A 57,671-nucleotide genomic window follows, 5' to 3' on the forward strand; every position below is an offset into this window, starting at 1 on the left:
CATTATTAAAATTGCGCAGCGCATTGGTATTCCTCTGGCGACGATTGGTGAAGAATTTGGTGTGCTGCCTGACGGGCATAAAATTAATAAAAACGACTGGAAGAAGATGTCGTCGCAATGGCGCGAAGAACTCGATCGACGCATCGATACGCTCACGGCTTTACGTGATGAGTTGAATGGCTGTATTGGTTGCGGCTGTCTGTCCGGTGCGGATTGTCCATTACGAAATCCTGGCGACAAACTCGGCGAACAGGGGACGGGCGCGCGTCTTCTGGAAGATTAGAAATGGCAGTTAAATGTCATTATGTGACAGATGTGACAGCAAAACTAAAGCGCCCAACTTCGGCGCTTTAGTTTGTTCCCGGTCTTTGTCTTTCGATCTATCCCGCTTTTCGCAAGGAGGGTTTCCCCCGACATCAGCGTCCCTCAATCACACTTTCTCAGGAGGTTCCGGATTGCGCTGACAACTTAAGTGTAGATCCCCTCTGGCAAGTTTCAAGGTTATTTGAGTATTTTTTATACAGCACTAATACTCCACATTTTGCGCTTTTACCTATAGTTAACTCATCTTGCTAAACAGAAGGTTAACTCATGCTTATCGTTCATCATCTCAATAACTCTCGCTCGCAACGTATCTTATGGATGCTTGAGGAGCTGCAGGTGCCCTACCAGATTGTTCGCTATCAGCGCGAATCCACCATGCTGGCGCCAGAGTCGTTAAAAGCTGTGCACCCATTAGGGAAGTCACCGGTGGTGGAAGATAACGGCAATATCCTCGCGGAGTCCGGGGCAATCATTGAATATCTGCAAGAAACCTACGATCTCGAGAGCCGCTTCAAACCGATTTCCAGCGAAGATAAATTGCGTTATCGCTTTTGGCTGCATTACGCCGAAGGATCGTTAATGCCACTATTAATGATGAAACTGGTGTTTGGTAGCCTGGGTAAAGAGCCAGTGCCGTGGTTGCTGCGTCCGGTGGGTAATTTGTTGGGGCAAGGCGTGCAAAAGGCGTATCTGAATAAACAGATTCTGACGCATGCGCGTTATCTCGAAGATTCACTGCAAAAAAATCCGTGGTTTGCAGGCCAGGCATTCAGTGCCGCGGATATTCAAATGAGTTTCCCGGTCGTTGCGTTACTGTCTCGCGGTGGCATCAACGATTTACCTAATCTGCAAAACTGGTTTAATACCATACAACTACGTCCGGCCTGGCAGCGAGCGATAGAACAGGGTGGGCCATTCGAGATCCCAGGATAATATCCGTCATCCTTCAATTTGCCTCTTTGTTGGCTACGTTCACGCGCCCGACAAATCTGCCGGGAGCAGATTTGAACGCTGTTAACAGCGCCCCGAAGGGGTGAGGCCCATGGATGGGCCGAATAATCACTTAATTATGTAAGCTCATCGGGACTTGTTCTCTTGCTGCCGCGATGCAAATCGAATTATTCAGGATATTGAGTTCATATCTATTCAAAACTCCTATGAGTCAGGAAAATTCATTACCGGTATCTTGCAGGATTGTTGCTAAATTGCGCATCGACGATAACGTTTGCGCATGAGGTGGCGATAATTTCGCCGGCTAACGCTTTTTTCAGCAAAAAGCGGCAAAGTTCGGTTGAAAATCCATGTAAGAAGGCCGGATAATCGTTTGCCTTAATTTTTACACCCAGTTTGTATACGCGGAGTTAAACGTTTGCTTTTTTGTGACGCCCCATTTTTGTCATAAATGCAGCACAGGGATTAATTCGAAGTATTTAAGAATTTAAACGTTTAATCAGCAGTGGATTGTCCACCACGTATACCAACGTAATCATAAAAATCTCAGGGGATTTTTCACTATGTCTAATCATTCTCCGCGTGCAACCGGCGGTATTGATGCCTGGTTCAAAATATCTGCACGTGGTAGTACCGTTCGTCAGGAAGTTGTGGCGGGTTTAACCACTTTCCTCGCGATGGTGTACTCCGTGATCGTCGTTCCGGGCATGCTCGGTAAAGCAGGATTCCCTCCTGCGGCGGTCTTTGTGGCAACTTGCCTGGTAGCCGGTGTCGGCTCTCTTGTGATGGGCCTTTGGGCAAACCTGCCGCTGGCAATTGGTTGCGCCATTTCACTGACTGCTTTTACCGCATTCAGCCTGGTATTGGGCCAACACATCAGCGTACCTGTTGCGCTGGGCGCCGTCTTCCTGATGGGTGTGCTGTTCACCATCATCTCCGCAACCGGCATTCGAAGCTGGATTTTGCGTAACTTACCGATGGGCGTTGCGCATGGCACCGGCATCGGTATCGGCCTGTTCCTGCTGCTGATTGCCGCAAACGGCGTCGGTCTGGTTATCAAAAACCCACTGGACGGTCTGCCAGTCGCTCTTGGCCATTTCGCAAGCTTCCCGGTCATCATGTCTTTGATTGGCCTGGCGGTGATCATTGGTCTGGAAAAACTGAAAGTCCCGGGCGGCATTCTGCTGACCATTATCGGCATCTCAATTTTCGGCCTGATCTTCGACCCAGCGGTACATTTCTCTGGCATCTTCGCTATGCCTTCACTGAAAGATGAAGCGGGTAATTCGCTGATTGGTAGCCTGGATATCATGGGCGCACTGAATCCAGTGGTGTTGCCAAGCGTTCTGGCGCTGGTCATGACGGCGGTATTCGATGCAACGGGCACCATCCGTGCGGTTGCAGGCCAGGCAAATCTGCTGGATAAAGACGGTCAAATCATTGATGGCGGCAAAGCGCTGACCACCGACTCCCTGAGCTCTGTGTTCTCAGGCCTGGTGGGTGCGGCTCCAGCAGCGGTCTATATCGAATCTGCGGCAGGTACTGCGGCGGGCGGTAAAACCGGCCTGACAGCTATCACCGTTGGTGTTCTGTTCCTGCTGATTCTGTTCCTTTCTCCGCTCTCTTATCTGGTTCCTGCTTACGCAACCGCTCCGGCGTTGATGTATGTTGGTCTGTTGATGTTGAGCAACGTTGCAAAAATCGACTTCGCTGATTTCGTTGATGCCATGGCTGGCCTGATTACTGCGGTATTCATCGTGCTGACCTGTAACATCGTTACCGGCATCATGATTGGTTTCGCTTCGCTGGTGATTGGCCGCATCGTGTCAGGTGAATGGCGTAAGCTGAATATCGGCACCGTGGTGATTGCTATCGCTTTGGTCGCGTTCTACGCCGGCGGCTGGGCCATCTAAGTTATCGTTATGTCGGATGACGCTTACGCTTATCCGACCTACGTAATGCAGCATTTGTAGGGTGGATAAGCGTAAGCGTCATCCACCAGTAATTCGGGTGGGAAGTTCAAACTTTCCCACCCTTCAAACCCCTCCAACAACAACCTCAACTCACTTCCTGTTTCCTTACTGTGTAAAAAGTTGTTTTACTATTGGGTATAACAACATCCTGCATAAAGGGTTTCACAAAACACCGCGACTAAGGAAAGCATGGAAATCTTCTTTACTATTCTCATCATGACCCTTGTGGTCTCTTTGTCTGGGGTGGCGACACGCATGCTGCCATTCCAGATCCCGCTACCGTTAATGCAGATAGCCATAGGCGCGATGCTCGCCTGGCCGCACTTCGGTTTGCATGTCGATTTCAATCCGGAACTGTTTCTGGTGCTGTTTATCCCGCCGCTGCTGTTTGCCGATGGCTGGAAAACCCCGACAAATGAATTTCTCCATCATGGGCGAGAGATAATCGGCCTGGCGCTGGTTCTGGTGCTGGTCACCGTCGTCGGTATTGGCTTCCTGATTTACGCTCTGGTGCCGGGTATCCCGCTGCTTCCCGCGTTTGCACTGGCGGCTGTGCTCTCGCCGACAGATGCCGTAGCGCTTTCTGGCATTGTCGGAGAAGGGCGCATCCCGAAGAAAATTATGGGCATTTTGCAGGGCGAAGCGTTAATGAACGACGCATCCGGCCTGGTTTCGTTAAAAATGGCCGTGGCGGTTGCCGTGGGTACCATGGTGTTCAGCGTGGGTGGTGCCACCCTCGAGTTCTTTAAAGTGGCGATTGGCGGTCTGCTTGCGGGGATTGCCGTGAGCTGGCTGTACGGCAAATCATTACGTCTGATGAGCCGCTGGAGCGGTGACGAACCCGCCACGCAAATTCTGCTGCTGTTACTGCTGCCGTTTGCCTCTTACCTGATTGCCGAACATATCGGTGTTTCCGGCATTCTGGCAGCCGTTGCCGCCGGTATGACCATCACCCGTTCTGGCGTGTTGCGCAGTGCACCGCTGGCGATGCGTCTGCGTGCAAACAGCGTCTGGGCAATGCTCGAATTTGTGTTTAACGGCATGGTGTTCCTGCTGTTAGGCCTGCAATTACCCAGCATCATGAAGACGTCGATTGCGGCGGCAAACGCGGATCCGAACGTGGAATTATGGATGCTGTTTGTCGACGTCGGGCTTATCTATTTCGCCCTGATTGGCGTGCGTTTCTTGTGGCTGTGGGCGATGAAACGCATCAGTTTACGCTTTATGAAAAAGCGTCCGCTGGAGTTCGGTTCTTACAGCTTGCGCGAGCTGTGCATTGCCTCGTTTGCTGGCGTGCGTGGGGCTATCACCCTTGCCGGTGTGTTGTCCATCCCACTGCTGTTAGGTGATGGAACGCCATTCCCGGCGCGTTATGAGCTTATCTTCCTTGCTACTGGCGTGATTTTGTTCTCGCTCTTTACCGGGGTGATTATGCTGCCGATTTTGCTGCGCAATGTGGAAGTGCCGGACAAGTCGGTGGCGCGCCAGGAAGAGCGTATTGCCCGTGCGGCAACGGCAGAAGTGGCGATTATCGCCATCGAGAAAATGGAAGAACGCCTGCACTCTGACGTTAACGAGAACATCGACGATCAGTTGCTAAAAGAGGTGAGTTCACGCGTGATAGGGAACTTGCGCCGCCGTGCTGATGGGCGAAATGATATGGAAAGCAGCGAGCTTGAAGAGAGCCTCGAACGCCGTTTCCGTCTGGCCGCGTTACGTTCCGAGCGCGCCGAGCTTTACCATTTACGCGCGACGCAGAAAATCAGCAATGAGACGTTGATGAAGCTGTTACACGATCTCGATTTGCTCGAGGCATTGTTGGTTGAGCAGCAATAATTAACAGTCTGTGCTTACCCGCCCTACATCGTTTTTTGTAGGGTGGATAAGCGCAGCGTCATCCACCGCTGTGATTTTCCACCACCGGCCAAAACTCCTTACAACACGCAATCCACGCCTGCGCGCTATGGGAAATATAAACCCCTTCACGCCAAATCATCGCCAGTTGCCACGTCAAATCGCTGTTTAACGGCAGCCACATCAGCGTGTTTTTATCCAGCTTCTGACAAATCGTCTCTGGCAAAATCGCTATGCCAACACCCGCCTGCACCATGGCGGCGAGGAAATCCCATTGGCCGCTGCGCACCGCAATTCGCGGTGTAAACCCATGCTCCTGAAACAGCTGAATCAACTGGCGGCTTAAGGCGAAATCTTCGTTATAGATAAGCAACGGATGAGCGGCAAGTTCGATTGGGTCGATACTTTCCCGCGACGTCCATGGGCCTGAACGCGGCACCAAAACGCACAATGGATTCTGGATTAAGGGCAGCGTGGAAAAGGTATGCTCGTCATCAACGGGTAAGGCGGTCATGGCTAAATCCAGCTCGCCATTGAGCACCGCCTGTTGCACTGTCAGTCCACCAAATTCGGAAATCTTCAGCTCGACCGCAGGATAGCGTTGGCGATACAGGCTAATTGGCCCGGCCATAAGCATGCCAACCATCGGTGGAATACCGAGGCGCAGCACGCCTTTGTTGAGATGGTTGATGTCGCCAAGTTCGGCTTCCAGCTGGCGAAACTCCGCCAGAATCGCCAGGCCGTGTTGATAAACCACCTCGCCGGTATCTGTCAGTAATAGCTTTCGCCCATCACGAATCAGCAGCGTACAGCCGAGCTCATCTTCGAGGTTGCGCAGCATCTTGCTGATGGTCGGCTGAGTGACGAACATCTTCTGGGCAGCGCGGGTAAAACTTTGCTGGCGAACCACCTCAACAAAATAACGCAGTGTCCTGATGTCCATAACTATTCCCGTTGACTATACCTCTGATGATTTTAATTCATTTCTTTCAAGGAAGTTGGCTAACTATAATTGCCTCCTCAAATTTTTTAGGAGTGCCATTCTCATGGCTGTGGCGTTACGTGGTTTTACGCCGGTTCTTTTTCGCCGTATTCAAGTACCAGTACAAGTGGCGCTCTACGCGGGATTATTTATTTTTGCCCAACAGTTAGTGGACTGGTGGCATTTGCCGCTGCCGGCAAACCTGGTGGGGATGTTATTGCTGCTGGCATTGATCGTTTGTCGTGTGGTGCAGCTGAAATGGGTGCGCGCCGGTTCGCGCTGGTTACTGGCAGAAATGCTGCTGTTCTTTGTGCCTGCGGTGGTCGCGGTGGTGAATTATGCCGAATTGCTGATGGTCGACGGTTGGCGCATTTTCCTGGTGATTGCTATCAGCACCACGCTGGTGCTTGGTGCAACCGCGCTGGTGGTGGATAAAGTCTACCGTTTTGAACTGGCACGCGAAGCCCGCAGGCAGGCGCGCTGTGAATAATTTTCAGCTGAGTATTTTGTGCCTGGTGATGACCCTCGGGCTCTATTTTGCCAATAAAAAACTCTATCGCCGCTTTCGTAAACTGCCGTTAATGCCACTGGTTTTGACGCCAGTGCTGCTGGTGGCGATGCTTATTTTTGGCCACATCTCTTATCAAAATTATATGGGCGAAGCGCACTGGCTGCTGTGGTTGCTGGGCCCGGCGACTATCGCCTTTGCCGTGCCGGTGTATGACAATCTCAAGGTAATAAAACGTCACTGGATGTCACTTACCGCAGGCGTTATCACCGCAACGGTGGTGGCGGTAACCAGCTCCGTCTGGCTTGCGCGGTTGTTTACCTTGTCAGATGAAATCCAGCGCAGTCTCGCGGTGCGCTCGATTACCACACCTTTTGCACTGGCTGCGGCAAAACCGCTCGGCGGCCAGCCGGAACTGGTGGCGCTGTTTGTGGTAGTGACCGGCGTATTTGGCATGGCGATAGGCGATGTGCTGTTTTTACGTCTTGCGATTCGTGAAGGGATGGCAAAAGGGGCTGGTTTTGGCGCCGCTTCTCACGGCGCCGGTACTGCGCGTTCCTACGAGCTTGGCCCGCAGGAAGGGGTGGTTGCCAGTCTGGTGATGATGTTTTCCGGCGTTGTGATGGTATTGATTGCGCCATTGGTGGGCTGGTTGATGTTTTGATGGTCAGTGAATCGGACCGTCAAAAAAGGTTTTGTAGGTCGGATAAGCGCAGCGTTATCTGACACATTTCCCGGCTCAGGTGAGCCGGGAAGGGTAAAACTCATTAGTGCGCACGGCCTTGTTCAATACCAATCCCGGTCTGGGAACGGATGAACTGAGCACGGAATTTCTCACGCTCCAGATTGCCTTCCGGGCTGTTATCCGTCGCTGAGAACACCCAGATACCGACAAACGCGACCAGAATCGAGAACAACGCTGGATATTCATACGGGAAGACTGCCGTAGCGTGGCCGAGAACCTGTACCCAAACTGTTGGGCCGAGGATCATCAACAACACCGCAGTAATCAGTCCGAGCCAACCGCCCACCATTGCGCCACGGGTGGTCAGTTTTGACCAGTACATAGAGAGCAGGATAATAGGGAAGTTACAGCTCGCCGCAATCGAGAACGCCAGGCCAACCATGAAGGCGATGTTCTGTTTCTCGAACAAAATCCCCAACAAAATAGCCACTATGCCCAATACCACCACGGTGATTTTCGACACTCTCAGCTCATCACGTTCAGAGGCCCCTTTGCGGAACACGTTGGCGTAGAGGTCATGGGAAACCGCAGACGCCCCCGCAAGCGTTAAACCGGCGACCACCGCAAGAATGGTGGCGAAAGCGACTGCCGAGATAAAGCCTAAGAACAAGCTCCCGCCCACTGCATCAGCCAGGTGAACCGCTGCCATGTTATTGCCACCAATCAACGCGCCAGCGGCATCTTTAAAGGCTGGGTTCGCACCCACCAACATGATGGCGCCAAAGCCGATGATAAAGGTCAGGATGTAGAAATAACCCATGAAACCGGTGGCATAAAGTACGCTTTTACGCGCTTCGCGGGCATCGCTCACGGTGAAGAAACGCATCAGAATGTGCGGCAAACCGGCGGTGCCAAACATCAAACCTAACCCCAGCGAAAGCGCTGATATCGGGTCTTTCACCAGCCCGCCAGGGCTCATAATGGCGATACCTTTCGGATGCACCGCGATGGCTTCTGCGAACAGATTGTTAAAGCTGAAGCCCACGTGTTTCATCACCATAAAGGCCATGAAACTTGCGCCGAACAGCAGCAGTACCGCTTTGATGATTTGCACCCAGGTGGTGGCCAGCATGCCGCCGAACAGCACGTACATCACCATCAGCACGCCGACCAGTACCACGGCAACGTGGTAGTTCAGGCCGAACAGCAACTGGATAAGTTTACCCGCGCCCACCATCTGGGCAATCAGGTAAAGCGCCACGACAACCAGTGAACCGCAGGCCGACAGAATACGAATCGGCCCTTGTTTCAGGCGATACGAGGCCACGTCAGCAAAGGTGTATTTACCGAGGTTACGCAGGCGTTCAGCAATCAGGAACAGGATAATTGGCCAGCCGACCAAAAAGCCCAGTGAGTAAATCAGGCCGTCATAACCGGAGGTAAACACCAGTGCCGAAATACCGAGGAACGATGCGGCAGACATATAGTCGCCCGCAATCGCCAGGCCATTCTGGAAGCCGGTGATATTGCCGCCCGCGGTGTAGTAATCGCTACGGGTACGGGTGCGTTTTGACGCCCAATAGGTTATCCCTAAAGTAAAGGCGACGAAAATGACGAACATAATGATCGCCTGCCAGTTGGTCGGCTGACGTTGTACAGCCCCCGTAATCGCATCCGCGGCAAAGGCGGACGCAGGCAGGCTCAGGAGCGGGGCGGCAAGGACGCCGAAGAGACGTTTCATGATACCTTCACCTCGCGCAGCACTGCGTTATTCAGACGGTCAAATTCACCGTTCGCCCGCCAGACATAGACTCCAGTCAGGAAGAAAGAGATCAGGATCACGCCGACCCCAATAGGAATGCCTCGCGTCACGGTGGTGCCTGCATGTAAAGGCGTACCCAACCAGGCGGGAGCAAAGGCAATGAGCAAAATAAAGCTGACGTAAATCACCAGCATGATGATGGACAAAATGGTGGCAAACCGTTGCCGTTTAGCGACTAACTCCCTGAAATGCGCACTGTCTTCTATCCGTTGATAAAGTTGTTCACTCATCACAGATCTCTCCAGAGGTAAGGGGGTGGTTTTATTTTTTTGGCTCCTTCTCCTGAGGGAGAAGGTTGGGATGAGGGCATATCACCATGAAACAACCCTCACCCCAGCCCTCTCCCTGAGGGAGAGGGGGAAAAGATTAAGGCATGGTAATAGCTTGTTTTTCTTCCAGTAACTTCTCAACAACACCCGGATCGGCAAGCGTTGAAGTATCACCAAAGTTGCTGGTATCGCCGGCGGCAATTTTGCGCAAAATGCGGCGCATAATTTTGCCGGAACGAGTTTTAGGGAGTGAATCTGTCCAGTGCAAAATATCCGGAGTGGCAAGCGGGCCAATCTCTTTGCGCACCCAGTTACGCACTTCGGTATACAGCTCAGGTGTCGGCTCTTCGCCGTGGTTGAGCGTCACATACGCGTAAATCGCCTGGCCCTTAATGTTATGCGGAATGCCGACTACGGCCGCTTCAGCTACTTTCGGATGCGACACCAACGCTGACTCGATTTCTGCTGTGCCCAGGCGGTGTCCGGAAACGTTCAACACGTCGTCCACACGTCCGGTAATCCAGTAATAACCGTCTTCGTCACGACGCGCGCCGTCACCACTGAAGTACATATTTTTAAAGGTCGAGAAGTAAGTCTGCTCGAAACGTTCGTGGTCGCCAAACAGTGTGCGTGCCTGGCCTGGCCATGAATCGGTGATCACCAGATTGCCTTCGGTCGCCCCCTGCTGCGGGTTGCCTTCGTTATCCACGAGTGCTGGCTGAACCCCAAAGAATGGACGAGTGGCGGAACCGGCTTTCAGCTCGGTTGCCCCTGGCAGCGGAGTAATCATGAAACCGCCGGTTTCGGTCTGCCACCAGGTGTCGACCACCGGGCATTTTTCGTTGCCGATCTTCTTCCAGTACCATTCCCACGCTTCCGGGTTGATTGGCTCACCCACCGAACCCAAAATGCGCAGCGACGAACGATCGGTGTTTTCAATCGCTTTATCGCCTTCAGCCATCAGCGCACGAATCGCCGTTGGCGCGGTGTAGAGAATGTTCACTTTATGCTTATCAACAACTTGCGCCATACGGTTAGGTGCTGGCCAGTTGGGAACGCCTTCGAACATCAGGGTGATAGCACCACACGCCAGCGGGCCGTACAGCAGATAGCTGTGGCCGGTGACCCAACCCACATCAGCGGTACACCAGTAGACGTCACCCTGGTGATAATCGAAAACATATTTGAAGGTGGTTGCGGCATACACCAGATACCCACCGGTAGTGTGCAACACGCCTTTTGGCTTGCCGGTGGAACCCGAGGTGTAGAGGATAAACAGCGGATCTTCGGCGCTCACTTCGACAGGCTGATGGTGCGCGCTGGCTTTTTCCACCAACTCGTTCCACCACAGGTCACGACCCTGATGCCATTCGATATTGCCGCCGGTACGTTTAAGCACCACCACGTGTTCGACACTTTTCACGCCAGGGTTTTTCAGCGCTTCATCGACGTTTTTCTTCAGCGGAATAGAACGTCCGGCGCGAATGCCTTCATCGGCGGTAATCACCAGACGGGAGTTGGAGTCGATGATGCGTCCGGCGACCGCTTCCGGCGAGAAACCGCCGAAAATCACCGAATGCACCGCGCCAATACGCGCGCAGGCCAGCATCGCAACCGCCGCTTCAGGCACCATCGGCATATAAATTGCGACCACATCACCTTTCTTAATACCCAGTTCGTTCAGGGTATTGGCAAAGCGGCACACTTCGCGATGCAACTCGCGGTAAGTCAGCGTTTTGCTTTGGGTGGCGTCGTCGCCTTCCCAGATGATCGCGGTTTGATCGCCACGATCTTTGAGATGTCTGTCCAGGCAGTTAGCAGCCAGATTCAGCGTGCCTTCTTCATACCATTTGATAGAGATGTTTCCTGGTGCGAAAGAGGTGTTTTTCACCTTTTTATAAGGTTTGATCCAGTCAAGGATCTTCCCTTGCTCGCCCCAAAATGCGTCTGGGTCATGCACCGAGTGTTGGTACATGGATTGATACTGCTCCGGCGTTATCAGGCAATTGTCCGCAATGTTTGCAGGAATGGCGTGTTTATGTACTTGGCTCATGGCTTTTTTTCTCCTTGTAGGATGTTAATAATATGTCATGAAAACGTTAATAACAGGAGGGCTCAGGAGCTTTGTTTATTTTTTGGGCGGCAGATCACGCATTAATTAAATTGTTGAAAATCTAATCAATACATCCCGCGCAGAGAGGGGAAAAAAGGCAAAAAAAAAGCTGCCGAATGGGCAGCTTTAGCGTGTTTTGTAGGGCGGTTAAGCGCAGCGTCAACCGCCACAACTTGCGAAAAGGGTGGATGACGCCTGCGGCTTATCCACCCTACAGTTTTTAACCCGCCGCGCTCTCGCGCAGACTGGCTTTTAGCTTAGTGTACTCATCAATCACATACTGCTCGGCGGCGCGCTGATCGGCGATCGGCTCGACACGTACGGCGCAGTACTTGTACTCCGGCGTTTTGGTTATCGGGCTGAGGTTTTCCGTCACCAGCTCGTTACAGGCACCAATCCACCACTGATACGTCATGTAAACGGCACCTTTATTAGGGCGTTCGCTCACATTCGCACGGGTGATGACTTTACCTTTGCGAGAATGCACCCAAACCAGCGCTTCATCTTCGATACCCAAACGCGCGGCATCGTCGATGTGGATTTGCGCGTAGCCAGGCTCATCCGCCAGGGCTGCCAGTGCCGCACAGTTACCGGTCATCGAACGGCAAGAGTAGTGGCCCACTTCGCGCACCGTGGAAAGCACCATTGGGTACTCTTCGGTGATGCGATCAATTGGCGGTGCCCAGTCACAGGTAAAGAACTCGCCCAGACCATTTTCACGGTCAAACTTACCGTCATACAGGAACGAGGTTCCCTGATCGCTTTCGGCGACATCACGGCAAGGCCACTGGATATAACCCAGTTCGCCCATTTTCTCGTAAGTGGCACCGTAGAAATCTGGGCACAGACCACGCAACTCATCCCAAATTTCCTGGGTGTTGTTGTAGTGCATCGGGTAGCCCATACGGGTGGCAATTTCACTGATAATCTGCCAGTCCGTTTTCAGATCCCACTTCGGTTCTACCGCTTTAAAGAAGCGCTGGAAACCACGGTCAGCGGCGGTATAAACGCCTTCATGTTCACCCCATGAGGTGGATGGCAAAATCACGTCGGCAGCCGCCGCGGTTTTGGTCATGAAGATGTCTTGTACAATCACCAGTTCCATATCCGCAAACGCCTGACGCACAGCCGACAGCTCTGCATCGGTTTGCAGCGGATCTTCACCCATGATGTACGCCGCATGTACTTCGCCATGGGCAACACGGTGTGGCAATTCGCTGATGCGATAGCCCGTGTGCGCCGGTAGCGATGGAACGCCCCAGGCTTTCGCGAACTTCTCGCGACTCGCTTCGTCTTTCACATACTGGTAGCCCGGATAGGTATCCGGCAGTGCGCCCATGTCGCAAGCACCCTGAACGTTGTTCTGGCCGCGAACCGGGTTAACACCGACGTTAGGTTTACCCAGGTTACCGGTCATCAACGCAAGGCTTGTCAGCGAGCGAACCGTTTCCACGCCCTGATAGAACTGGGTCACGCCCATGCCCCACAGGATGGTGGCGGTTTTTGCATTCGCATACATCCGCGCTGCGTTGCGAATTTCCGACGCACTCACGCCAGTAATCTCTTCAACGGATTCAGGCGTGTAGCCAGCCACAATTTTGCGATACTCGTCGAAACCTTCAGTACGAGCCGCCACGAATGACTGGTCATACAGGTTTTCTTCGATAATCACATGCCCCATTGCGTTAAGCAGGGCGATGTTAGAACCATTTCTTAACTGCAAATGCATATCGGCGATGCGCGCGGTTTCAATTTTACGCGGATCGACAACAATGATTTGCGCCCCTTTTTGCTTCGCACGGATCACGCGGTTAGCAACGATAGGGTGTGAATCTGCCGGGTTGTAACCGAACACAAACACTAAATCGGTATCCTCAATCTCGACGATTGAGTTGCTCATAGCGCCGTTACCGACCGATTGGTGCAGACCTGCAACCGATGGGCCGTGTCAGACGCGTGCGCAGCAGTCAACGTTATTGGTACCAATAACGGCGCGCGCAAATTTTTGCATCACATAGTTGGTTTCGTTGCCGGTACCACGGGAAGAACCGGTGGTCATGATGGCATCGGAGCCGTGTTTCGCTTTGATTTCACGCAGACGTGTACTGACGTAGTTCAGTGCTTCATCCCAGGAAACGTTTTCGAGTTTGCCGCCTTTCTGGCGACGAATCATCGGTGACTTAAGGCGCGGGGTGAGGATTTTTGTGTCGTTAATAAAATCCCAACCGTAGTAACCCTTCAGGCAAAGATCGCCCTGGTTAGTTTTACCTTGAGCCGCTTCCGCCTTGACGACTTTGCCGTTATCGACCACGAGGTTGATTTTGCAACCTGAGGCGCAATAGGGGCAAACCGTGACGACTTTTTTCATCATTGTTGCTCCAGTCAATATACCCATCATCCTTCAAGTTGCAGATGCGTTGGCTTCACCCATTCGCCCCAGCCACATAGTTAACGTTAACTATGCTCCTGGAGACTCACGGCCTTGCCGCCTTCCTGCAATCTGAATGATTAGGGCACTTAAAAGTGTGTGACACTCACACAGCTGATCATATCTATCCGTTGTAATGCATTATCTATGCCACATAGAAAACATGGGGATTACGGTCATTTTACGGCGATAAAAGCAACAAAACGCTGACGAAAAACAGGTCATCGTCAAAAGTGACGTGTCGACTGAAGCTGGGTTTGTGACACTGGTTGAAAATTCAGCATGGGTATTTGTCTTTTGTGCGGTACTCCTTCCACAATCGCCCACACTTGTCTCATGTCCCTTTCATCCATCGCGGAGTACCACCATGAAGCCTGCCATATTGCTGGTGGATGACGATCTGGCCATCTGCGACGTGCTCAGAGATGTGCTCAACGAACACGTTTTTGAGGTGAGGGTTTGCCATTCAGGAAACGACGCGCTGAAAGCCATCGCGCAGTTTCCAGAAATTGCGCTGGTACTGCTGGACATGATTTTGCCCGATATCAATGGCCTGCTCGTCCTGCAACACATACAGCGCCAGCGGCCCGATTTACCGGTAGTGATGCTGACTGGGTTGGGTAGCGAATCTGACGTGGTAGTCGGGCTGGAAATGGGTGCCGATGATTACATCGCCAAACCGTTCAACCCCCGTGTGGTGGTGGCGCGTGTAAAAGCGGTGCTGCGTCGAAGCGGGGCGCTGGCGGTGGAACCTCCGTCGACCAAAAGCTGCGGATTACACTTCAACGGCTGGCGACTGGATACCGCGCGTTGCCAGCTATTCAACTCCGCACATGAACAGGTTGATCTCACCCAGGGCGAATATGGACTGCTGCTGGCCCTGGTGCAAAATGCTCGCAAAGTGTTATCGCGTGAGCGATTACTGGAATTGACTCACAGCGAAAGCCTTGAAGTATTCGACAGAACAATAGATGTGCTGATTATGCGCCTGCGTAAAAAAATAGAACCGAACCCACATCAGCCAGCATTAATTCGCACCATTCGCGGTGTGGGGTATGTATTTTCCGCTGATATTATTCAGGCTGAAAATAATGCCGCGTAAACATAACCATTCTTAGCGTGATCGCCAGTTTGAATAAGCCTGGTTTACACCAGACTTATTCTGTTTATCTGGCTGCGTTTATTTCATCCGCTTCCCTGATTCATCAATGACTTTTTCCCCATCCTCTTTAGTAAACGCCCCTCTCTGCGGTTCAGGGAGAATATCCAGTACCACTTCTGAAGGGCGGCACAGGCGGGTTCCCAACGGGGTGAACACAATAGGGCGGTTAATCAAAATCGGATGTTGCAGCATCAAGTTGATGAGCTGATCGTCACTAAAATTATCCTCTGCCAGACCCAACTGCTCATAAGGTTCGACATTTTTACGCAGTAGTTCGCGCACCGTAATCCCCATATCCGCGATGAGTTTCTTTAGTTCATCGTGTGAGGGCGGTGTCTCAAGATAATAAACAATCGTCGGCTCATTCCCGCTATTACGGATTAATTCCAGTGTGTTACGCGAGGTACCGCAGGCTGGGTTGTGATAAATGGTGATGTTGCTCATTTCAGTATCTCATTACAAGGTGAAAGACAGACGTAACGCCAGTGCCACGAGCGTCACAAACAGAATCGGCAATGTCATGACGATGCCAGTGCGGAAGTAATATCCCCATGTGATCGTCAGGTTTTTCTGGGCCAGCACATGGAGCCAGAGAAGGGTTGCCAGGCTGCCAATCGGGGTGATTTTCGGCCCCAAATCGCAACCGATGACGTTGGCATAAATCATCGCTTCTTTAATGACTCCAGTCGCGGTGCTGCCATCAATCGACAACGCGCCAATCAGCACGGTCGGCATATTATTCATTATGGATGACAGGAATGCGGTAAGGAAACCCGTCCCAAGTGTCGTGGCCCACAGTCCATGTTGCGCAAGAATATTCAGCACGCCGGAAAGGTATTCCGTAAGCCCGGCATTGCGGAGCCCGTAGACGACAAGGTACATCCCGAGTGAGAAAACGACGATTTGCCAGGGCGCGCCACGCAGCACTTTCCCGGTATTAATCGCCTGTCCTCGCTTCGCCACAGTCAACAAAATCAAAGCACCGGTCGCGGCGATGGCGCTAACGGGGATGCCCAAAGGCTCAAGCACAAAGAATCCCAGCAGAAGGAGAACCAGAACAATCCAGCCTGTTGTGAAGGTGGCCGGGTCTTTGATTGCCTTTGCGGGCGCTTTGAGTTTCGCAAGCTCATAGACAGGTGGAATATCTTTGCGGAAAAACAGATGCAGCATGGCAAGCGTTGCCGCAATGGCGGCGATATCCACGGGCACCATCACCGACGCGTATTCGGTGAATCCCAGTTTAAAGAAGTCTGCCGAAACGATATTCACCAGGTTCGAGACGATAAGCGGCAGGCTGGCGGTATCTGCAATGAAACCGGCGGCCATGACAAATGCCAGCGTTGCCTGTTTGCTGAAACCCAGCGCCAGCAACATCGCTATCACAATAGGCGTCAGGATAAGTGCTGCACCATCGTTAGCAAACAACGCGGCGACCGCGGCGCCCAACAGCACAATGTAGGTGAACAGCAGGCGTCCACGCCCGTTGCCCCAACGAGAAACGTGTAACGCTGCCCACTCGAAAAAGCCCGACTCATCGAGCAACAGGCTAATGATAATCACCGCGATAAACGTCGCCGTCGCGTTCCACACAATATTCCACACCACGGGAATATCACTTAGCTGGATAACCCCGCAAACCAGCGCCAGAACCGCACCAATCGTCGCACTCCATCCGATACTCAGACCTTTGGGTTGCCAGATAACCAGCATGAGTGTGAATAAAAAAATCCCTGCAGCCAGTAACATTATCTACTCCATCACATATGAATTATTGAATGTGTTTCAGCTTTCCTGACACGAACTTTTCTGCATCACTTTTAGTTTTTCGCGCGTCTCTTCTCGCAGGCAGTTCCATGCGTTATCGATAGTCGCAGCAGCCCAGGCAGGCATATTTGGCGATAAACGGTAGTGCACCCACTTGCCTTCACGACGGTCACTCACCAGACCAGACTCGCGTAGAATCGCCATGTGACGCGAGACTTTAGGCTGAGACTCCCTGGTTGCGGCGCAAATATCACAGACGCATAACTCTCCGGACTCCCGGAGCAGCATCACGATGGAAAGTCGGGTTTCATCGGATAGCGTTTTAAAAAGCTGAACAGGAAGTAGCATTTTCAACCCCAATGTCGTTACGTGACACATATGGTAAATCATATGTATAAGGTTTGAAAGAAGCCTGACTATATTGAGTGGGATGAGGGGATGAGAGGGAGACTAATTCTGCACAAGAGGCCGGATCCGACCTCTTTAGTTTTTAAAATGATTCAGGAGGTTAGCCGTTATCGCTAATAAACAACTGCAATTCCGTCAGCGTTTTTGCCCCATCAATGGCATTCGCGCATAACAGATTCGCACGAGCACAAGCGTGGGCTAATTTCAGGCTATCCAGCAGCGGCCATTTTTCATGGCAGCCATATAAAATACCGGCGCAGAAAGCGTCACCGGCTCCGACGCTGCCGATAATTTCATCCGGCGTTAACATAAATGACGCCACCCAGATGCCTTCTTTTCCAGGCTCCACCCCCCACGCGCCTTCCGGGCAATGAATCACCACTCTTTGCCTGACACCTGACTCCAGCAGCAACGTTGCCGCTTGCGCAATATTTTCGATGTGCGGCGTGCCGTCCGTATGGCGGATATCCAGCCCGCTAAATTCGCCAGCTTCCAGCTCATTAATCACCAGATAATCCAGCCAGCGCAGGGCAGGGAGCACCATCGGGCGATAACGCGGGTCGCCCTGGCGCGAAACCAAATCAAGAGACGTTTCATAGCCTTGCTGAGACATCATCGCCAGCAAGCGTGCGCTGCGGGTACCATATTCTGCATCTTCCATATCGAGGCTATCGAGTAGCAGCAAATAGCCGAGATGGAAGATTTTGAATGACGATTCGAGGCGGTCAAAGGCGGGTAAATCAAGCAGACGATTCGCCCCTGGCGAGTGAAAAAAGGTTCGTTGCCCGCTCGGGTCCGTCATCACTTGCGACATCGACGTCGGTGCGAAAGTGGTGCGGTGTACGTGCTGGCGATTGACATGATACTGATCCAGCATCGCCATAATGTAGTCACCATCGTGGTCATCGCCCACCAAACCCACCGCTTGCAGCGGCAGGCCGACATGCATTTTCGCCAGCGTCAGCAGCACGTTTAACGGCGCGCCACCGGTCGAGCGTTCACTGTGGACGATTTCGGCAAGCCACCCGCGCTGGGGCCATTGCACAATTTGATGCACATGGTCGACCAGCATATTTCCGGCGGCAATAATCCCGCTGCGCTCACTCATAGCCTCTCCTTAGGAGCCCATCCCATCAGGCTCTACGCTTTACCTGAACTGCCAAAAATCTGCATTTGCCGGGCGACAACGTCAGTAATCGCTTCTTCAATTCCCAGCAGCAATTCGGCAAATTCGTCATAAATGGCGTGACGTTGATTCATCCGTTGCTCAATCGCGCTGAGAGCGGCCTGCGACATTCCGGTATAGAAATTTATCTTGTGGATACCGAGGCTTATCGCTTTACGGAAATCTTCGTCGCTGATGCCTGAGCCTCCGTGCAGCACCAGCGGCAGGCCGGTTTGGCGACGAATCGCCGCCAGCCGATCAAAGTCGAGTTTCGGCTCGCCTTTGTATTTGCCGTGCGCATTGCCGATGGCGACCGCCAGCGTGTCGATGCCGGTTCTGTCGACAAAATCACGCGCAATGGCCGGGTCGGTAAACTTGTTGCTGTCGGCCTCGCCATACAGCGCACCGCCTTCATCACCGCCTACCGCGCCAAGTTCTGCCTCAACCGAAACGCCCACCGCGTGGCACATCTTCACCACTTCCCGGGTCTGGCGAACGTTCTCTTCATATTCAAGTGTAGAACCATCGAACATCACTGAGCTAAAACCGAGGCGTAACGCGCGCACCACCGCCTCAAAATGCAGGCCGTGGTCGAGATTGAGCACCACCGGAATATCATGGCGTGCCGCTTCGAATTTGACGGCTTCAACCAGCGAATCCAGTGACACATACTTAAAATGGACTTCGGCGATATTGATAATAAAAGGCGAATTTTCCTGCTTTGCGGCGGCAAAAAGGGCACGCAGAAAATGGCTGTCGAGCACGTTAAACGCTCCTAATGCATAGCCATTTTCACGTGCATGAGCCAGTCCATCTGCGAGCGATATCAAAGCCATAATGTTTCCCCTGGTGTTGGAAATGAATGGTTGGAAATGAATTAAAGATGGTGGCGATATTCGTTGCACAGCAGCTGCTGCACGGGTGCATCTTCGATAATGGAATTAAAACGCTCGAGCGGCCTGAGGAAACGGTTGTCGCGATCGTCATCGTTGACCATCGACACTTCCCCAACCAGCACATCGCCGTAACCCGGTTCGCCCCAGAAACTGTGGTAAATACCCGGCACCAGGCAAATGCTTTCACCGGGCGATAGCCGCAACTGACTGCCCGCGGCGTGGGTCTGGCGGCAGCCATCGATAACGACCGTCACATCGCTCTCTTCGGTTTGCTCGAACTGATCGGCATTCCACAGTTCAACAATCAAATTACCGCCGCCGCGATTGATAATGTCCTCGCGTTTGCGCCAGTGAAAATGCATCGGCGTGAGTTGCCCTTCGCGCACATGCATGATTTTTTCGGCATAGCATTTGGCATAGGGCGTGCCATCGGGCGAGCCGTTACGCAGCGTGAAAAGCGTCAGCCCCTGAGTCAAAAAATCGCTCCCGCCAAACGCGGTCACGTCCCAGCCGAGTTTCAGATCAAAGACTTCCTGCCAGATGTGTTTATCTACCTGCTGCCATTTCGCCAGGTTGTAAGAGGCGAATGGCGGCAGATGGACGTCGTGCTGCATAAAGAAATGGCGCGTTTGAGAGAGGATCTGGTTCACTTCAGAGCGTTTCATTTTGTCTCCTTAGAACAACCCTCACCCTAACCCTCTCCCTGAGGGAGAGGGGACTGGTCGGTTTCCCCCTATCCTTTGGGAGAGGGGACTGGTCGGTTTCTCCCTATCCTTTGGGAGAGGGAACTGGTCGGTTTCTCCCTATCCTTTGGGAGAGGGGATCTGCAGTTTTCTCCCTCTCCTGGGGGAGAGGGTCGGGGTGAGGGCGACCCATACCAAAGGAAAAACGTTATTTCACCGTCCAGCCCTTATACGTGCCGATATTATTCTTATCGATCATGGTCACCGGGATCAGCACCGGCTCTTTCGGCGCAGGCTTCCCTTGCAGAATGTCGTAACCAATCTCCACCGCTTTCGCCGCCATCACTTGCGGATCCTGGGCAGGCGTTGCCACAAACAGCGTATTTCCGCCACGCTTCAGGGCTTCTTCCGCATCCGGGCTTCCATCCACGCCGACGATAAAGAACTCGTTACGTTGTGCCTGTTTCGCCGCCAGATCGGCACCGATCGCCGTCGGATCGTTGATCGCAAACACGCCGTCGATCTTCGGATTCGCCGCCAGCAATGAGGTCATCACTTCAAGCCCTCCTTCACGGCTGCCTTTGGCGTTCTGGTTAGAGGAAAGGACTTTGATTTCCGGGTGCTTTTTAAACTCGGTTTCGCAGCCTTCAACACGGTTTTGTACCGCAGAGACTGGTGGCCCGTTGATGATCACCACGTTGCCTTTGTTTTTCAGACGATCCGAAATGTACTTACAGGCCATTTCACCCGCCTGAGTATTGTTTGAGGTGATGGTCGCATCCGCACCTTCCGCTGCCACGTCAACCGCCACCACCACGATCCCCGCTTCTTTCGCGCGCTTCACCGCCGGGCCGATCCCTTTAGAATCCGCGGCGTTCAAAATGATCATGTCCACTTTCGCGGCGATAAAGTTATCGATTTGAGAAACCTGCTGGCCGAGATCGTAGCCGCTGGAAACCAGTGTCACTTTCACGTTATCGCCTGCCAGTTTGCGGGCTTCAAGCTCGGCACCTTTGGTAATCTGCACGAAGAACGGGTTGGCGAGGTCGCCCACCGTCACCCCGATGGATTTCAGTTCTTTTGCCTGAACAAAAGGCACAGCGGCAATCATGAGTGCAGCAGCGAGTAGCTTTAAACGCATGGTGAATCTCCTGTGTGATTTTGTCGGATGACGCTCACGCTTATCCGACCTACGAAGAATATGGTTATCGGTTTTGTCGGATGATGCTCACGCTTATCCGACCTGTGAAAAAGCATGGTTATTGGTTTTGTAGGGTGGATAAGCGATAGCGTCATCCACCGTTTACACCTGTTATGCACTTTGATGGTGACGGGTACGGTATTTGTCGATCAGCACCGCAATGATGATCACCGCACCCTTGATCACCAGTTGCCAGAAATAGGAGACGCCCATCAGCGTCATACCATTGTTGAGCGTGGCGATAATCAATGCGCCAACCAGCGTGCCGGTGATGGTGCCAATACCGCCGACAAAACTGGTGCCCCCAAGGATCACCGCCGCAATGGCGTCCAGCTCATACCCCGCACCGAGGTTGCCGTTGGCGCTATACAACCGCGATGCACTCATCACACCGCCAAGTCCCGAAAGCAGCCCGCTCATGCCATAAACGAACAGCAAAACCATCCAGACTTTGATGCCCGTCAGACGTGCGGCCTGCATGTTGCCGCCAACCGCATAGATATGAACCCCAAGCGTGGTGCGTCGCAGAATGAACCAACACACCACAATCACCGCCAGTGCGATGACCACCAACCACGGAATCGGCCCGAGATACGAGTTGCCTATCCATTCAAAATTGATATTGGAGTTAATCACGGTGGTGCCGTCAGCCAGCAAATAGGCCGCGCCGCGCAGCGCGGTATAGGTGCCGAGCGTGACGATAAACGGCGGTAGCCCGGCCCAGGCAACCAGCATGCCGTTGAACAGCCCAAGCCCGGTGCCCATCATTAAGGCCGCAGGAATCGAAAGCGACTCCCAGCCAGGCATCAGCGAAACCACCATCGCGGTCACCGCCGTGGTACCCAGAATCGAGCCGACCGACAGGTCGATACCGCCGGTCAAAATAATGAATGTCATCCCGGCGGCGAGAACGATATTGATCGACGACTGGCGGGCGATATTCAGCAGGTTAGATTCAGTAAAAAAGTTAGGCGTGATAAAACCGAATATCGCCACGATCAATATCAAAATCGGCAAAATACCGACGGTTTGCATCAAATCGCCGAACAGGGCTTTTTTCAACGAGGCGGATTTGGCGACCTGTTGCGGTGTGGTGTGCGCCAGCGGCGTTTCTTTGCGTTGATTAATTGCCATGGTGAACCACCTTTTTGTGGGCATCTTCGACACCGGTTGCCAGCGTCATAATGTTCTCTTGCGTGATGTCGGCCGGGTGTAATTCGCCCGCAATACTGCCTTCACGCATCACATAAACCCGGTCGCTCATCCCGACGATTTCCGGCAACTCACTGGAGATCATCAGGATCGCCACGCCCTGTTTTGCCATCTGGCTCATGATCCGGTAGATCTCACTTTTTGCGCCGACATCGACGCCGCGAGTTGGCTCATCGAGGATCAAAATTCGCGGGCCGATCGCCACCCAGCGCGAGATCAGCAGCTTTTGCTGATTACCGCCGGATAAACCGCCCGCACGAACTTGCGCATGCGGCACGCGGATATTCAGCAGGCTGATAGCATCGTCAGAAATGGTTTGGGCTTTTTTGCGATCGAGCCAGCCGTAGTGGGCATCACGCTCGAGTGTCGCCATGGTGATGTTGTCTTGCGCCGCCAGTTCGAGGAACAAACCCTGCTCTTTGCGGTTTTCCGTGAGAAAGCCAATGCCGTGTTGAATAGCTTCACGAGGTGAATGAATCTTTACGGCTTTACCATCGATTTCAATGCTGCCACCCGTGGATTTGCGCACCCCAAAGATCAGCTGTGCCAGCTCGGAACGCCCGGCCCCGACCAGTCCTGCGAGTCCGACGATTTCGCCCGATTTCACCTGCAGGCTGACCGGCTGCACTTTTGCGCCGTCAGTCAGGTGATGGACATTCAGACGCACGCTGCCAAGTGGAATGTCACGTTCTTTATTGAACAAATCGCTTAACGGACGGCCCACCATCATGCGCACCAGTTCGTTCGCGTTCAGATTTTCACGCGTCAGGCTGCCGACATATTGCCCGTCGCGCAGCACGCTCACGCGGTCAGACAGTTCGTAGACTTCCGCCATACGGTGGCTGATATAGATAATCGCCATACCTTCATCACGCAGTCGCATAATCAACTCGAACAGGCGGTGAGTTTCACGAGAAGAGAGGGCGGCGGTGGGTTCATCCATCACCAGGATGCGGCTGTTGCGATGCAATGCGCGGGCAATTTCCACCTGCTGTTGTTCAGCAATGGTCAGCCGGGAAACTAAATCGCTGGCTTTAAACTGTGCGCCGAGGCGGTTGATAACGCTTTGCGCCTGCAAAACCATCTCTTTGCGTTTGACCAGGCCGCCACGCGACAGCTCGCTGCCGAGGAAAATATTCTCAGCAACCGTCAGATTGGGCGCGAGCTGCATCTCCTGATAAATCAGTGTGATGCCTGCGTTTAACGCATCTTTCGGCCCTTTAATACTGTAGGGCTGGCCGTTAATTAAAATCTCGCCGCTGGTGGCGGTATACGCGCCGGCGAGGATCTTCATCAGCGTGCTTTTTCCGGCACCGTTTTCCCCCATTAATGCGTGAATTTCACCGGGGAATACCGTTAAGTCGACACCTTTCAACGCATAAAATTTGCCGAATGATTTGGCAATATTGCGCATTTCCAGAATGGGAACGCTACTCATAGCGCGGCTCCTGCGGGTGAAGGTTTCGATTGCTGCCAGTCAATCACACGCAGGTAAATGCAAAATGTCAGAAGTCGTTCATATTTGTCATATACACAGCATTCTTTAAGTTGCAGGTGCGCTACTTCTCAAGATGCTTTGCTAGTTTCCACACCCCCACGAGAACCACGAAAATTGATAGTAATGTAAGTTTCCCCCAGTGCTCAGGAAAAAAACTGTAAGACAAGCAAGATAAAAGAACAATTAATGCGACAGGAAGATATGAATAAATTGTTTCTGTTTTAATCCAGTCGAAAATAAAGTTTTTGAGAAATCTTTTCATTTTATTATATCCCTTAATATTGTTATTGCATCTCTTTCACTAAGAGTATTATTCAGGTGGCCAATGTTTTTTTGCAGAACTGGTTCAATGATGAAATAAAGCATTTCAATATTTTCATGATGTAATATTTGATAAAAATAAGGGTTGAGTGTTTTCAATCTTCTTGCAGAAAGGGCTGCTTTTTGGACATAACTATAAAAACTAAGCAGTGTTAGAGTAACATTGCTAAATTTTCCTATTGCTGCACGGATTTTAGCTGTAAAGCCCATCGATTCAGAAATAGACTTAGATATTACATAGGACATAGCCGATTTTGTTGCAAACCCCGTTCTACTACTCATGACTTCATTGCCATTCTCCTGAAAACTCTTTATTCCTTTCTCTAAGGATAATGCAATTTTTCTGTCGGCTTCCATATGTATGCGTAAATAACCAGAGTGGTTCATATACATAGTCCTTTATGACTTCAATTGCCCCTGAGTGTTAAACGATGGTTTAATTCATACACCATAATTTGATTAAGATGCGCAATCTGCGCTTTATTGCCAATTGAATCAAGTGACATGCATCCAGCGGATATTTGACCTTGATTTTTACCGCTAAGTGTCAAATAGATTGAGTTTGCCATAATCATTCCTTAGTTTTATATAAAACATCAATAATAAGAAATCGTTCATTTACAGTGTTTATTTATTCGGCAGGGGCTTTACATATGTAACAGGGAATACTAGACATAGATTAAAGAATAAGGCAATTCTGCTTTCATATTATTGCCCAGCCAGAAAAAGACATTTTTCTCCCTTCTGGGCAGAGGGCCAAAGCGAGGGACCAAACCATCCACCGGAGCCAAAACATGCCACCACCCCGCACGCCATTTTTGACCAGCGCTCGCGGACGCCTGCTGTCCTTTAACCTGCTGGTTGTCGCGGTGACGTTGATGGTGTGCGGCGTGGCGATTCTCGGTTTTAACCATGCCAGCCGTTTGCAGGAGCAGGTTCAGGGGCAAACGCTGAGCGATATGTCCGGCAGTATGGAGCTTGCGCGTGATACCGCAAATGTGGCGACGGCGGCGGTGCGCCTGACGCAAGTCGTCGGTGCGCTGGAATATCAAAGTGAAGCCCAGCGTTTGCAGCAAACGCAGCAGGCGCTGCAGAATTCACTTAATCATCTGGCGAATGCTCCGCTCGCCAGCCATGAGCCGCAACTGGTTAAGCGTATTACCGATCGCAGCAACGAACTGGAAAGCAGCGTCACGCGGATGCTGGAACTTGGCCATCGTCGCCATCTGGAACGTAACGCGTTGCTCAGTGCGCTCTATCAAAACCAAAGTTATCTGCATCATATTCAGGATATAAATGCCCGCGACGGTTTGACGACGCCTTCAGCGCGGCTGTTAACGGAGATGGACAGGCTGATCCTGATAGCCATTCAAACGCCTTCCCCCAATGCGACCGTGGTGCAACTTACGGAAGTCATGGCGCAGCTTCCGGCACATGCAGATTCACCGTTAGTCGATGAGATATTGCAGGAGTTCACCGCACATTTGCAGCAATTACTCCCGCTTTCGCAGGCACTGGATAAAAGCGATTTAGGCATCTCGTGGTTTATGTATCACATCAAAGCGCTGGTGGCGTTTTTGAATCAGGACATTAATCAGTACGTGCAAAAAGTTGCCCGGGAGTCGCTTAACCGCACCGATCAAAGCCATAAAGAGCTGCAATCGATGATTGCGTTTATCGGTCTGTTTGCCTTGCTGGCGCTGGTGATAACCGGTTTTGCCGGCTGGTATATTTACCGCAATCTTGGCTCGAATCTCACGGCGATTTCTCACGCGATGACGCGGCTGGCTCGTGGCGAACGGGATGTCAGCGTACCGGCATTACAGCGCCGCGATGAGCTGGGCGAACTGGCGCGCGCGTTTAACGTTTTTGCGCGCAATACCGCATCTCTTGAACACACCTCGAAGTTACTGAAAGAAAAAAGCACCCAGTTGGAAACGACCTTTCACGCGATGCGCGATGGCTTTGCGCTGTTCGATAATGACGGGATTCTGGTGGTGTGGAATCCGCAATATCCGCTATTGCTGGGGCTGGCACCGGAGCGGCTGCAACGCGGGCAACACTATTTGAGTCTGCTAAAACAAGTGACGCCATTGCAGGAGCATATTCTCGAAAACCTTTCACGCCCGCTACCCAAGCCACAAGAGCTGCGGCTGGCTGATAATCGCACTATTGAACTGCGTTTTAGCCCGGTGCCGGGGCGCGGGATGGTGAACGTGGTGCTGGAGCGTTCCGAACGTAAAGCGCTGGAAGAGGCGCTGGTGCACGGTCAAAAAATGAAAGCGGTGGGGCAGTTGACCGGCGGTCTGGCCCACGATTTTAATAACTTGCTGGCGGTGATCATCGGCAGCCTTGAGCTGACATCAGTGGATTCGCCCGATGCCGCGCGCATTCAGCGTGCGCTGAAAGCGGCGGAACGCGGTGCGCAACTCACCCAACGTTTACTGGCTTTTTCCCGCAAACAGTCACTCCATCCCCACGCTGTAGCGATGAAAAGTTTGCTGGAAAACCTCGACCCGCTGATTCGCCATGCGCTGCCCGCCACGCTGGCGCTGGAAATTGAAGCGCAGCATCCGGCGTGGCCGGCGTGGATCGATGTGAATCAGCTTGAGAATGCGATTATCAATCTGGTGATGAATGCGCGGGACGCGATGGAAGGGCAAAGCGGCACGATAAAAATCCGCACCTGGAACCAGCGGGTGGTGCGCTCCGGTGGCGGCAAACAGGACATGGTGGCCGTGGAAGTGATCGACAGTGGTCATGGGATGTCCGGGGAGGTTAAAGCCCAGGTGTTTGAACCGTTCTTCACCACCAAACAGACGGGCAGTGGCAGCGGCCTGGGGTTGTCGATGGTGTATGGGTTTGTGCGCCAGTCGGGTGGGCGCGTACAAATCGAAAGTGCGCCAGGGCAAGGCACGCTGGTGCGTTTGCAACTGCCGCGCGCACCCGCGCAGGCGCTCAATGAAATCTTGCCGGAGCCGCTGGCGGCGAGTACCGAAGAGGATCAATTGGTGCTGGTGCTGGAAGATGAACTCGACGTGCGCCAGACGCTGTGTGAGCAGTTGCATCAGTTGGGCTATTTGACGCTCGAAACCAGCGACAGCCAGCAGGCGCTGCAATTTCTCAAAGATGTGCCGGATATTCAGATCCTGATTAGCGACCTGATGTTACCCGGCCCGATGAGCGGCGCCGATGTTATCCAGCATGCCCTCGATAACTATCCACACCTCACTTGCCTGCTTATCAGCGGGCAGGATTTACGCCGCAGCAGCCAGCAATTTCCGCAAGTAGAACTGCTGCGTAAGCCTTTCAACCAGCAAAAACTGGCGCAGGCTTTACGCCTTGCGCGGCATCCATAAAAATTTGTGTCAGGTTTGCAAATCAATGAAAAGGTCATCGTCAAACAATTGACTAAAAGTCCGGAAACGGACATTAATAGAAAGACCCCTTCCAGTATCCCAGGAGGAAGTGGGTGGGTTCAGGAACTCAACTTAGCCGCCTCACAGATTGTTATGCACCTCATTGATCATCCTGTAGCAAGGACTTAGCCCCTCTGTAAAGAGGGGCTGACTTTGGTCTGTCTGTCGCATGATGGTGGATGACGCCTGCGGCTTATCCCCCCTACAACTGACTTTGGCAAAATTCTGGTGGATGACGCCTTTGGCTTATCCACCCTACAAAACTACAAAACTACAAAACTACAAAACCGTTAAACGTAGGTCGGATAAGCGCAGCGTCATCCGACAAAAACTACCCCTCTTTCCCCATTCCGGTCTGTTGAATCAACATCAATGACACGCTATTAAACCAGCGATGCGCCAGACTCTGACGCTGGCTTTCTACCGAAATATCGGCGAGATTTTCCCGCTTAAGCAGTGCCGATTTTCCATCACCTTCAATCGACACGCGATACCAGACCCCTTGCGGCCGCAGATCTTTTGCCGGAGCCGTCGGGTTTAATTGCACCGGCCCACCATGCTCCTTGGCCAGCAACAAAGAAGGCAGGCGCGTCACCACGTTATGGTCGATGGAAACCACGCGGCCCATCAACGGTTGCCACTCCCCACCTTGATAAATCTTTGCTTTTGCACCGATTTGCAGCCGCGCGAGATCTTCTTCACCCACCAGCGCTTTCACTCGCCAGCGCCCGTCGTTCACAAGCGTGGCAATGTGCGTCGAGGTCGAAATCCAGCTCCCCGGCTGCAACGAAACATCGCTATCTTCGATACGCCCCGCAGAGGCTGCCACTAACCGCAGGCGCAACAATTCATTGCTGCCGGCACTTTGCTGGAGCGAGTACTGGCGTGCCATTTGCTCCGCCAGAACCTGTTTCGCCGGGCCATCTTTATCCAGCCCTAACGCGCCACGCGCACTAAATTCCCATGCCCGACGCATCTCTTCGGCTTTGCGTTGCGAAGTTTCAGGCAGCGGGGCAATCAGCTCGAAAAGGGGCTGTCCGGCCTTAACTTGCTGGCCATCGGTGACGAAAACTTTCTCCAGGCGTGCGCTGTAGGGGGTGTAAATCGGTTGCACAAAACCGGCCTCGATAACGCCTGGCAGATTCACTTTATTCGACCACGGCACAAAAATGACCAACAGCGCGGCGATAACCATCAGCAGCAATCGACGACGATAGAACGGCTGGCTTTCCTGCCGACGAGCCCAACAGGTTTTGATTTCTCTGATCATCGGTTGCACCACAAAAGTCACAATCTCTACCAAAAACAGGATCACACCCAGCGCCTTAAAGAAGGCGTGATAGACCACTACCGCGATGCCGATAAACAGCAGCAGGCGGTAAATCCAGGTGGCAAAAGCAAACACCGTCAAAAAGCGGGCAAACGCGGGAGTGACGTTATCGGGCGCGGGATCGTTGATGCCAAACAGATGCCAGCGCATCGCACGTTTCGCCCAGTTTCCGGCACGTTCATGCAGACCCGGGAAATCCAGAATATCGCTCAGAATGTAGTAACCGTCGAAGCGCATAAACGGGCTGGCGTTGACCACCACCGTCATCACCCACGCCGTCGTGGCGAGGAAAAACAACGCGTTTTTGACACTGCCTTCCGGGGCGAATGACCACAGCAATGTCGCCCATGCCGCCAGCACCAGCTCTGAAACAATCCCCGCTGCGGCGATTTTTAACCGGTCACGGGAGCGAATCAGCTTCCAGCTTTCGCCGGTGTCGGTGTAGGCCATCGGCAGCATCACCAGCAGGGCGACGCCCATATGCCCGACCCGCACACCATGGCGTGTGGCGGTCAGCGCATGTCCCATTTCGTGCCAGCATTTGGAAAACACCAGGGCTATTGCAAAGGCCGCCGCACCTTGCCAGCTGACTGAATTGTGCAGCGTGGCGACCACGGTATCCCACTGCCGCGCCGCCAGCACAATGCCGCTAATCGCCACAAACAGCGTCAACCAGAGGAAGGTTTTGCTAAACAGCGGCTGTAGCCACGGCAGCGCTTTACGTAGCGCTTTTTCCGGATGTACCAGCGGAATGCGGATAAATAAATAACTGTGCAGCAGCCATTTCCACACCGATGACGCCGGACGATAACGGGCGCTGCGCAGCAACTGTTGTTGCTGTAAAAACAGCACAAACGCTTTGATATCTTCTTCTTCGACCACAAGCGTAGTTTGCTGATTAATCGCCTGCGCTATCTTTGCGGCATCGGCCAGTTGCCAGCGTTTGAGGATCTCAATTTCCAGCCAGCCAAGACGAAAAAACAGATTACGTACCGGGTCAGCCAGATGCCACGCCGGAGAGCCGTCGCGGTTGCTGCCCGCGCTATTGAGGCGCAATTCATCACGTAGTGCAGGCCACGGCGGGGCGGTTGCGGCAGCGGTTATCACCAGCCGCTCCCGGCACGTAGTGTGGCGATTGGACGACGCAGCAACAAATAACCGAGCAGCGCCCAGTCGCCCGTCACGCGCGCCGTTCCCTGCAAGCCGATACGTGCCACTTCTGGTTTGCCCTCCAGTTCGCCGCGCAGCAGATAACTGGCGACGCCATTTGGCGCTTCGACGGTTTGATAACCTGCGTAATCCAGTTTCGCGTTAAAAGAGTCCAGCGGCGCGACTTTCAAAAATACTTTCATCGGGGCGCCGTGATTGAGGTTGGTGGATTCACTGACCGGCGCCCAGGCACGCAGGCCGAGATTGTTCGGATCGGCCAGTAAACCGATGCGTTCGCCCGTTTGCACCGGACGCCCCGCCCAGTCGTCGGGGTCGGTATAGACAAATACACCGTTATCCGGGGCGCGAATGGTCAGTTTATCGAGGTCGCGTTTTATCGACTCGGTTTCGACCTTTTTCTCACGCCATTTACCTTCCGCCATCGCCAGTTCTGACTTGGCTTGCTGATCTTCAATCGCTTGCTGAGAGGCCTGGTGCAGCGTGGTTTCCGCCGTTTCTAGCTCCGCCTGCGCCACCGCGAGACGGTTATGCAGCGTGGTGTCGTCGAGCGTGGCCAGCACCTGGCCTTTCACCACGTCACTGTTTGGCAACGCCACCATGCGCTTAATCACGCCGGAATCCGGGGCGGCAATCACTTCACTTTTGAGCGAGATAATTTCCGCAGGCACCAGCGTGTATTCGCGCACCGGAATACACAGCACTAACAGCACAGCCAGCAGGATATAGCCGAGGCGGCGTCCGGTGTTGCGCTGCCAGAATTGCCGGAAACGCGACGGGCGCGCCGTTAACGCCCACCAGGCGTAACCGTACAAACCGCTTAGCTGCAACAGCATAAATTCAGGTGAAGTCGGGGCAAGGGAGGTCGGCCATGCTTCGTCGCGCCCAAGAAACCACAGCGCATGAATGTCGCCGTCGGCACCGGTTAACGGCAGCACCCACACGTTCGGCGGTAACCACTCGCTCCACTGGCTTGCCAGTGTTTCACTGAGTTGGGCGGGTGCCAGCGCCAGCACGCGGGCTTCCGGAGGCAGTGCCCGGCAATGCGGGGCGATTTCTTTTGCCACATCCGCCAGCCACAAGGCATACGGCGTGTTGTTGTCGGTATCGCTTAATCCCGAATGGGCGACGAGTTTTGCACGGTTTGAAGGGGCGAGTGACAAGAGTGCCGCCTGGCGGTAATCCACCAGTTGGCGCGTTTCATTACAAATCGCAAAACCGAGTTCGGCGACGTTGCTGATGGTTTCTACGCGAGCGGCTAGCTGGTAGAACACGACACTTGCGGTCACGAATTTACCGCTCCGTTATTCAGGCAACGGTTTTCATCGGGTGGGCAGACGGCGACCGCTTGCCCGCTCATGCCTGGCAGCACGTCATCGGTTTTGTCCGGGAAGCGGGTTTCGATTTCGATGGTCTGGCTGACGGCGTCCACTTTGCCGCTGATGTGCGTCACCGTGAGCGGATATTGCTTCCCGGTTTCACCGACTGACGCATTCAACTGTGAGCCGATTTTCAGCCACGACACCCAGCTTGACGGCACATTTAAGCGTGCTCGCAAAGTTCCGCTGCCTACGAGATCAATCACCGGCGCACCTGCGCCAATGCCCTGGCCTTCTTTAACGTAGATTTTTGCCACGCGCCCGTTGAATGGCGCGATGAATTTGCACTGCGCCAGTTGGGCGTCAAAAATTCCCATCTGCCCTTTGGTGCGGTTCACTTCTGAGGCGGCTAAACCCACTTCCAGCGCGGCAGCAGATTGTAATCCCTGTAGTTTTGCTTTGGCTTCATAGCGCAGTTGGGCGGCGTGGAACTCCGCTTCGGCGGCGTTTTTGCGCGCCACCAGGTCGCTACAGTCCATGTTGGCCAGCACTTTGCCCTGGGTGACAGTATCGCCCAGTTCGACATTGATTTTCGCCATGCGCCCCGGTACCACGCTGGAAAGCGGGCTTTCGCGGTTGGCGAGCACCAGGAAGCGCACCTTCGTCGGGCCATCCGCCGCCAACGCGGGTGTCGATAAGCAGGCCAGCGCGCATAGAGCGCCAGCGATAATTTTTTGTCGGATGACGCTGCGCTTATCCGACCTACGTAAACCCTCCACCATTTTTTTTGTGTTCATAATCAGTTTTGTAGGGTGGATAAGCGCAGCGTCATCCACCGTTGTTTTTATATTCATATGCAGCCTCATGGCGTCGCGGTCAAAACAGGTGTCGCCCCTGCAATGCGTTGTAAATCACTGGTAATCGATAACGTTGCCGCTTCGGCCAGGGCGCTGATAGAACGCGTGCTGGTGTCGTTAGGCAAATAACTCACGTACTGGCGTGTCAGCACTTCGGCATCGTTGGCATCTCTGACGCGCATCGTCCACACGCCTTTGCGCGTGCCGTTGCTGGTGCCCAGGCTAAAGCTCATTTGCAGATTGATGCTGTTCGGCGCTGGCTCAAGGGACAGATGGTTCGCTTCGATAACCCGGCCCACAGACTGCTGGATGCTGGCGCGTGAAATGCCCGCTGGCAGACGGGTGATTTGCACCGAAACCGGGTGTTTTTCCGCCGCCACACCTGCCGCATGGGCAAATACCGCGCTCTCTTGCTGGCGCAAACTGGTCTGTATTTGTCGCGATAAGCTGGCAACGTCGGTTTTCGTTACCTGATCTGGCAGTAAATCAATCCCGACGGAGTTCAGCACGCGGCCATAAGCGGCCTGAGCTTCTGCATACGACGAGGCTTCTTCAAAGCGAGATACAATCGAACGCGCCTGGGTTCTTAATGTTTCCAGGTCGCTGGTCAGGGAGTTGTCGGAACCGGCGCGGGAAATACTCGCCAGGCGCTGGTCAACTTGCGCCGATTGCTCCGCAATCTGGAAGTCGTAAGAGGCCAGTTTGTAGCGTTCCGTCGCCACGCGTACCTGAGTCAGAACCGCCATGCTCAACGCCATACGACGTGCATCATCGGTTTGAGCACGCGCGTCGTTAGCCGTGCTTATCGCCGGAATGCTCAGCAGTTTGAACAGGTTCATCGAGACACCCACGCCGCTTTCAATCCAGTTGCTGTTGTAGAGATAGTCGTTGGAGTCGTAGTTGATTCCGGCGAACAGATTCAGATTCGGGAACAGCGAGGCGATTTGACGCTTGGTTTCGTAGCTGTCGATTCGCGTTTTGTAATCTTCTTCGCGCAATTCAGGGCGACGTTCCAGCGCCATCTGCTCAAGCTTATCAATGTTGGTCGGTGACGGTGCCAGCGGCGTTGGCGTGTCTTTCAACACCAGCGGCGTGCCTGGCGGCAGGTTGATCAGCGCCGTCAGCTCGCTTTTCGCCAGCTCCATTTGCTGCCGTTTCTGGTTGAGCAGCGTCATGCCGTCGAGCAGGGCGCGTTGGTACTCAAGCCCTTCAACCGGAGGCAAGATCCCCGCCTGTTCCGCTTCGCGGGTTTTATCCAGCGCCTGGGCGATTTGCTCCGCCAGCGGTTGGGTTTCATCGAGCAGACGCTGCGCGCCCAGCGCACGCCAGTAGGCATCACGCACTTCCTGGACGATGTTTTGCAGCACTTTGCGACGGCGCTCTTCGGCGATATTCACTTCATCGGCCTGTTGCTTCGCGCGGAAATAGCTCATGCCGAAGTCGAGCACGTCCCAGGAAAACGTCGCGTTAGCCAGATAATGTGAACGCTCTTCGGAGGTCGATGGACGCAGGCTTATGACGCCGTCGTCGATACCGACGCTGGTGCCGCCCGAATCATTATCACGCCAGCGATAACCCGCATCCGTCATCAATTTTGGCAGCATGTCTTGTTGTGAGACATCCAGCAGGCTGCGTGACAGCGCGGTTTCCATCATTTTCAGACGATAGTCGAGGTTATATTTTAACGCTCGCGCCATCGCATCGGATAACGTCAGGGGGCCTTGCAGTGCTTCCTGACCCCGGTACATTTCAGCGCGATCGCGATTGACTCGCGCGGTTATCTCGTCCTGACTGAGCGGCTCTGGCTTTATGGTGCCGCAGCCCGCCAGAATCAGCACCGCAATCAAACCGGCAACAGGTTTGATTAGCGGCACGCCACGTTTTTTATGTTGAGCCACCACGTATGCGTTCATCGTTGTTATTTCCATCTTAAACAGTTGCTCTCAGCCAGTTACCGGCGAGTGATTGTCGGGACTGTAATGTGCTTCCCAGACGCCAAATTATTTTTTTCCAAAGCTGCGAGCTGCGCCGATAACGGTTGTGCTCCCAGAGCGATCGCCGGAGGTTGTTCAACCTGCGGCCTTTCTTGCGCCACGGCAGTGGGAGGCGATGGAATTCGTTCACTGGCTTGACCCATCCCAAACGGGCCAAAGCCGTTGCCGAGCGAGTTTTGCCCGAGGCCGTTGTGCGCAAGACCTGGCAAACCCCGCTCTGCGCGGCTGTCGTTGTACCAGCGCGAGAACAACACGGCCTGCTGCATCACCGGTGAAGTGCTGGTTTCGGTGCCATAGCCGTAAGCCGCAAACCGGCTGCTCAGACGCCCTGGCAAACCGTTAGCCTCACTCTGTAAATCATAGACAAGCGGTAGAATAAACAAGCCTGGTTCGTAACTTTGGCTGTAACGGGTGAGCAACTCTTCGTCGTCACGGCCAAACATCTGGTCGCCGTCAGGGTCGTTGACGTTTGGCATCGCGGTGACGCCGTGGATCTGGATCGTCAGTCGCGCTTCGCTAACGTCACCGTCGCTGTCGGTAATGGTGTAGACGAACACTTCTGTCAGTGTGGCGTTGGCTTCAAGGGCGGCGACGCGCGGGTCGCTGGTGTTGACCTGATAGCGCCAGTTGCCCTGGCTATCTAAGAACAACGTGCCGTATTGCCCGCCGCTTGAGCCGCCAATGGTGCCTGCGACGCCGGTGTTTTCTGATGCCACACCCGTGACGGGCCCGTTCTGGGCGGCCTTATCTGCGCCAATGCGGTCGTCGTTAAACAGGTTGCCGCTGACCGATTCCTGGCCTTGATCCTGCAAGATTTCCGCGCTGTCATCGCTGGCGGTTGGGTTGTCGTTAAACACCGTTATCCGCAACTGGCCGATGGTGACGCCGTTGACCTGCACGCCGTAGTCGTTGCTGGTGCTGACTTCGCCGGGTTGCGAGACGGCCTCACGCAATACGAAGCGATAATCGAGGCGCGCTTCGCCATCTGCCGGGCTGTAATAAGCCAGAAGCGTGATGGTGCCGGTCACGGTTTCGATAGTGATGGGTGACAGCGGGTTGAGTTGCTGCAACTGTTCGGCGGTGATAACGCGGCCCTGGAATGTCAGGGTCTGAAGCCTGTCCAGCGACAGCAGATCCAGCGTGCCGTTTACTTGCTGAGCGCCCGGCGCAAGCGGCGTCAGGCCAGATTCTCTCACCTGAATTTCCACTGACGGCGCCACCAGAATGCGCAGCGTGCCGTTGGTTTCGCCGCCCTGGTTGCCATCGCTGACGGTGTAAGTGACCCGCGGCACGAAGCCATTCCAGTTGCCGAACGGGTTAAACCGATAGCTGCCGTCCGCCAGTACCGTCAGGCTGCCGACGCCCGCCAGCACCGCCGTTTCGCCCGCGTTGTAGGTATTACCCCCAAACTGGAAGCGCGACACAGTGATTGGGTCGCCATCGGAATCGACATCATTGGTTAACAGATTGCCGGAAACCGCGTCGCCTTGCGGGGTGACAACCCCTTCAGGGTTAACAACCGGCACGCTGTTGGTCACATTCACGGTGACGGTGGTGGTTTCACTGACGCCGCCGCTGGTCACGGTATAGGTGTAAGTGTCGGTGCCGACAAACCCTGCGCGCGGGGTGTAAATCAGCTGGCCGTTTTGCAGTACCACGCGGCCATTTTCGCCGTTGGTGATGGCGGTAATGGTGGCATCAGGGTTACTGAAACTGTCGTTTGTCAGCGCGTCGGTGCTCACCGACTGGCCCGCGTGAGTGGTGGCGTTATCGGCAACCACGTCAACCACGGGCGTGACAACGATGTTCAGCGTGCCGGTCGCATTCCCGCCCATCAGCGCATCGTTTACCGTGTAGGTGATGGTCGGCACTCTGCCGTTCCAGTCGGCAATCGGGGTCAGCGTGTAGCTGCCGTCGCTGCGTAACGTAAATTCACCCACGCCTGCAATAATTACCGGATATCCCGCCGGCGCGGTCTGGCCGTCGACGTTAAATTGCGTGACGGTCAACGGGTCGCCATCAGGATCCTGGTCGTTTAACAACACGTTACCGGTGATGACGTTGTCTTCCGGCGTGAAGTTGAAGTCCGGACGCGTCACCGGAAGGGTGTCTTCCACGGTAACGCTGACCGTGGCGGTTTCCTTAATCCCACCGCTCAACACCGTGTAGGTGTAGCTGTCGCGGCCGACAAAACCGACATTCGGTTTATAGGTGATTTTGCCATCGACGACAGTCACCGTGCCGTTGCTGGCCTGGGTGATGCTTTCGATAATTTTATCGCCGTTGGCGAAGGTGTCGTTGGCAAACACATCGGTGGTGACGGAACTGTTGCCGTGCACCGTCACGCTATCGTCAAAGGCATCTTGTACCTCAGCGATCACGACGCGCAGTCTGGCGGTAGACTCGCCACCGTTATTGCCGTCGCTGACGAAATAGGTGATTTCCGGCAAGGTACCATTCCAGTCGGCAACCGGCGTGAACGTCCAGTCACCATTGGCGTTCATCACTAACACCCCTTTGTCAGGGAGAGTGAGCGAGCCGCCCGCCGCATAAATCGTGGTGCCATCCACGGTAAAGCCGGTAAGGGTTAATTTGTCACCATCAATATCACTGTCGTTGTCCAGCACATTGCCGCTGGCGACCTCGTCTTCCGGCGATGAAGCGGGGTCATCAACCGCGACGGACGGTGTGTTAGTGATGTTGACGCTGACTAAAGTAAATTCGCGCACGCCGCCGCTGGTGACGGTGTAGCCGAACACATCCGTGCCGACAAAACCCGCCACCGGGGTGTAAATCACTTTGCCATTCACGATAGTCGTGGTGCCGTGCAGGCCGTTGGTGGTGGCAGTTATCTGACGATCGCTGTTTTCAAAGGTGTCGTTAGCCAGCACGTCAATTTCCACAGGCGTTCCGGCATGTGTCGTCGCATTATCAGGATTGATGTCCGGCACTGAATCGATGCTCAGCGTCAATGTGCTGCTGGCGGTACCGCCGTTGCGCCCATCGCTAATCTGATAAGTAATCACCGGCAGCGTCCCGTTCCAGTCTTTGACCGGAATAAACGTGTAGCTGCCATCGGCATTCAGGGTGAATTGCCCTTGCCCGGAGATAAATACCGGCGTACCCACCTGGCGAACCAGCGAGTCGCCCAGCAGCGTAAAACTGGTGACGCGCAGGATATCCTGCCGGGTCGAGAGGTTGTCGTCATCGCTGTCGTTATCTAACACGTTGCCGATTATCGGCGTGTCTTCGACACTGGAATTCACATCGGGCCGGGCAACGGGAATTTCGTTGGTGACAGTAATCAAGACCGTGGCGGTTTCGGTTGTGCCGTTGCTGGTGACGGTGTAGGTGTAACTGTCATTGCCGACAAATTCCGCAGATGGCGTGTAGATAATATTGCCGTTGGCATTAAAGCTGACGGTGCCGTGTTGCGGGTTGGTGACGATGCCGGTGACGGCGCGATCCGGGTTCTCGAAGCTGTCATTCGTCAGCACGTTGGTGGTATTGCTGGTTCCGGCGTGCATCGTCACCGAGTCATCTGCGGTGTCTTTCACCGCATTCACCGCAATATCAATTTTGCCGGTGACCGGTGCGCCTCCGTTGTCATCAGTCACGGTATAGCTAATTTGCGGCACGATGCCGTTCCAGTCCGCAAGCGGCGTGAAAGTATACTGGCGGTCATAAGTCAGCGAAAATTCCCCGACGCCGGGGATCAATACAACGGTAGGGGCGCCTAAATTGGTTACCGGGAAACTGCCCGTCATGCCGTCGATCTGGAACGAGGTCACGCGCAGCACATCGTTGTCCGGGTCGCTCACATTCAGCGTGCCGCTGAGCCCCGCCGGATCATCTTCGTTCATCGTCAACTGCATGTTGCCGGTTAATGGCGATTCGTTGGTGACGACAATCGTCACGATGGTGGTTTCGGTGATGCCGCCGCTGGTGACGGAATAGCTGAAGCTGTCGCGCCCCGCATAGCCCGCAGGTGGCGAATAACGCACGGTGTTATCCGACAGCACTTCTACTCTGCCGCCTTGCGCACTGATGCCAGAAACCGTGACGGTTCTGTCCGGGTTGCTGAAGGTATCGTTGGCAAGTACGTCAATAATCACGGCATCGTCAGAGTGGGTCGTGGCCTGATCCGGCGCGATATCCACCACTGACCTGACGTTGATAACCAGCGTGCCGTTCACTTCGCTACCCTGATTGCCATCGCTGACGGTAAAGGTAATCGGCGGCACCACGCCATTCCAGTCAGCCAGTGGGCTGAAGATATATAAACCCTCTGCGGTGATGGTGATCCTGCCCATGCCGGGGATATCCACCACGTCCAGCCCGGCCGGGTGATCGACGCCGTTAATCGTGAATGTCGTAATGCGCAGCGTGTCGTTGTCGTTATCCGAGGCTTCACCCAGCAGCGTGTTGAGGATCAGGCGATCTTCGGTGGTGCTGATATAGACATCCGGCACCGACGGCAGGGTGTTGGTCATCGTGACGGTCACCCTGGCGGTTTCCTGCACGCCGCCGCTGGTGACGGTGTAGGTGAACGAGTCTTCGCCGACATACCCGGCATTCGGCGTATAAACCAGTTGGTTATCCACGATGCTCACCGTGCCATGTTGCGGCATGTCGGTTCCGGTGCCGGTGCTGGTGATGGTGGCATCGGGATTACTGAAGCGGTCGTTATGCAGCGCGTCAATGGTGACGGGCGTTCCGGCATGTGTCGTCACGGAGTCGTTAACGAAGTCCTGAACCGGGGTGACGGTAATTTCCAGCGTATTTTGGGTTGGCGGATCAAAGGTGTTATCCGACACGTTAAACGTGATGGTCGGCACTTTGCCGTTCCAGTCGGCAATGGGCACAAAGGAGTAAGTGCCGTTCGCCCGTAAAATAAAGGTGCCCTGGTTGGCGATAACCACGCTTTCACCGGCCTGATGGGTTCCGGCGATGCCCGCAATCTGGAAGTCGGTGACATGTAACGGGTCACCGTCGGGGTCGACAATGTTATGCAGCACGTCGCCATCAAGCGCCGTATCCTCCGGCGTTGACACCAGCTGGGTAGTCGCCGTTGGCGGCGTGTTGGTCAGCAGGATATAGACGGTGGCGGTTTCTTCTATGCCGCCACTGGTGATGGTGTAAAAGTATTTGTCCTGACCGACATAACCCGGCGTCGGGGTGTAAATCAGCGTGTTGCCAGGGCCGCGAGTCACCGTGCCATGCTCGCCCTGGGTAAAGCCGGTGATGGCTTTATCGGTATTCGAGAATCTGTCGTTTGCCAGCACGTCGGTGGAGATGACCGTCCCGGTATGCTCTTTTTCGATGTTATCCACCGCATCATCGACTTCGGTCACGTGCAGACCTAATGTCGCGGTTTTGTCGCCATTGATGTTGCCGTCGGTCACGACATAGCTCACCAGAATATTGCCGTTCCAGTCGCCGCCCGGCGTGTAGCTATAGGTTCCGTCGGTCTTTACGGTCAGTGTTCCGTGGCTGCCTGCAAGCGTAACCGTGGTGCCTGCGTCGTACGTTTGCCCTTCGACGGTGAAGGTTTTCACACTGAGGGTGTCACCCTCTGGATCGCGATCGTTGGTCAGCACGTTACCCGTTGCGGAGCTGTCTTCGTCGAGCGTCTGGTTGTCGTTAACCGGAATCGGGGCCTGGTTGGTCACATTAATCGTCACGGTGGCGGTTTCGGACACGCCGCCGCTGACGACGACATACGAGTAGCTGTCGGTGCCGACGAAGCCACGGTTCGGCGTATAGGTCAGCACGCCGTTCACGTAAGTCAGCGTGCCGTTGGTCGGCTGCTGCGAGATTTCGCTGACAGTTTTATCCGCATTGCTAAAGGTGTCATTGGCCAGCAAATCGCTGGCATTTTTGACCAGCGGAACATTGGCGTGGGTGGTGAAGCTGTCGTTAAACGCATCCACCACCGGCGTGATACTGACAGTCAGTGTCGCGGTGTTTGACCAGTGTGATGTCGGGTCGTTATCCCGGGCAAAGTCGAAGAAATTCACCCGGCCGCCAAAGATGCCGCTGGCGTTAGTATCGGTGGTATCCGAGGCGCGCAGTTGCAGACCGCCGCTGACTGAGCCGTTGTAATCGGCGGTTGGCGCAAAGCGCATCTGCGTGGAGCTTGCCAGCACGAAGGCATTGGATGGCCCGATATCTGACGGGATCGCCTGCCAGTTGGTGCCATCGAAATATTGCCACTGGCCTTTGCTGGCGTCGGTGGTATTGCCATAAATCGCGATATAACCCAGCGGTGTGCTGGCGTTCCCGCCTCCGGCAATCGCGCTCTGGTTATCCGCTGCATCCCCGTAAACCGACTGGAACAGTTGGCCGACCGTCTGCGTGCCGTTGGTATCTTCGGCGATGGTCAGCGTTTTATCGCCGAGCGTTGGGCGGTCATTGATGTTGGTGATGACGGTGCTGAGCGTAATCACGGTTTCGCTGTAAATCGAGCTGCCACCGTGCCCGCCCACGCCGCTGATATCCGTCACGCTGCCGTTCGGTAGCACGGTTGGCGTGGTGGACTGGTCGCCGTTGACGTTGGTTTCCACCAGCCGCACGCCGAGTGTTGCCGGGTTGCCAAAGTAGTTTGCCGCCGGAACAAAGCGCAGTGACGCCGTTGCCGTGAGAATTAACGCGTTGCTATCGCTGCGGTTGCCGACCGCAATCCAGTTTGTGCCATCGAGGGAATATTGCCATTCACCCTGCGCGGCATTGGTGGTGAGTTGCGTTATCGCAATGCCGTAGAAATTATCCGCATTCGTGCCACCCGCGCCGCCATTAGCGGAGTTATCCACGCTATCGTGCTGGTCGTTAAAGAAGCCGCTAAACAGAGCGTTAACCGTTTGACCATTAAGCGTAGTGCCAGTCGTATCCTCTTCAAGCGTCGGGATTGTCGTGGTCGGCGTGCCCACCACCAGCGGCGCATCGTTTACCGGATTGACGGTGAAGGTGAAGGTACGCGTGGTGACCAGCGCTGAGGATGTGCCGCCGGGGCCATCTTCATATTCGACCTGGCCGGGATCGGCATTTGGATCGGTCATATTGGGCAGCGTCACCGGGCGTGAACCGGAGTTCCCGCCGTCGTTCACCGTCACGATAACGCCAAAATTGCCGTTCCAGTCGGCTGCCGTGGCACTGCCTGGGGCGTCGGGCAGCGAGACTTTCAGCGCGGCAAGGTAACTATTAATTTGCGTGAAAGAGCCGGTAAACGTCAGCGTGTCGGTTCCCGCACCGCTCACCGTACCGCCACTGCCGCCAGGTGCCACGAAGGTAAATCCAGCCGGGAGTTTCACGGTGACCGTCATGGTCTGGCTGCCCGCATCCACATCGCTAAGAGTAATTTTCGGCAGGGTGACGGTCGCGCTGCTTTCATCGGTGGCGAGCACCGGAGACCCCCCCAATTCAATGTGCGTCGGGTCGTTGATGCTGCTCTGGAAAACGGTGCGGTAACTGGAGGTGACGTTTTCTGTTAGCCCGCCTGGAATTGCGCCATACGGATTGATTGCCGCGGTTGGCACCGGAACTGTGCCGACACCGTCTGGCCCGATATTATTGCCACCGTTGGCGGTGCCGGTCAGCGTGCCGTCCGCATTACGTACGCGGTCATCGACAATCACTTCGACACGGAAATACTGGTCAGCATCATCAACTTGTATGCCGCTCATTCTCACCTGCAATTGGGCGAGATAAGCGTTGATTTGGTCGATAGTGCCGGTGATCACCAGTGGTGCATTCACGCCATTTGAAGGCGGGTTGGTGCCGTCCGGGCTGGTGGATTGCACCGTCACACCCGAGGTGGTGTTCAGCGAGGAGATATTCACCGCTGAGTTTTGCTGGTCGCGATACTGCCCGACCAGGAACGGGTTGCCGTTTTGGTCGGTGATGCGCACCGTGACTTGCACAATATTCTGCTCGCCGGTCGCAATGCCGCCCGCATCTGAAACATCCGGATCGCTAATCACAAACCCGCCGACGTTATTGCCGCCAGGCGCGTTGTTATCGAGCAGAATGGTGTCCGTTGGCGCGGTGACAGTGGGTTTGTCGTTCACCGCAGTGATAGTGATAGCCACTTCCACATTGGTTATCGCGTTGCCAGTCGTGTTCCCGACGCTTGCCGTTGAGGTATCGAGTTGAATATTGAGCGTGACATCGCCCGCAGCCGCGCCGTTTTGATCGTGGTTGGCGTCTTGTGCGCTCAGGTACGTCAGGCCGTTTGTGGCATCGTTAAGCAACGCCTGAATATCGCTGGCGGTGCCGACCAGAACCAGTGTTCCGGTGTTATCGCCCGTAATGGTCACGCCATTGATCACCGTCAGACTGTTATCTGCGGCACCACCAATCCCCAGCGTTCCTTGTGGAACGGTGAGCGTGACTTTCACTGACTTGCCGAAAGCCGCTGATTCGTCATCGGTGAGGGTAATATCGCCACCGATAAATGTCGGCTGATCTTCAAAGGTGGTTTTATCGCTATTGCCTACTACCAGAGTGCCTGGGTCGTTGGTTTCGGAGGCGTTGATCACCACCTGCCCGGCGGTGAGGTTGCCGTTGTTAGCCGGAACGCCATCTGCATACCAGTTGTAAATCGTGCCATCGACGGTTCCGGGCGGAGTGCCAAACGCCGGAGTGGCAGGCTGGTTTACCGGGCCGCCGTTGGCGGTGCCGGTTAAATTACCGTTGTTGTCACGCAGGCGGTCATCAGTGATGACTTGCACCTGATACTGTAAGTTGCGGTCATCAGGGAACGTGACGGTTAAGCCTGCCAGCGCGGCGTTAACCTGCGCGACGCTGCCGCTTATGACCAGGTAGCCGTTAACGCCGCCGGTGACGGTCGCTCCGGTACCTGTTGCCGCTGCCAAAACGATGTTGTTGTATTCGGCCTGGCTAAAGGCGCTGCCATTGCTGTGCAGCAAGCGCACCGTGGTTTCAATGTGGTTGGTGGCGCTTGAACCCGTGGCGATATCCGGGTCAGCGACCGTAAAACCGTTAACGGCATGAGAACTGCCGCCAATATCAATCGGGCCGGAAGGCGCGGTGACGGTGGGTTTATCGTTTGCTGGCGTGACATTAATGGCGAAGCGATTGCCGGCCTGTTCTTTGTCACCATCCGACAGCGTGAAGTTAAAACCATCGGCATTCAACCCGGTGGCGGTCGTCTCATCGCCATTATTCAGATAATAAATATGACCGTTGTTGATGTCCGCCTGGGTGAAAGTGGAACCACTGCCGAGGACGCTAAAATTGACGCCATCGGTGGAGTACGCGAGGCGTCCGTGAGCCGGGACGGTGGTCACCGTATATTGCACCTGCTCGGCAGAGCTGTCCGGGTCGTAGGCCTGAAGCTGTGAGTTATTGAGCTGAACGTAGCCCCCTTCCACAACCGTTACCGGGTTGTTGGCAGGCGTGCCGCCGATGTTATTGAGTGAGTCTGGCGGGACGGTGATATCCGGGCTGTCAGGGGTTGCCGGGATCATCGGGCCATCGTTAACGTTGGTGATAGTAATGCCTACGGTGGCATTCGCTGCCGACGACTCACCCCAACGGTCAACCGCCGTCACGATAAAGCTGGTGTTGCGCACTTCTGAACCGTTACTGACAAACCGCAGCCCGCTGGTGTTATCGCTTTTCAGCAGGCTGGCGTCGAGTTTTAGCGTGCCGATGTCGGCGCTGGTAATCGTCACCCAATCGGTGCCGTTAAAGTATTGCAGCACGCCGCCGGTGGGCAGCGACTGGAAGACGATTTTAAGCGCGTTGGCTCCGAGAACTTCGTTGTCGAGTGCGTAGTTGTTACTGCCGTTGATATTGGGGACGTTTTCCCACGGTGAGCCGCTGTTGGCGTCATCCGGATCGCGCAAGTTCAATTGCGAAGTGGTGATATAAACCGTTTCGCCTTCGGCGATAACCGTATTCGACGAGCCGGTTATCGTGGGGGCGTCGTTAACGGGCGTGACATAAATTTTAAGCTCAGGGTTCCAGGTTACGGGAACCGGGTTGCCGCGTGAGTCGAGCGTAACTTGCCCTGCGGATACCGAGAAGCGCGCGTTAAATGTGAAGTTTTCTCCGCCGTCATGAACGATGCGCACCAGTCCGGCATCCAGTTCTGCCTGGGTGAAAGAACCAAACGCATTCACCACTACCATGCCGCCATTGCCATCACTTTTCATGATGGTCAGGCCGCTTTGCCCCGCATCCGTCCCCAGATAGGTGTAAACGATTTGCTCGGGGCTGACGCCTTGCACGATGTAGCTCATGCCCGGTGTCGCGTCGGCGATATTTCCGGTACCAGACAGCACCAGATAGCCGCCTTCGTTAATGGAGCCGTGTGGGGCCTGCGTCGAATTACCCGGATCGGTACCGATATAATCCGAGCTTGTCGAGCTGTCGGGAACATTCCACGGCGGGACGTTATCCGGGGTCGTGTTATTGGCCAGGCGCACCAGGCCAATCGTGAACTGGAAGTGGGTGAGCTGGTCGGCTGGGGTATTGCCATCCCATATCCCGCCCTGACGTGTGAAGGTGCTGCCGTCCGCATTCCAGCGCAGCGCGGTGGAGTGGTCGATTACGCGGAAATTAAACACGTCGATGCCACCCGGTTGCGCATTCAGGTATTGCACATACGCCACTTTGCCTTCAATCACGTCTTCCATGCTGAAGGTGTCGCCGGTCTTTAACAGCAATCCGTTGAGCGTCAAATAGCCGTGCGTCAGGCCGGCGGTATCAACAATAAAACTGACGCGATCGGCGGAGGAATCGGGGTCCAGACTGGTCAGCATTTCTGGCGTCAGCACCACATCGGCGGGGCCAGGCACCACATCGGCGTGCAGACTGGATTCGGTATCCAGGAACGGGTCGTCGTCAACCGCCTGAATATCAAGATTAATCAGCGTGTCGCTGCTGGCAGGTGTATCGGTGCCGCCGCCCTGGTCGGTGACGCGCACCCCAAACGAATCTTGCGGGTAACCGTCCTGACCGTTGTTGGCGTAAGTCAGAAGGTTTCGTTCGCCATAACCAATTTGCTGGCCGACATTCACCGCAACGCCATTGAAATAGAGCGTGCCGTGGGATGGCAGCGACGTAATGGTTAAGATGAGACTGTTGTCCTGAGTATCACCACCGCCTTCGGCGACAATATATTGTCCGACATTGCCGGTTCCAACGGCATTCTGCGGCTGGCCTTCATAGACAATGCCGCCGCCGCTTATGGTGGGCGGCTGGTTTTCGGGGGCAATTTCCAGGGTGACGTTAACGGTATCGGAATCACCGACAGGCGTTGCACCGTCGTTCACTTTGGCGGAGAAACCATCGGCGGTGTTTTGCGCGGTGCCCGTCGCGGTATGGATGTATCTCAGTGAGCCAGAATTGACATCGGCCTGAGTAAACACCGAACCGACGCCCAGACGCGTGCCGTTTAGCGTCAGATAACCATACTGTGGGATCGTCGTCAGGCTGTAGACAATCTGCGAATTGCTTTGCGCACCCGCGTTCACATCCGGGTCGAAAGCCGCCAGCGTCGTTTGGGTGATAACGGTACCCGTGCCGTTTCTTTCCGGCACAATCAAAGTGCTGTCGGGAACGCTCACCGGGTCGTTGGCCGGTGTAATGGTGACATGTGTCACAAGCCTCGCGCCGCCCGATAACGTCAGCATTTCAAACACCACATCGGTGGTCGCCGATTGGTGACCCAGTTCCACGTCACTGGCGGTAAATCTCAGCGAGTTGAGCCAGGCCTGAGCATTTTCCATCGGCCCGACGTACTCGAGGAATTTCCCTCTGTCGCTGCCGTTGACCAAATCCCCCGCGTCGGTATTGCTTATTGTCACCGTGATCACGATGTTGGCATCGTCGCTCGGCGTTAGCGTCAGGCCGGTAAAGGCACCGGTTTCCGCACCAGGGTGCAGCGTTGTAGGTTCGGAAACCACAATGTCTGGCCTGGTGATGGTCAGCTCTGGCGCCTGCAACACACCATCGTAAGCCAGCGCCAGCGAGCGCGTTTCGATAACACCGGTCTGTGACTCAAGCGTCCAGTCTGCCGCCTTTTCCGCGCTGCCGGTTTCGTCATTCGACGCCGCAACATCCGCATGGGTGTAATCCGCCAGACGGGTAATCAGCACGGTGTCTTGTGAGGTGACGTTGCAGCCATACAGCAAAATATCGCCGTCAGTCGTGAGTTTTTCCCCGAGCTTTTCTAACTGCTGCTGATATTGCTCAATCGTCCGATCGTTGAGTTTGTCGCTACCGAGCGTGACTTCATCGCTGGCACCGTGGCTGATGATATGAATCGCGGTGATATTTTTATCGTTCTTAAGCGCTTCATTAATTTGTTCGAGGCCCGAGTGCTGAGAGTCCAGAACAACGACACGGCTACCTTCAGGTAATTGATTAACCAGCGATTGCCAGTTCTGCACGTGGCTGTCGACGACATATACTTCATGTGGCGCAGGGGCATCTGCCGGAGCAGGGGCCGGAGCGGTGATTGACGCAGGCGCAGGAGCCGCCGGAGGCGGAACAAATATCGCTTTAGAGGCGTCGGGCGTGCTGTCGTGATGTTGAGCCTCTAACGGGTTATCCGCATGATTCGCGGCTTCCGCAACGGCTGCACCATCAAACAACTGGCGGGGTTCCAGAGCAAAACGATGATGGCGAGGGCGGATGGGGCTATCACTGCGTTGTCTGGACATGGCATATCACTCTGTAAGCATTAAGCGGCATTACAACAATGATACAACCGATTTACATAATATGAATGTATTAGGTAGGATTATTACATAACATTTACGAATGTTTCTGAGATTATTCCTGGTCACTTAATCCGTGTTTTATATAAGGATTTTTTTTGAAATCTAAAACTGGAAAAAGCGCAAATTAACGCTATATAGTGACGCCGCTTTATAATAAACAACCGTACCGTGATTATTTCACTTTAATAACTTCAGTAAAAACCGATCCCGCCTGCATATAATCACCCGCTTAATCAGGTTGAATAATAAACAATGCTTGCGCGCATCTTATGATTTCTCTTTTCCTGGAAATAGTTCGTTACCAGAATTTGTTAACAATGTGCTTATGCCCCGCCATTGCCAATTAATGGCCTTATTCAGGCAACTTGAAGACGCGTTTTACGATCTATTTGAAATAACCGGGGTGATGATATTTTTGAACTTCATGGCAGTGAAAATTGAGATTTCTCCTCTGTTGAGCAGTAGGCGATTTTCTTATCTTCCAGAGACTCAATTTTCATGAGATGGGCTTATGAAGCGATATTCCACCGTGCTGCTACTCGGCACCCTGACCATGACAAACCTTGCCCACGCCGACACCCTGGACGGCCTGTTTGATAATTCGATTGTCGGTTCTATTACCCAGGCGATTAATGACGCCTATAAGCCGAACGACAGCCGCAATGATGATAACGACGATCGCAATTGGGACGACCAGAATCAGCGGCGTAACGATGATGACCGACGCCAGTACGAAGACCGACACCGGCAGCTCGAAGACCGACGTCGCCAGTTGGATGAACAGCAACGTCAGTTAGACAATCAACGCCGCCAGCTCGAAGACGACGAACGCCGTTTGGATGATGATTTCCGGTAATTTTTGCATGATGCGAGCGAGGTTCGGGATCCACCGTGAGCGGGAATAATTTCGCGTTTAGTGTGTTAGGTTGCGGTGTTAGTGGTGGATGACGCATGGTGGATGACGCCTGCGGCTTATCCACCCTACAAAACCAACACCCAAACCCAAACCCAAACCTAAAAACGAAACGTAGGTCGGATAAGCGAAGCGTCATCCGACATCCAACATCCAACAACCGACATCCAACCCCCAACCACCAACACAACCCATTAATCCACCCGAATCACCATCCCATCAAACCCGGCTTCATACCCTTTGGGCAATTCGTTCTCCATCATCCAACAATCAAACTGGTGGCTGATGTGCGTCAGGATCACTCGTGGGCAGCCGATCTGCTTATTTAACTCAACCACCGTATTCAAATCGCAATGGTTTTTCGGCGTCTGCGCTCGCGGTTCGTGGCTGCAATCAATCACGATGACCTGCGGCTTATTGTTAGCCAGAAACTTAAGTGTTTTCTCGGGCAATCCGGCGGTGTCACTTAACCACGCCACGCGGCTGTGCGGAGTTTCAAACAGATAACCGAGTGTCAGCCTGGAATGGTTAAGCGGCAGGGGGGTGACGCGCAGTGCCTGGAGGGTAAAGCCAACAAAGGGTTGTAGCGTATGGCTGAAATCCAGAATGCCGGGATGCTTAAACAGGTCGTCGCAGCCTTGTTCATCGGCCGGGCCATAAACGGGGATCTTCTCGCCGACACCCCAACGCAGCGGGAACAAACCCTGCACGTGATCCATATGGTAGTGCGTCAGCAAAAATTGCTGAAAATCAGCGGGCTGCCAGCTATCCATCAAATCCGGAATACCTGCATCCAGCAGCGTCACCGCGTCGTTGAACTTAACCACCGCGCTGCAAGGTTTGCGGCGATATTGCGGATGATTGCGCGCTCGCTCGCAGGCGGCACAAGTACAGCCGAAGGTGGGCACCAGTTGCGCCCCGCCGGTTCCGCTGAGGGTTAACGTCAGGCTCATTTTTTATTCCATCGGTTTGGTAAAGCGAAAGTGGGTCTGTTGATACCCTTCGCGCTGATAGAAACGGTGGGCGTCGTGGCGTTTGATGCTGGTCGAAAGCTCGGTCAGTTCCGCACCGGCGATACGCGCTCTCTCTTCGGCCCACGTCAATAATTTGCTTCCCACCCCGTAGCCACGTGCCTCAGGCATCACCACTAATTCCTGAATTTCACCTACCCAGTTCACGTGGTGAAGATGAAACTGCATATGCAAACTCACCATTCCTGCCACCTCGCCGTTTAGCTCCGCGAGTTGGTAGCATAAGTTGTGATCCTCGAGGTTTGCCGCAAATCCCACGTTAAAAGCCTGGCGATTAAATTCCGCCTGCTTTAACTCGCAAATCAGGGCAAAGACGGCATCGCTGTCGGCGATGGTGGCCGGGCGTAATTCCAACATAGCGCAACTCCTGGTGAATGTGGTGGATGACGCTCAGCACTTGTAGGTCGGATAAGCGTAGCGTCATCCGACATGAAAGCCGCTCAGTAGATCAAATGCATAAACGACGAGACAGTTTCATCAAGATTATCGTCGTTATTCAGTATCAAGCACTTGTCCACATCCGGTGCATACAAGGCTGCACGTTGCAGACGTTGCTCGATCTGCTGCGCATTTTCGCGCCCGCGTTGCTCGAGTCGCTTGCGTAACACGTCCGTAGAAACATGCAGGCAAATCGGCACCAGCGCTTCGCCATAACGCGCCCGTGCCTGCGCCAGATGCTGGCGTGAGCCATTTACCACCACATCGAAGCCGGAATCGAGCCAGATATCCAGCTCAATACCCACGCCATAACACTGGTGATGCGCTTGCCAGCATAGCGCGAACAACCCTTGCTGCTGGCGCTGGGTGAACTCCTTTTCACTGAGCGCGATATGGTTTTCACATCCGGTGTCGTAAGGGCGGGTAATGTAGCGATGCGCCACCAGTAGTTGATTATTCTCCTGCTGACGGAGTGCGGTCAGCAGGCTGTCTTTCCCGGAGCCAGACGGCCCCATCAACCAGACTATTTTACTCATCAGAACACCCGTATTCCCTGACGCCAGACGTGGCCGACGTGGACGTGGTCGCCGTGAAGATGTGCCAGCACCATGTCGGCGCGTTTGCCTTCTGCCAGCACACCACGATCATCGAGATTCAGGGCGCGAGCCGGGTTGCGTGTCACCAGCGCCACCGCTTGCGGCAAGGTGATGCTGTTGCTTTCGTCGTGCGCAACCCGGAAAGCCGCGTCCAGCAAGCTTGCCGGATAATAATCCGAGGAGAGAATATCCAGCAGGCCGACCTCCGCCAGCAGACTCGCCGACACATTCCCGGAATGTGAGCCACCACGCACAATATTCGGCGCACCCATCAACACGCTTAAACCGTGCTGGCGCGAGGCTTGTGCTGCTTCAAGTGTGGTCGGGAATTCGGCGATTACGCTGCCTAATTCGTGTGATTCCACAACATGCGCGGCGGTGGCGTCATCGTGGCTGGCAAGCGCGATATTACGGGCGCGGCACTCGGCGGCAATCGCCACGCGGTTTGGCTGTGACCAGCGTTCTGCCAGCGCCAGTTGTTCCGCCTCGTAGCGGTTCATCTCGGCGTCGCTAAGGGAATATTTGCCTTGATAATATTCGCGATATTTCACCAGGTTTGAAAACTGGCGCTGGCCCGGTGAGTGGTCCATCAATGACACCAGCGACACGCCTTTGCGTTCAATTAATTGCTGGAACAGCGGCAGCGTGGTGTGATGCGGCAATTCGCAACGCAGATGCAGGCGGTGCTCGGCACGGTTGATGCCACGCGCCTGGCTGTCCATCACCGCGTTAATCATCTTCTCGAGGTTTTCCAGACGGTCGCCTCCGTCGCGCACATCACCCAGTGCGACGGCGTCCAGCACGGTGGTGATGCCGCTTGCTACCATTAAGGCATCGTGGCTGCTCATCGCCGAATGCGCCGGCCAGTCGACTTTTGGACGCGGGGTGAAGAATTTGTCGAGGTTATCGGTATGTAGTTCGATAAGCCCCGGCAGCAGCCAGCCGCCTTCGCCATCTTGCGCCTGCGGCAACTGGCTTGGGCTGTCGGCAAAATTACGAATCACCCCGTCGGCCACTTCCAGTGAGCCACTTACCACTTCATTTTCCAGCACCAGCTTGACGTTATTAATGATCATTTTTAGCCTCAATGGTTGCCATCGGGGTTGCCATGTTGTGCAGTCTGTCTGCGACCTGATTACGTACGCTTGCGTCGTGGAAGATCCCGACCACCGCCGCACCGCGTGCTTTGGCTTCCAGAATCAGCGCCACCACTGCCGCACTGTTTTTCGCATCCAGCGAGGCGGTCGGTTCATCAAGCAGCAAAATCGGGTAATCCACGATAAAGCCCCGGGCGATGTTGACGCGCTGTTGCTCGCCACCGGAAAAGGTTGATGGCGCGAGGTTCCACAGGCGTTCCGGCACATTCAGGCGGGTGAGTAACATTGACGCTTTGTCTTCACAGACGTCACGCGATACGCCCAAATCCAGCAGCGGCTGCATCACCACTTCTAACGCTGAAATACGCGGGATAACGCGCAAAAACTGGCTGACCCAGCCGATGGTATGGCGGCGCACCGCCAGCACGTCACGCGCCGGAGCCTGCACAATGTCGAGCCATTCGTTGTTATGCATAACCCAGATATGGCCGTTATCCGGCAAATAGTTAGCGTACAGCGAACGCAGCAAGGTGGATTTTCCGCTGCCGGAATGACCGTGCAGCACCACACATTCCCCCGATTTCACTTCCAGTGTGGCGTTCGCCAGCACCGGTAAGCGAATGCCGTGTTGATGGTGTAACACAAAGGTTTTGCTTAAGTTTTCAACCCGTAAGCTGGTCATATTGATTCCTTAAAACGTAGGCCATGACGTCGGATGACGGCTTCGCCTTATCCGACCTACAAGTTCGTTGTTGGCATGTCGGATGACGGCTGCGCCTTATCCGACCTACAGGTATGCAGCGTGTATTTTTCGTAGGTCGGATAAGACGCGTAAGCGTCGTCATCCGACAAAAATCAGTTCTGCAATACCGATGAAACCAGCAACTGGGTATACGGGTGGTGCGGGTCGTCCAGCACGCGGTCAGTCAGGCCGCTTTCCACCACTTTTCCCTGTTTCATCACCAGCAAGCGGTCAGCCAGCAGACGCGCCACGCCCAAATCGTGGGTGACAATCACCACCGCCAGATTCAACTCGCGCACCAGTCCGCGCAGCAAATCGAGCAAACGCGCCTGTACGGAAACATCCAGCCCGCCGGTTGGCTCGTCCATAAACACCAGCTTCGGGTGCGTCACCAGGTTGCGGGCGATTTGCAGACGTTGCTGCATCCCGCCGGAAAATGTGGTTGGCAGGTCGTCGATGCGCGAGGCCGGGATTTCCACCTCTTCCAGCCAGCGCTCAGCGGTAGCGCGAATGTCACCGTAATGGCGCGCACCGGTTGCCATTAAGCGTTCGCCAATGTTGCCGCCCGCCGAAACGTGGCGGCGCAGGCCGTCCATCGCATGTTGATGTACCACGCCCCATTCGGTGCGCAACAGGCGGCGGCGTTCGCCTTCGCTCATGTCGTAGAGCGACGAATCCAGGTAAATGACTTCACCGTTTTGCGGGGCGAGGCGAGCCGAAATCGATTTCAGCAGGGTGGTTTTGCCCGAGCCTGATTCGCCGACAATCCCTAACACTTCGCCAGGATAAAGCTCGAATGAAACGTCGCTAAACCCTTTGCCCGGGGCATAAAGGTGCGTCAGGTTATTCACGGAAAGTAACGGTTGAGTCATTGGCTTGCAGCCTCGCTGTTCTGGCGGCAGAAATCGGTATCGGAGCAGACGAACATGCGGCTGCCCGCATCGTCGAGCACCACTTCATCCAGATAGCTGTGGTGCGAGCCGCAAATCGCGCAAGGCTCATCCCACTCCTGAACGGTAAACGGATGGTCGTCAAAATCGAGGCTTTCGACGCGGGTATACGGCGGCACCGCGTAGATGCGTTTTTCACGCCCGGCACCGAACAGTTGCAGCGCAGGCATCATGTCCATTTTCGGGTTGTCGAATTTCGGGATGGGTGACGGATCCATCACATAGCGATCGTTCACTTTCACCGGATAGGCGTAAGTGGTGGCGATGTGGCCAAAACGGGCGATGTCTTCGTAGAGTTTTACCTGCATCACGCCGTACTCTTCCAGCGCGTGCATGGTGCGGGTTTCAGTTTCACGCGGCTCGATAAAGCGCAGCGGCTCAGGGATCGGCACCTGGAAAATCAGGATCTGATCTTCGGTCAACGGCGTTTCCGGGATGCGGTGGCGGGTCTGGATAAGCGTCGCATCGGCGGTGGATTCGGTAGTGGCGACGTTGGTTACGCGCTTAAAGAAGTTGCGAATCGACACCGCATTGGTGGTGTCGTCTGCACCCTGGTCGATAACCTTCAGCACGTCGTTTTCGCCAATTACGCTGGCGGTAATTTGTATCCCGCCGGTGCCCCAACCATACGGCATCGGCATTTCACGCCCGCCAAACGGCACCTGGTAACCAGGGATGGCCACGGCTTTCAGGATCGCGCGGCGCAGAGTGCGTTTGGTTTGCTCATCAAGATAAGCAAAGTTGTAGCCAGTCAGTGCCTTAGTCACGATTACGTTCCTTTTGCAGACGTTTGAGCAGTTCCAGTTCGGCCTGGAAATCGACGTAGTGCGGCAGTTTCAGGTGTGAGACAAACCCGGCGGCTTCGACGTTGTCGGCGTGCGCGAGCACAAACTCTTCGTCCTGCGCGGGGCCAGCGACGGTTTCATCGTAGTCCGGGGCTTGCAACGCGCGGTCTACCAGCGCCATGGCCATCGCTTTGCGCTCGCTCATGCCAAACACCAGGCCGTAACCGCGCGTGAAGTGCGGTGTTTCATCGGCGGGTGCGACAAATCCATTCACCATTTCGCATTCAGTTATCAGCAGTTCGCCGACGTTCACCGCAAAACCTAACTCTTCTGGCGTGATTTCCACATCGATGTAGCCGCTGCGGATTTCAGCCGCGAACGGGTGATTGCGCCCGTAACCGCGTTGCGTGGAGTAGGCGAGTGCCAGCAAATAGCCTTCGTCGCCGCGCACCAGTTGTTGCAGGCGCGAGGAGCGTGAACACGGGTAAACCGGCGGCTGACGGGTGATGTCATCAGGCTGCTCGCCGTTATCTTCTTCGGCTTTTGCCAGCCCCTGTTTTGCCAGCAGGCTGAAAACGTGCGGCGCGGGTTCGGCGTGGTCGTCAGCGGTTTTAAGCGCCGGCGCTTCGCCGTTGGCCAGCAAAGTGAAATCCAGCAGGCGGTGGGTGTAATCGTAGGTCGGGCCAAGTAATTGCCCACCCGGCACGTCTTTATAGACTGCCGAAATACGACGCTCGAGGCGCATGTCGGCGCTGTTGAGCGGCTCGCTGACGGCCAGACGCGGCAAGGTGGTGCGATAGGCGCGCAATAAAAAGATGGCTTCGACCATATCGCCGCTGGCCTGTTTGATAGCCAGCGCCGCCAGCTCACGGTCGGCAATGCCGCCTTCGGTCATCACGCGGTCGACTGCCAGCCCCAACTGTTGCTCGATTTGCGCGACGCTCATTTCTGGCAGCGTTTGCTCGCCACGGCGATTGTGTTCCTGCAATTGATGGGCGGCGGCTATCGCCTTTTCGCCCCCTTTGACGGCGACGTACATCAGCACACCTCCACATGCGTGGTGCGGGGAATGGCCAGCAGGCGTTCACCGCAGGTGAGGATTAAATCGATGCCCAGCGGGAACGGGTGCGGGCGCTCGGTGAGCTCAAAGATCACGCAGTCAGGCAGTTGCGGGGCAATCATGCGTTCTTCACGAATGCCCGCGCCAGTCAGGCGCAACATGCGGCCACCGCTCAGGCTCGGCACTTGCAAAATCAGCGTTGCGCTGGTGTCCGGAGCCACGTCCGTTCCCTGCGCCAGCGCATTAAGTTGCTGCGCGGTAATGCTGCTGTCGGCGACGGCAAACTGTGCGTGCTCAGGTGTCAATGAAATTGATGCATTTGTATGGAATCGGACATTTTGCAACGTCACGTCATTGCTTAACGCTTCGCTGATCCATACCGGCGTGTCGTTATCGGCAAGGGTGAGCAGCACGCTGGTGGAGGCGATATTCAACGGTTTCCAGCCATGTTGCAGCGAATGCAGCGCCACGATCACACCCGGCTCGCTCATGGCTTTCAGCAGGCGACGGAAGCTCTGTTGGGCATCTTGCACGGGCAGGTTAAAAGCGGTCATCAGGGTCATGCGTTATCTCCGCGAACCAGAGTGAAGAAGTCGACTCGGCTGCTATTAATTTGGCTGCGACGTGCGGCCAGACGCTGTTCGCGGTTTGCGACCAGCGGTGCCAATAAGGTTTCTTGTAAAGTCCGGAATCGAACTTTTTCCTGCATCAGCGCGTCGATGACGGCGCACAGCTCGGCGTGGGCTTTATCCCGCCCTAACAGATAGCTGTAGCCGTAAGTGCCATCGGCGAGCTGAACCACGGCGCGGGTCAGCGTGGTGTCACCGGCAAAAAAGCGTTGGCCGGTAGCGCCCATTCGCGCCTGAATTTGTACAAGTCCGGTTTCGGACTTGCGAATGACTTGATATTCAGGATTCAGTTTTTGTTCTGCCCAAAGTGCTGCCAGCTCTTGCGGCAGACTGTGAGCGAGCACGGCCATCCACTGTTGGCGCTGTGCGGTGTCAAAATGCGATGCGTCCATTTAGTGCTCCATGGTGAATTCAATCATGTCGGCGCGGGTCAGGCTGACGGAGTATTCCGCCGGATTCGCCTCGCCTTCACGGTGGTTAAGCGTGCGTACGCAAAGCAGCGGAGCCATGTTAGGGATCTCCAGCAGGCGACTTTCTTTGGCCTGTGCGCGGCGGGCGCTGATGCGTGTCTGTGTACGTGTCAGGCTGATGCCGAGCCGGGCATGAATGACGTCGTGCAGCGAACCGCTGTTGAACTGTTGCAGCGCGGGCCACCAGCTAAGGTCGGCAAAGTAGTGGTCAATCAGGCACACCGCGATCCCGTTGACGCGTCGCAAGGTGCGCAGGTGAATAATGTTCTCGCCTTCGGTGATGCCCAGCGCGTCAGCCACGTGGCTTGAGGCCGGGCGCAAAACCGCGAGTAAGCGTTCGCTGGTGGGATGGCTGCCCTGGTCCAGCAAGTTCTGGCTAAAGCGCGCTTGCGCATTCAGCGGGTAGTCGAACGGGCGCATCAGTACCAACACACCAATCCCCTGGCGACGCTGTACCCAGCCTTTTTCTACCAGTTGGTCGATGGCGCGGCGCAGCGTGTGACGATTCACTTCGTAACGTGCCGCCAGCTGGCTTTCGGCTGGCAGATAGTCGCCACAGCGATAGTTTTTACGCAGCTCCACCTCGAGCAGGGCGGCGATTTCCTGATAACGCGTGGGGTAACTGGTCGGATGTCTGGATAAGTGCATTTTCAGTCAATCCTCTGGGTGGCATTTACGGCGGATGACGCTGCGCTTATCCGCCCTACGGAACGAGTGCTCATCGGCTTCACCTAGATAAAGTGCTTACGCAGTCGTTGGGACATGAAATCCAGCAGGCTTACGGTGACGATGATGATGACCATCAGCGCACAGGTTTGCTGGAACTGGAATCCGCGAATCGCTTCCCACAACGTCACACCAATACCGCCGGCGCCCACCATGCCCACCACCGTTGCCGAACGGACGTTCGACTCAAAGCGGTACAGCGAGTAGGAAATCAGCAGCGGCATCACTTGTGGGAGGACGCCGTAGAGGATCTCTTCAAATTTGTTAGCACCGGTGGCGCGGATACCTTCCACCGGGCCGGGTTCGATAGCTTCCACCGCTTCAGAAAGCAGTTTGGAGAGCACGCCCGTGGTGTGGATGAACAGCGCCAGAACACCGGCAAACGGACCAAGGCCAACGGCGACCACGAACAGCATCGCAAACACCATTTCGTTGATGGCGCGGCAGGCGTCCATCAGACGGCGCATCGGTTGGTAAACCCACCATGGCACCAGGTTGTCGGCACACATCAGGCCGCAAGGAATGGAAAGCACGATAGCCAGTGCGGTGCCCCAAACGGCGATTTGCAGGGTGATGGACATTTCACCCAGGTAGTCACGCCATTGGCTGAAATCAGGAGGGAAGAAGTCGGCCGCGAAGGTGGCCATGTTGCCGGAATCTTTAATCAAGGTGAGCGGGGCCATTTCCGCGCCATGCCAGGAGGCCACCAGCACCGAGAGTAAAACCGCCCAGCTGAGTAACGAAAACCAGCTGCGTTTTGGTGCGGCGACCTGAATGGTTTGTTGCATTAGGTGCTCCATGTTGGTGTTTGCCCTCACCCCGACCCTCTCCCACAGGAGAGGGAGAAAACCGTACAATCCCCTCTCCCTCAGGGGAGGGAGAAAACCGTACAATCCCCTCTCCCTCAGGGAGAGGGTTAGGGTGAGGGTGGGTTTACTGAACCGCTTTGTTCACGCTGCTCATTGCAGAAAGTGCTGCCGTCAGACGATCCAGGTCGCTAAGTTGGTTTTGCAACTCGCTGACTTTCAAGGTTTTGTCTTTCTCATCCAGGCCTTTGTTGTCTTTCACGCCTTGCATCTGTTTAAACAGGGCGAGCTGGCGAATCGGCACCAGTTGCAGGTCGCTTGATGGACGGAATGGAGCCCAGCCCAGACGAGTAAGCACTTCTTTTTCTTCC

43 protein-coding genes (2 of these 43 cut by a window edge) are annotated in these 57,671 nt (G+C 54.7%); 9 read left to right on the forward strand and 34 right to left on the reverse strand.

The window, feature by feature from the left end; genetic code table 11:
* The 4 genes from soxR to WBL83_RS22195 all read left to right on the forward strand — a co-directional run.
* Positions 1-283 carry the 3' portion of a redox-sensitive transcriptional activator SoxR gene (soxR, locus tag WBL83_RS22180; protein WP_424591139.1) on the forward strand. 173 nt of this gene lie to the left of the window's left edge, so only the last 283 of its 456 coding nucleotides appear in the window; the start codon falls outside the window, past its left edge; it ends in the stop codon at positions 281-283.
* Positions 284-591: 308 nt separating this feature from the next.
* Positions 592-1,257 carry a glutathione S-transferase family protein gene (locus tag WBL83_RS22185; RefSeq protein ID WP_424591140.1) on the forward strand — a complete coding sequence of 222 codons (666 nt, stop codon included), beginning with the start codon at positions 592-594 and terminating at the stop codon, positions 1,255-1,257.
* A 581-nt stretch (positions 1,258-1,838) separates the two neighbouring features.
* Entirely contained in the window at positions 1,839-3,188 is a 1,350-nt protein-coding gene (locus WBL83_RS22190) for an NCS2 family permease (RefSeq protein ID WP_424591141.1), read from the forward strand.
* A gap of 249 nt (positions 3,189-3,437) precedes the next feature.
* On the forward strand, positions 3,438-5,084 hold the full coding sequence (locus WBL83_RS22195; RefSeq protein WP_424591142.1) for a Na+/H+ antiporter: 1,647 nt from the start codon (positions 3,438-3,440) through the stop codon (positions 5,082-5,084).
* Positions 5,085-5,142: 58 nt separating this feature from the next.
* Here the strand turns inward: WBL83_RS22195 and WBL83_RS22200 are convergent, their stop codons facing one another.
* On the reverse strand, positions 5,143-6,045 hold the full coding sequence (locus WBL83_RS22200; RefSeq protein ID WP_424591143.1) for a LysR family transcriptional regulator: 903 nt from the start codon (positions 6,043-6,045) through the stop codon (positions 5,143-5,145).
* A gap of 103 nt (positions 6,046-6,148) precedes the next feature.
* On the opposite strand from WBL83_RS22200, the gene WBL83_RS22205 reads away from it, so the two are divergent.
* Positions 6,149-6,574 (forward strand): CidA/LrgA family protein, encoded by a 426-nt coding sequence (locus tag WBL83_RS22205; RefSeq protein WP_424591144.1) that lies wholly within the window; start codon positions 6,149-6,151, stop codon positions 6,572-6,574.
* On the forward strand, positions 6,567-7,256 hold the full coding sequence (locus tag WBL83_RS22210) for an LrgB family protein (RefSeq protein WP_424591145.1): 690 nt from the start codon (positions 6,567-6,569) through the stop codon (positions 7,254-7,256). The genes WBL83_RS22205 and WBL83_RS22210 overlap by 8 nt, the downstream gene beginning before the upstream one ends.
* Before the next feature lie 103 nt (positions 7,257-7,359).
* On the opposite strand, the gene actP is transcribed toward WBL83_RS22210, so the two are convergent.
* The 4 genes from actP to fdhF form a co-directional block, all read right to left on the reverse strand.
* Complete coding sequence (actP, locus tag WBL83_RS22215; RefSeq protein ID WP_424591146.1) at positions 7,360-9,018, reverse strand: cation/acetate symporter ActP; 1,659 nt, start codon at positions 9,016-9,018, stop codon at positions 7,360-7,362.
* Positions 9,015-9,329, reverse strand: coding sequence for a DUF485 domain-containing protein (locus WBL83_RS22220; protein WP_424591147.1), 315 nt, complete (start codon positions 9,327-9,329; stop codon positions 9,015-9,017). The genes actP and WBL83_RS22220 overlap by 4 nt, the downstream gene beginning before the upstream one ends.
* Before the next feature lie 136 nt (positions 9,330-9,465).
* On the reverse strand, positions 9,466-11,421 hold the full coding sequence (gene acs, locus WBL83_RS22225) for an acetate--CoA ligase (protein ID WP_424591148.1): 1,956 nt from the start codon (positions 11,419-11,421) through the stop codon (positions 9,466-9,468).
* A gap of 280 nt (positions 11,422-11,701) precedes the next feature.
* On the reverse strand, positions 11,702-13,849 hold the full coding sequence (gene fdhF / locus WBL83_RS22230) for a formate dehydrogenase subunit alpha (RefSeq protein WP_424591277.1): 2,148 nt from the start codon (positions 13,847-13,849) through the stop codon (positions 11,702-11,704).
* Between the two features lie 427 nt (positions 13,850-14,276).
* Between fdhF and WBL83_RS22235 the strand changes: the two genes are divergently transcribed.
* Positions 14,277-15,011: a response regulator gene (locus WBL83_RS22235; protein WP_424591149.1), complete on the forward strand. Its 735-nt coding sequence runs from the start codon at positions 14,277-14,279 to the stop codon at positions 15,009-15,011.
* Positions 15,012-15,089: 78 nt separating this feature from the next.
* Here WBL83_RS22235 and arsC read toward each other — a convergent pair whose 3' ends face one another.
* The 11 genes from arsC to tssD all read right to left on the reverse strand — a co-directional run bounded on the left by arsC (position 15,090) and on the right by tssD (position 24,788).
* The gene (gene arsC, locus WBL83_RS22240; RefSeq protein ID WP_424591150.1) at positions 15,090-15,515 is read right to left on the reverse strand and encodes a glutaredoxin-dependent arsenate reductase; all 426 of its coding nucleotides are present in this window, start codon (positions 15,513-15,515) and stop codon (positions 15,090-15,092) included.
* A 12-nt stretch (positions 15,516-15,527) separates the two neighbouring features.
* Positions 15,528-16,817, reverse strand: coding sequence for an arsenic transporter (locus WBL83_RS22245; RefSeq protein ID WP_424591151.1), 1,290 nt, complete (start codon positions 16,815-16,817; stop codon positions 15,528-15,530).
* Positions 16,818-16,853: 36 nt separating this feature from the next.
* Complete coding sequence (locus WBL83_RS22250) at positions 16,854-17,183, reverse strand: metalloregulator ArsR/SmtB family transcription factor (protein WP_424591152.1); 330 nt, start codon at positions 17,181-17,183, stop codon at positions 16,854-16,856.
* 160 nt (positions 17,184-17,343) lie between these two features.
* Positions 17,344-18,351, reverse strand: coding sequence for a carbohydrate kinase family protein (locus WBL83_RS22255; RefSeq protein WP_424591153.1), 1,008 nt, complete (start codon positions 18,349-18,351; stop codon positions 17,344-17,346).
* Positions 18,352-18,383: 32 nt separating this feature from the next.
* Complete coding sequence (locus WBL83_RS22260; RefSeq protein ID WP_424591154.1) at positions 18,384-19,244, reverse strand: ketose 1,6-bisphosphate aldolase; 861 nt, start codon at positions 19,242-19,244, stop codon at positions 18,384-18,386.
* Between the two features lie 41 nt (positions 19,245-19,285).
* Positions 19,286-19,969 (reverse strand): D-lyxose/D-mannose family sugar isomerase, encoded by a 684-nt coding sequence (locus WBL83_RS22265; protein WP_424591155.1) that lies wholly within the window; start codon positions 19,967-19,969, stop codon positions 19,286-19,288.
* A 226-nt stretch (positions 19,970-20,195) separates the two neighbouring features.
* Complete coding sequence (locus WBL83_RS22270; protein ID WP_424591156.1) at positions 20,196-21,128, reverse strand: ABC transporter substrate-binding protein; 933 nt, start codon at positions 21,126-21,128, stop codon at positions 20,196-20,198.
* A 171-nt stretch (positions 21,129-21,299) separates the two neighbouring features.
* Positions 21,300-22,322, reverse strand: a complete 1,023-nt coding sequence (locus tag WBL83_RS22275; protein ID WP_424591157.1) for an ABC transporter permease subunit — start codon at positions 22,320-22,322, stop codon at positions 21,300-21,302.
* Positions 22,312-23,838: a sugar ABC transporter ATP-binding protein gene (locus tag WBL83_RS22280; protein ID WP_424591158.1), complete on the reverse strand. Its 1,527-nt coding sequence runs from the start codon at positions 23,836-23,838 to the stop codon at positions 22,312-22,314. Before WBL83_RS22280 ends, WBL83_RS22275 begins: the two co-directional genes overlap by 11 nt.
* Positions 23,839-24,156: 318 nt before the next feature.
* Positions 24,157-24,606 (reverse strand): hypothetical protein, encoded by a 450-nt coding sequence (locus tag WBL83_RS22285; RefSeq protein WP_424591159.1) that lies wholly within the window; start codon positions 24,604-24,606, stop codon positions 24,157-24,159.
* Positions 24,607-24,626: 20 nt separating this feature from the next.
* Complete coding sequence (tssD, locus tag WBL83_RS22290) at positions 24,627-24,788, reverse strand: type VI secretion system tube protein TssD (protein ID WP_424591160.1); 162 nt, start codon at positions 24,786-24,788, stop codon at positions 24,627-24,629.
* Between the two features lie 225 nt (positions 24,789-25,013).
* Here tssD and WBL83_RS22295 point away from each other — a divergent pair, with 225 nt between their 5' ends.
* On the forward strand, positions 25,014-27,578 hold the full coding sequence (locus WBL83_RS22295) for an ATP-binding protein (protein WP_424591161.1): 2,565 nt from the start codon (positions 25,014-25,016) through the stop codon (positions 27,576-27,578).
* A gap of 391 nt (positions 27,579-27,969) precedes the next feature.
* Here the strand turns inward: WBL83_RS22295 and WBL83_RS22300 are convergent, their stop codons facing one another.
* The 5 genes from WBL83_RS22300 to WBL83_RS22320 are packed head-to-tail and all read right to left on the reverse strand — an operon-like array spanning position 27,970 to position 46,997.
* Positions 27,970-30,075, reverse strand: a complete 2,106-nt coding sequence (locus WBL83_RS22300) for an HlyD family efflux transporter periplasmic adaptor subunit (RefSeq protein WP_424591162.1) — start codon at positions 30,073-30,075, stop codon at positions 27,970-27,972.
* Positions 30,072-31,424, reverse strand: coding sequence for an efflux RND transporter periplasmic adaptor subunit (locus WBL83_RS22305; RefSeq protein ID WP_424591163.1), 1,353 nt, complete (start codon positions 31,422-31,424; stop codon positions 30,072-30,074). The genes WBL83_RS22300 and WBL83_RS22305 overlap by 4 nt, the downstream gene beginning before the upstream one ends.
* The gene (locus tag WBL83_RS22310) at positions 31,421-32,308 is read right to left on the reverse strand and encodes an efflux RND transporter periplasmic adaptor subunit (RefSeq protein WP_424591164.1); all 888 of its coding nucleotides are present in this window, start codon (positions 32,306-32,308) and stop codon (positions 31,421-31,423) included. Before WBL83_RS22310 ends, WBL83_RS22305 begins: the two co-directional genes overlap by 4 nt.
* 8 nt (positions 32,309-32,316) lie before the next feature.
* Positions 32,317-34,224 carry a TolC family protein gene (locus WBL83_RS22315; protein ID WP_424591165.1) on the reverse strand — a complete coding sequence of 636 codons (1,908 nt, stop codon included), beginning with the start codon at positions 34,222-34,224 and terminating at the stop codon, positions 32,317-32,319.
* 38 nt (positions 34,225-34,262) lie between these two features.
* Complete coding sequence (locus tag WBL83_RS22320; protein ID WP_424591166.1) at positions 34,263-46,997, reverse strand: Ig-like domain-containing protein; 12,735 nt, start codon at positions 46,995-46,997, stop codon at positions 34,263-34,265.
* Between the two features lie 571 nt (positions 46,998-47,568).
* Between WBL83_RS22320 and yjdP the strand changes: the two genes are divergently transcribed.
* Positions 47,569-47,913 (forward strand): DDRRRQL repeat protein YjdP, encoded by a 345-nt coding sequence (yjdP, locus tag WBL83_RS22325; protein ID WP_424591167.1) that lies wholly within the window; start codon positions 47,569-47,571, stop codon positions 47,911-47,913.
* Between the two features lie 251 nt (positions 47,914-48,164).
* Here yjdP and phnP read toward each other — a convergent pair whose 3' ends face one another.
* The 13 genes from phnP to phnD all read right to left on the reverse strand — a co-directional run.
* Complete coding sequence (phnP, locus tag WBL83_RS22330) at positions 48,165-48,923, reverse strand: phosphonate metabolism protein PhnP (protein WP_424591168.1); 759 nt, start codon at positions 48,921-48,923, stop codon at positions 48,165-48,167.
* 3 nt (positions 48,924-48,926) lie between these two features.
* Entirely contained in the window at positions 48,927-49,358 is a 432-nt protein-coding gene (gene phnO, locus WBL83_RS22335) for an aminoalkylphosphonate N-acetyltransferase (protein ID WP_424591169.1), read from the reverse strand.
* A gap of 83 nt (positions 49,359-49,441) precedes the next feature.
* Positions 49,442-49,978 carry a ribose 1,5-bisphosphokinase gene (phnN, locus tag WBL83_RS22340; RefSeq protein ID WP_424591278.1) on the reverse strand — a complete coding sequence of 179 codons (537 nt, stop codon included), beginning with the start codon at positions 49,976-49,978 and terminating at the stop codon, positions 49,442-49,444.
* Entirely contained in the window at positions 49,975-51,111 is a 1,137-nt protein-coding gene (gene phnM, locus WBL83_RS22345; protein WP_424591170.1) for an alpha-D-ribose 1-methylphosphonate 5-triphosphate diphosphatase, read from the reverse strand. Before phnM ends, phnN begins: the two co-directional genes overlap by 4 nt.
* Positions 51,101-51,814, reverse strand: a complete 714-nt coding sequence (phnL, locus tag WBL83_RS22350) for a phosphonate C-P lyase system protein PhnL (RefSeq protein ID WP_424591171.1) — start codon at positions 51,812-51,814, stop codon at positions 51,101-51,103. Before phnL ends, phnM begins: the two co-directional genes overlap by 11 nt.
* Before the next feature lie 173 nt (positions 51,815-51,987).
* Entirely contained in the window at positions 51,988-52,746 is a 759-nt protein-coding gene (gene phnK, locus WBL83_RS22355) for a phosphonate C-P lyase system protein PhnK (protein WP_424591172.1), read from the reverse strand.
* On the reverse strand, positions 52,743-53,579 hold the full coding sequence (locus WBL83_RS22360) for an alpha-D-ribose 1-methylphosphonate 5-phosphate C-P-lyase PhnJ (protein ID WP_424591279.1): 837 nt from the start codon (positions 53,577-53,579) through the stop codon (positions 52,743-52,745). The genes phnK and WBL83_RS22360 overlap by 4 nt, the downstream gene beginning before the upstream one ends.
* A gap of 4 nt (positions 53,580-53,583) precedes the next feature.
* Positions 53,584-54,648: a carbon-phosphorus lyase complex subunit PhnI gene (locus WBL83_RS22365; protein WP_424591173.1), complete on the reverse strand. Its 1,065-nt coding sequence runs from the start codon at positions 54,646-54,648 to the stop codon at positions 53,584-53,586.
* A complete protein-coding gene (gene phnH, locus WBL83_RS22370; protein WP_424591174.1) occupies positions 54,648-55,232 on the reverse strand; it encodes a phosphonate C-P lyase system protein PhnH in 585 nt (194 codons plus the stop codon). The genes WBL83_RS22365 and phnH overlap by 1 nt, the downstream gene beginning before the upstream one ends.
* Positions 55,229-55,690: a phosphonate C-P lyase system protein PhnG gene (gene phnG, locus WBL83_RS22375; protein ID WP_424591175.1), complete on the reverse strand. Its 462-nt coding sequence runs from the start codon at positions 55,688-55,690 to the stop codon at positions 55,229-55,231. The genes phnH and phnG overlap by 4 nt, the downstream gene beginning before the upstream one ends.
* Positions 55,691-56,416, reverse strand: coding sequence for a phosphonate metabolism transcriptional regulator PhnF (phnF, locus tag WBL83_RS22380; RefSeq protein WP_424591176.1), 726 nt, complete (start codon positions 56,414-56,416; stop codon positions 55,691-55,693). It lies immediately after the preceding gene.
* Between the two features lie 83 nt (positions 56,417-56,499).
* Complete coding sequence (gene phnE / locus WBL83_RS22385; RefSeq protein WP_424591177.1) at positions 56,500-57,282, reverse strand: phosphonate ABC transporter, permease protein PhnE; 783 nt, start codon at positions 57,280-57,282, stop codon at positions 56,500-56,502.
* 145 nt (positions 57,283-57,427) lie between these two features.
* A protein-coding gene (phnD, locus tag WBL83_RS22390) for a phosphonate ABC transporter substrate-binding protein (protein ID WP_424591178.1) crosses the window boundary here: on the reverse strand, positions 57,428-57,671 show its end. 773 nt of this gene lie beyond the right edge of the window; the window shows 244 of its 1,017 coding nt (coding positions 774-1,017); its start codon lies beyond the right edge, outside the window — the gene reads right to left on this strand; its stop codon occupies positions 57,428-57,430.

The organism is Buttiauxella sp. (genome assembly GCF_049686335.1).
Taxonomy (GTDB): domain Bacteria; phylum Pseudomonadota; class Gammaproteobacteria; order Enterobacterales; family Enterobacteriaceae; genus Buttiauxella.

What these genes read in the sequence shown, in the direction of transcription:
- tssD (WP_424591160.1), bottom strand. Translation starts at nt 24,788, where the DNA reads ATGGCAAACTCAATCTATTTGACACTTAGCGGTAAAAATCAAGGTCAA.
- WBL83_RS22250 (WP_424591152.1), bottom strand. Translation starts at nt 17,183, where the DNA reads ATGCTACTTCCTGTTCAGCTTTTTAAAACGCTATCCGATGAAACCCGA.
- WBL83_RS22285 (WP_424591159.1), bottom strand. Translation starts at nt 24,606, where the DNA reads ATGAACCACTCTGGTTATTTACGCATACATATGGAAGCCGACAGAAAA.
- WBL83_RS22245 (WP_424591151.1), bottom strand. Translation starts at nt 16,817, where the DNA reads ATGTTACTGGCTGCAGGGATTTTTTTATTCACACTCATGCTGGTTATC.
- yjdP (WP_424591167.1), top strand. Translation starts at nt 47,569, where the DNA reads ATGAAGCGATATTCCACCGTGCTGCTACTCGGCACCCTGACCATGACA.
- WBL83_RS22365 (WP_424591173.1), bottom strand. Translation starts at nt 54,648, where the DNA reads ATGTACGTCGCCGTCAAAGGGGGCGAAAAGGCGATAGCCGCCGCCCAT.
- phnM (WP_424591170.1), bottom strand. Translation starts at nt 51,111, where the DNA reads ATGATCATTAATAACGTCAAGCTGGTGCTGGAAAATGAAGTGGTAAGT.
- phnP (WP_424591168.1), bottom strand. Translation starts at nt 48,923, where the DNA reads ATGAGCCTGACGTTAACCCTCAGCGGAACCGGCGGGGCGCAACTGGTG.
- WBL83_RS22220 (WP_424591147.1), bottom strand. Translation starts at nt 9,329, where the DNA reads ATGAGTGAACAACTTTATCAACGGATAGAAGACAGTGCGCATTTCAGG.
- phnL (WP_424591171.1), bottom strand. Translation starts at nt 51,814, where the DNA reads ATGACCAGCTTACGGGTTGAAAACTTAAGCAAAACCTTTGTGTTACAC.
- WBL83_RS22235 (WP_424591149.1), top strand. Translation starts at nt 14,277, where the DNA reads ATGAAGCCTGCCATATTGCTGGTGGATGACGATCTGGCCATCTGCGAC.
- WBL83_RS22280 (WP_424591158.1), bottom strand. Translation starts at nt 23,838, where the DNA reads ATGAGTAGCGTTCCCATTCTGGAAATGCGCAATATTGCCAAATCATTC.
- WBL83_RS22275 (WP_424591157.1), bottom strand. Translation starts at nt 22,322, where the DNA reads ATGGCAATTAATCAACGCAAAGAAACGCCGCTGGCGCACACCACACCG.
- phnH (WP_424591174.1), bottom strand. Translation starts at nt 55,232, where the DNA reads ATGACCCTGATGACCGCTTTTAACCTGCCCGTGCAAGATGCCCAACAG.
- WBL83_RS22190 (WP_424591141.1), top strand. Translation starts at nt 1,839, where the DNA reads ATGTCTAATCATTCTCCGCGTGCAACCGGCGGTATTGATGCCTGGTTC.
- WBL83_RS22265 (WP_424591155.1), bottom strand. Translation starts at nt 19,969, where the DNA reads ATGAAACGCTCTGAAGTGAACCAGATCCTCTCTCAAACGCGCCATTTC.
- arsC (WP_424591150.1), bottom strand. Translation starts at nt 15,515, where the DNA reads ATGAGCAACATCACCATTTATCACAACCCAGCCTGCGGTACCTCGCGT.
- WBL83_RS22260 (WP_424591154.1), bottom strand. Translation starts at nt 19,244, where the DNA reads ATGGCTTTGATATCGCTCGCAGATGGACTGGCTCATGCACGTGAAAAT.
- acs (WP_424591148.1), bottom strand. Translation starts at nt 11,421, where the DNA reads ATGAGCCAAGTACATAAACACGCCATTCCTGCAAACATTGCGGACAAT.
- phnG (WP_424591175.1), bottom strand. Translation starts at nt 55,690, where the DNA reads ATGGACGCATCGCATTTTGACACCGCACAGCGCCAACAGTGGATGGCC.
- phnF (WP_424591176.1), bottom strand. Translation starts at nt 56,416, where the DNA reads ATGCACTTATCCAGACATCCGACCAGTTACCCCACGCGTTATCAGGAA.
- WBL83_RS22310 (WP_424591164.1), bottom strand. Translation starts at nt 32,308, where the DNA reads ATGAATATAAAAACAACGGTGGATGACGCTGCGCTTATCCACCCTACA.
- WBL83_RS22315 (WP_424591165.1), bottom strand. Translation starts at nt 34,224, where the DNA reads ATGAACGCATACGTGGTGGCTCAACATAAAAAACGTGGCGTGCCGCTA.
- WBL83_RS22195 (WP_424591142.1), top strand. Translation starts at nt 3,438, where the DNA reads ATGGAAATCTTCTTTACTATTCTCATCATGACCCTTGTGGTCTCTTTG.
- WBL83_RS22270 (WP_424591156.1), bottom strand. Translation starts at nt 21,128, where the DNA reads ATGCGTTTAAAGCTACTCGCTGCTGCACTCATGATTGCCGCTGTGCCT.
- actP (WP_424591146.1), bottom strand. Translation starts at nt 9,018, where the DNA reads ATGAAACGTCTCTTCGGCGTCCTTGCCGCCCCGCTCCTGAGCCTGCCT.
- WBL83_RS22255 (WP_424591153.1), bottom strand. Translation starts at nt 18,351, where the DNA reads ATGAGTGAGCGCAGCGGGATTATTGCCGCCGGAAATATGCTGGTCGAC.
- phnO (WP_424591169.1), bottom strand. Translation starts at nt 49,358, where the DNA reads ATGTTGGAATTACGCCCGGCCACCATCGCCGACAGCGATGCCGTCTTT.
- WBL83_RS22320 (WP_424591166.1), bottom strand. Translation starts at nt 46,997, where the DNA reads ATGTCCAGACAACGCAGTGATAGCCCCATCCGCCCTCGCCATCATCGT.
- WBL83_RS22205 (WP_424591144.1), top strand. Translation starts at nt 6,149, where the DNA reads ATGGCTGTGGCGTTACGTGGTTTTACGCCGGTTCTTTTTCGCCGTATT.
- WBL83_RS22295 (WP_424591161.1), top strand. Translation starts at nt 25,014, where the DNA reads ATGCCACCACCCCGCACGCCATTTTTGACCAGCGCTCGCGGACGCCTG.
- WBL83_RS22200 (WP_424591143.1), bottom strand. Translation starts at nt 6,045, where the DNA reads ATGGACATCAGGACACTGCGTTATTTTGTTGAGGTGGTTCGCCAGCAA.
- phnK (WP_424591172.1), bottom strand. Translation starts at nt 52,746, where the DNA reads ATGACTCAACCGTTACTTTCCGTGAATAACCTGACGCACCTTTATGCC.
- phnE (WP_424591177.1), bottom strand. Translation starts at nt 57,282, where the DNA reads ATGCAACAAACCATTCAGGTCGCCGCACCAAAACGCAGCTGGTTTTCG.
- WBL83_RS22185 (WP_424591140.1), top strand. Translation starts at nt 592, where the DNA reads ATGCTTATCGTTCATCATCTCAATAACTCTCGCTCGCAACGTATCTTA.